This window comes from Candidatus Nitrosotalea sinensis (assembly GCF_900143675.1).
Classification (GTDB): Archaea; Thermoproteota; Nitrososphaeria; order Nitrososphaerales; family Nitrosopumilaceae; genus Nitrosotalea; species Nitrosotalea sinensis.
The window spans coordinates 114,279-171,569 of record NZ_FRFC01000003.1 but is presented as its reverse complement, the minus strand read 5'-3'; the positions used below and the strand labels follow the sequence as shown (position 1 = coordinate 171,569).

At 37.6% G+C, this 57,291-nt stretch carries 65 protein-coding genes and 2 tRNA genes (2 of these 67 running past the window's edge); 24 read left to right on the top strand and 43 right to left on the bottom strand.

Features of this window, described 5'->3' with window-relative positions; all coding sequences use genetic code 11:
* The 5 genes from NSIN_RS02490 to NSIN_RS02470 all read right to left on the bottom strand — a co-directional run.
* Window positions 1-50, bottom strand: partial view of a cupredoxin domain-containing protein gene (locus NSIN_RS02490; RefSeq protein ID WP_101009238.1) — the 5' portion only. The gene continues 550 nt to the left of window position 1, outside the view; the window shows 50 of its 600 coding nt (coding positions 1-50); it begins with the start codon at window positions 48-50; its stop codon lies beyond the left edge, outside the window.
* 120 nt (window positions 51-170) lie between these two features.
* Window positions 171-1,061 carry a plastocyanin/azurin family copper-binding protein gene (locus NSIN_RS02485; RefSeq protein WP_101009237.1) on the bottom strand — a complete coding sequence of 297 codons (891 nt, stop codon included), beginning with the start codon at window positions 1,059-1,061 and terminating at the stop codon, window positions 171-173.
* Between the two features lie 85 nt (window positions 1,062-1,146).
* Window positions 1,147-2,004: a metal ABC transporter permease gene (locus NSIN_RS02480; RefSeq protein WP_245871882.1), complete on the bottom strand. Its 858-nt coding sequence runs from the start codon at window positions 2,002-2,004 to the stop codon at window positions 1,147-1,149.
* A gap of 1 nt (window position 2,005) precedes the next feature.
* A complete protein-coding gene (locus tag NSIN_RS02475; protein WP_101009236.1) occupies window positions 2,006-2,728 on the bottom strand; it encodes a metal ABC transporter ATP-binding protein in 723 nt (240 codons plus the stop codon).
* Window positions 2,725-3,636, bottom strand: coding sequence for a metal ABC transporter solute-binding protein, Zn/Mn family (locus NSIN_RS02470; protein WP_101009235.1), 912 nt, complete (start codon window positions 3,634-3,636; stop codon window positions 2,725-2,727). The genes NSIN_RS02475 and NSIN_RS02470 overlap by 4 nt, the downstream gene beginning before the upstream one ends.
* A gap of 88 nt (window positions 3,637-3,724) precedes the next feature.
* Between NSIN_RS02470 and NSIN_RS02465 the strand changes: the two genes are divergently transcribed.
* A complete protein-coding gene (locus NSIN_RS02465) occupies window positions 3,725-4,108 on the top strand; it encodes a CopG family ribbon-helix-helix protein (protein ID WP_101009234.1) in 384 nt (127 codons plus the stop codon).
* Between the two features lie 15 nt (window positions 4,109-4,123).
* Here NSIN_RS02465 and pyrB read toward each other — a convergent pair whose 3' ends face one another.
* Entirely contained in the window at window positions 4,124-5,056 is a 933-nt protein-coding gene (pyrB, locus tag NSIN_RS02460) for an aspartate carbamoyltransferase (protein WP_101009233.1), read from the bottom strand.
* A 43-nt stretch (window positions 5,057-5,099) separates the two neighbouring features.
* On the opposite strand from pyrB, the gene pyrI reads away from it, so the two are divergent.
* On the top strand, window positions 5,100-5,561 hold the full coding sequence (gene pyrI, locus NSIN_RS02455) for an aspartate carbamoyltransferase regulatory subunit (RefSeq protein WP_101009232.1): 462 nt from the start codon (window positions 5,100-5,102) through the stop codon (window positions 5,559-5,561).
* A 3-nt stretch (window positions 5,562-5,564) separates the two neighbouring features.
* On the opposite strand, the gene NSIN_RS02450 is transcribed toward pyrI, so the two are convergent.
* From NSIN_RS02450 to NSIN_RS02405, 11 genes are all read right to left on the bottom strand, one after another.
* On the bottom strand, window positions 5,565-7,580 hold the full coding sequence (locus NSIN_RS02450) for a V-type ATP synthase subunit I (protein WP_245871881.1): 2,016 nt from the start codon (window positions 7,578-7,580) through the stop codon (window positions 5,565-5,567).
* A 4-nt stretch (window positions 7,581-7,584) separates the two neighbouring features.
* Window positions 7,585-7,905, bottom strand: a complete 321-nt coding sequence (locus NSIN_RS02445) for a hypothetical protein (RefSeq protein WP_101009231.1) — start codon at window positions 7,903-7,905, stop codon at window positions 7,585-7,587.
* Between the two features lies 1 nt (window position 7,906).
* Window positions 7,907-8,032, bottom strand: coding sequence for a hypothetical protein (locus NSIN_RS09645; protein WP_281259588.1), 126 nt, complete (start codon window positions 8,030-8,032; stop codon window positions 7,907-7,909).
* On the bottom strand, window positions 8,025-8,693 hold the full coding sequence (locus NSIN_RS02440; RefSeq protein WP_165775223.1) for a V-type ATP synthase subunit D: 669 nt from the start codon (window positions 8,691-8,693) through the stop codon (window positions 8,025-8,027). Before NSIN_RS02440 ends, NSIN_RS09645 begins: the two co-directional genes overlap by 8 nt.
* 2 nt (window positions 8,694-8,695) lie before the next feature.
* Window positions 8,696-10,084, bottom strand: a complete 1,389-nt coding sequence (locus tag NSIN_RS02435) for a V-type ATP synthase subunit B (protein WP_101009981.1) — start codon at window positions 10,082-10,084, stop codon at window positions 8,696-8,698.
* Window positions 10,084-11,847, bottom strand: coding sequence for a V-type ATP synthase subunit A (locus NSIN_RS02430; protein ID WP_101009229.1), 1,764 nt, complete (start codon window positions 11,845-11,847; stop codon window positions 10,084-10,086). Before NSIN_RS02430 ends, NSIN_RS02435 begins: the two co-directional genes overlap by 1 nt.
* A gap of 9 nt (window positions 11,848-11,856) precedes the next feature.
* Window positions 11,857-12,192 carry a V-type ATP synthase subunit F gene (locus tag NSIN_RS02425; RefSeq protein ID WP_101009228.1) on the bottom strand — a complete coding sequence of 112 codons (336 nt, stop codon included), beginning with the start codon at window positions 12,190-12,192 and terminating at the stop codon, window positions 11,857-11,859.
* A 2-nt stretch (window positions 12,193-12,194) separates the two neighbouring features.
* The gene (locus NSIN_RS02420; RefSeq protein WP_101009227.1) at window positions 12,195-13,262 is read right to left on the bottom strand and encodes a V-type ATPase subunit; all 1,068 of its coding nucleotides are present in this window, start codon (window positions 13,260-13,262) and stop codon (window positions 12,195-12,197) included.
* Window positions 13,262-13,816 (bottom strand): V-type ATP synthase subunit E, encoded by a 555-nt coding sequence (locus tag NSIN_RS02415; RefSeq protein ID WP_101009226.1) that lies wholly within the window; start codon window positions 13,814-13,816, stop codon window positions 13,262-13,264. The genes NSIN_RS02420 and NSIN_RS02415 overlap by 1 nt, the downstream gene beginning before the upstream one ends.
* A 12-nt stretch (window positions 13,817-13,828) precedes the next feature.
* The gene (locus NSIN_RS09600; protein WP_245871880.1) at window positions 13,829-14,176 is read right to left on the bottom strand and encodes a F0F1 ATP synthase subunit C; all 348 of its coding nucleotides are present in this window, start codon (window positions 14,174-14,176) and stop codon (window positions 13,829-13,831) included.
* Between the two features lie 111 nt (window positions 14,177-14,287).
* A complete protein-coding gene (locus NSIN_RS02405; RefSeq protein WP_101009225.1) occupies window positions 14,288-15,073 on the bottom strand; it encodes a sulfurtransferase in 786 nt (261 codons plus the stop codon).
* Window positions 15,074-15,299: 226 nt separating this feature from the next.
* Here NSIN_RS02405 and NSIN_RS02400 point away from each other — a divergent pair, with 226 nt between their 5' ends.
* Together NSIN_RS02400 and NSIN_RS02395 are read left to right on the top strand one after the other, a co-directional pair.
* Window positions 15,300-15,977 (top strand): hypothetical protein, encoded by a 678-nt coding sequence (locus NSIN_RS02400; RefSeq protein WP_101009224.1) that lies wholly within the window; start codon window positions 15,300-15,302, stop codon window positions 15,975-15,977.
* 100 nt (window positions 15,978-16,077) lie between these two features.
* On the top strand, window positions 16,078-16,644 hold the full coding sequence (locus NSIN_RS02395) for a hypothetical protein (RefSeq protein ID WP_101009223.1): 567 nt from the start codon (window positions 16,078-16,080) through the stop codon (window positions 16,642-16,644).
* 2 nt (window positions 16,645-16,646) lie between these two features.
* Here NSIN_RS02395 and NSIN_RS02390 read toward each other — a convergent pair whose 3' ends face one another.
* Entirely contained in the window at window positions 16,647-17,204 is a 558-nt protein-coding gene (locus tag NSIN_RS02390) for a hypothetical protein (RefSeq protein ID WP_101009222.1), read from the bottom strand.
* Window positions 17,205-17,280: 76 nt separating this feature from the next.
* On the opposite strand from NSIN_RS02390, the gene NSIN_RS02385 reads away from it, so the two are divergent.
* Window positions 17,281-17,598: a hypothetical protein gene (locus NSIN_RS02385; RefSeq protein WP_101009221.1), complete on the top strand. Its 318-nt coding sequence runs from the start codon at window positions 17,281-17,283 to the stop codon at window positions 17,596-17,598.
* Here the strand turns inward: NSIN_RS02385 and pyrH are convergent.
* The 3 genes from pyrH to tmk are packed head-to-tail and all read right to left on the bottom strand — an operon-like array spanning window position 17,585 to window position 20,089.
* Window positions 17,585-18,262, bottom strand: a complete 678-nt coding sequence (pyrH, locus tag NSIN_RS02380; RefSeq protein WP_101009220.1) for a UMP kinase — start codon at window positions 18,260-18,262, stop codon at window positions 17,585-17,587. The genes NSIN_RS02385 and pyrH overlap by 14 nt on opposite strands.
* Window positions 18,259-19,503, bottom strand: coding sequence for an HD domain-containing protein (locus tag NSIN_RS02375; protein ID WP_101009975.1), 1,245 nt, complete (start codon window positions 19,501-19,503; stop codon window positions 18,259-18,261). Before NSIN_RS02375 ends, pyrH begins: the two co-directional genes overlap by 4 nt.
* A gap of 7 nt (window positions 19,504-19,510) precedes the next feature.
* A complete protein-coding gene (gene tmk / locus NSIN_RS02370) occupies window positions 19,511-20,089 on the bottom strand; it encodes a dTMP kinase (RefSeq protein WP_101009219.1) in 579 nt (192 codons plus the stop codon).
* 100 nt (window positions 20,090-20,189) lie between these two features.
* Here tmk and hsp14 point away from each other — a divergent pair, with 100 nt between their 5' ends.
* Window positions 20,190-20,555: an archaeal heat shock protein Hsp14 gene (gene hsp14, locus NSIN_RS02365; protein ID WP_394340803.1), complete on the top strand. Its 366-nt coding sequence runs from the start codon at window positions 20,190-20,192 to the stop codon at window positions 20,553-20,555.
* A gap of 2 nt (window positions 20,556-20,557) precedes the next feature.
* On the opposite strand, the gene NSIN_RS02360 is transcribed toward hsp14, so the two are convergent.
* The 5 genes from NSIN_RS02360 to NSIN_RS02340 are packed head-to-tail and all read right to left on the bottom strand — an operon-like array spanning window position 20,558 to window position 26,102.
* Window positions 20,558-22,108 (bottom strand): ABC1 kinase family protein, encoded by a 1,551-nt coding sequence (locus NSIN_RS02360; RefSeq protein WP_101009217.1) that lies wholly within the window; start codon window positions 22,106-22,108, stop codon window positions 20,558-20,560.
* A 16-nt stretch (window positions 22,109-22,124) separates the two neighbouring features.
* Window positions 22,125-22,517, bottom strand: a complete 393-nt coding sequence (locus NSIN_RS02355) for a hypothetical protein (RefSeq protein WP_101009216.1) — start codon at window positions 22,515-22,517, stop codon at window positions 22,125-22,127.
* Window positions 22,518-22,550: 33 nt separating this feature from the next.
* A complete protein-coding gene (locus NSIN_RS02350; protein WP_101009215.1) occupies window positions 22,551-24,221 on the bottom strand; it encodes a COG1361 S-layer family protein in 1,671 nt (556 codons plus the stop codon).
* Window positions 24,218-24,886, bottom strand: coding sequence for an ABC transporter ATP-binding protein (locus NSIN_RS02345; protein WP_101009973.1), 669 nt, complete (start codon window positions 24,884-24,886; stop codon window positions 24,218-24,220). The genes NSIN_RS02350 and NSIN_RS02345 overlap by 4 nt, the downstream gene beginning before the upstream one ends.
* Window positions 24,887-24,908: 22 nt before the next feature.
* Window positions 24,909-26,102 (bottom strand): ABC transporter permease, encoded by a 1,194-nt coding sequence (locus tag NSIN_RS02340; RefSeq protein WP_101009214.1) that lies wholly within the window; start codon window positions 26,100-26,102, stop codon window positions 24,909-24,911.
* Window positions 26,103-26,208: 106 nt separating this feature from the next.
* On the opposite strand from NSIN_RS02340, the gene NSIN_RS02335 reads away from it, so the two are divergent.
* A complete protein-coding gene (locus NSIN_RS02335; protein ID WP_101009213.1) occupies window positions 26,209-27,114 on the top strand; it encodes an AsnC family transcriptional regulator in 906 nt (301 codons plus the stop codon).
* 24 nt (window positions 27,115-27,138) lie between these two features.
* On the top strand, window positions 27,139-27,645 hold the full coding sequence (locus tag NSIN_RS02330) for an NUDIX hydrolase (protein WP_101009212.1): 507 nt from the start codon (window positions 27,139-27,141) through the stop codon (window positions 27,643-27,645).
* Window position 27,646: 1 nt separating this feature from the next.
* Here NSIN_RS02330 and NSIN_RS02325 read toward each other — a convergent pair whose 3' ends face one another.
* Complete coding sequence (locus NSIN_RS02325; RefSeq protein ID WP_101009211.1) at window positions 27,647-28,327, bottom strand: hypothetical protein; 681 nt, start codon at window positions 28,325-28,327, stop codon at window positions 27,647-27,649.
* Window positions 28,328-28,375: 48 nt separating this feature from the next.
* Entirely contained in the window at window positions 28,376-29,359 is a 984-nt protein-coding gene (locus tag NSIN_RS02320) for a phosphate signaling complex PhoU family protein (protein ID WP_101009210.1), read from the bottom strand.
* A gap of 62 nt (window positions 29,360-29,421) precedes the next feature.
* Here NSIN_RS02320 and NSIN_RS02315 point away from each other — a divergent pair, with 62 nt between their 5' ends.
* The 4 genes from NSIN_RS02315 to coaBC are packed head-to-tail and all read left to right on the top strand — an operon-like array spanning window position 29,422 to window position 33,098.
* Complete coding sequence (locus NSIN_RS02315; protein ID WP_101009209.1) at window positions 29,422-30,306, top strand: pantoate kinase; 885 nt, start codon at window positions 29,422-29,424, stop codon at window positions 30,304-30,306.
* 3 nt (window positions 30,307-30,309) lie between these two features.
* Window positions 30,310-31,050, top strand: coding sequence for a phosphopantothenate/pantothenate synthetase (locus NSIN_RS02310; protein WP_101009208.1), 741 nt, complete (start codon window positions 30,310-30,312; stop codon window positions 31,048-31,050).
* A complete protein-coding gene (panB, locus tag NSIN_RS02305) occupies window positions 31,043-31,876 on the top strand; it encodes a 3-methyl-2-oxobutanoate hydroxymethyltransferase (RefSeq protein WP_101009207.1) in 834 nt (277 codons plus the stop codon). The genes NSIN_RS02310 and panB overlap by 8 nt, the downstream gene beginning before the upstream one ends.
* 13 nt (window positions 31,877-31,889) lie before the next feature.
* The gene (coaBC, locus tag NSIN_RS02300; RefSeq protein ID WP_245871879.1) at window positions 31,890-33,098 is read left to right on the top strand and encodes a bifunctional phosphopantothenoylcysteine decarboxylase/phosphopantothenate--cysteine ligase CoaBC; all 1,209 of its coding nucleotides are present in this window, start codon (window positions 31,890-31,892) and stop codon (window positions 33,096-33,098) included.
* A 37-nt stretch (window positions 33,099-33,135) separates the two neighbouring features.
* Here the strand turns inward: coaBC and NSIN_RS02295 are convergent, their stop codons facing one another.
* Window positions 33,136-34,194: a M24 family metallopeptidase gene (locus NSIN_RS02295; protein ID WP_101009206.1), complete on the bottom strand. Its 1,059-nt coding sequence runs from the start codon at window positions 34,192-34,194 to the stop codon at window positions 33,136-33,138.
* A 34-nt stretch (window positions 34,195-34,228) separates the two neighbouring features.
* Here NSIN_RS02295 and NSIN_RS02290 point away from each other — a divergent pair, with 34 nt between their 5' ends.
* Together NSIN_RS02290 and sepF are read left to right on the top strand one after the other, a co-directional pair.
* Entirely contained in the window at window positions 34,229-35,275 is a 1,047-nt protein-coding gene (locus tag NSIN_RS02290) for a tRNA (5-methylaminomethyl-2-thiouridylate)-methyltransferase (RefSeq protein ID WP_245871878.1), read from the top strand.
* 70 nt (window positions 35,276-35,345) lie between these two features.
* Complete coding sequence (sepF, locus tag NSIN_RS02285; protein WP_101009205.1) at window positions 35,346-35,624, top strand: cell division protein SepF; 279 nt, start codon at window positions 35,346-35,348, stop codon at window positions 35,622-35,624.
* On the opposite strand, the gene NSIN_RS02280 is transcribed toward sepF, so the two are convergent.
* Window positions 35,616-37,547, bottom strand: coding sequence for a beta-CASP ribonuclease aCPSF1 (locus NSIN_RS02280; RefSeq protein WP_101009204.1), 1,932 nt, complete (start codon window positions 37,545-37,547; stop codon window positions 35,616-35,618). The genes sepF and NSIN_RS02280 overlap by 9 nt on opposite strands.
* Window positions 37,548-37,554: 7 nt before the next feature.
* Window positions 37,555-38,187 carry an archaeal proteasome endopeptidase complex subunit beta gene (psmB, locus tag NSIN_RS02275; RefSeq protein WP_101009203.1) on the bottom strand — a complete coding sequence of 211 codons (633 nt, stop codon included), beginning with the start codon at window positions 38,185-38,187 and terminating at the stop codon, window positions 37,555-37,557.
* A gap of 104 nt (window positions 38,188-38,291) precedes the next feature.
* Between psmB and NSIN_RS02270 the strand changes: the two genes are divergently transcribed.
* Complete coding sequence (locus NSIN_RS02270) at window positions 38,292-39,332, top strand: sn-glycerol-1-phosphate dehydrogenase (RefSeq protein ID WP_394340802.1); 1,041 nt, start codon at window positions 38,292-38,294, stop codon at window positions 39,330-39,332.
* Window positions 39,333-39,334: 2 nt separating this feature from the next.
* Here the strand turns inward: NSIN_RS02270 and NSIN_RS02265 are convergent, their stop codons facing one another.
* The 4 genes from NSIN_RS02265 to NSIN_RS02250 all read right to left on the bottom strand — a co-directional run bounded on the left by NSIN_RS02265 (window position 39,335) and on the right by NSIN_RS02250 (window position 46,937).
* On the bottom strand, window positions 39,335-40,078 hold the full coding sequence (locus NSIN_RS02265) for a peptidylprolyl isomerase (RefSeq protein ID WP_101009202.1): 744 nt from the start codon (window positions 40,076-40,078) through the stop codon (window positions 39,335-39,337).
* Between the two features lie 72 nt (window positions 40,079-40,150).
* Complete coding sequence (locus NSIN_RS02260; RefSeq protein ID WP_101009201.1) at window positions 40,151-41,293, bottom strand: pyridoxal-phosphate-dependent aminotransferase family protein; 1,143 nt, start codon at window positions 41,291-41,293, stop codon at window positions 40,151-40,153.
* Between the two features lie 41 nt (window positions 41,294-41,334).
* Window positions 41,335-41,832, bottom strand: coding sequence for a nicotinamide-nucleotide adenylyltransferase (locus tag NSIN_RS02255; protein ID WP_101009200.1), 498 nt, complete (start codon window positions 41,830-41,832; stop codon window positions 41,335-41,337).
* A gap of 80 nt (window positions 41,833-41,912) precedes the next feature.
* Entirely contained in the window at window positions 41,913-46,937 is a 5,025-nt protein-coding gene (locus NSIN_RS02250; protein WP_218192577.1) for a LamG domain-containing protein, read from the bottom strand.
* 239 nt (window positions 46,938-47,176) lie between these two features.
* On the opposite strand from NSIN_RS02250, the gene NSIN_RS02245 reads away from it, so the two are divergent.
* Window positions 47,177-48,514, top strand: coding sequence for an NAD(P)/FAD-dependent oxidoreductase (locus NSIN_RS02245; protein WP_101009198.1), 1,338 nt, complete (start codon window positions 47,177-47,179; stop codon window positions 48,512-48,514).
* A gap of 10 nt (window positions 48,515-48,524) precedes the next feature.
* Here the strand turns inward: NSIN_RS02245 and NSIN_RS02240 are convergent, their stop codons facing one another.
* Complete coding sequence (locus NSIN_RS02240) at window positions 48,525-49,301, bottom strand: class I SAM-dependent methyltransferase (RefSeq protein ID WP_245871877.1); 777 nt, start codon at window positions 49,299-49,301, stop codon at window positions 48,525-48,527.
* Window positions 49,302-49,381: 80 nt separating this feature from the next.
* Here NSIN_RS02240 and rtcA point away from each other — a divergent pair, with 80 nt between their 5' ends.
* Window positions 49,382-50,410, top strand: a complete 1,029-nt coding sequence (gene rtcA / locus NSIN_RS02235; protein WP_101009197.1) for an RNA 3'-terminal phosphate cyclase — start codon at window positions 49,382-49,384, stop codon at window positions 50,408-50,410.
* Here the strand turns inward: rtcA and NSIN_RS02230 are convergent.
* Window positions 50,393-50,887 (bottom strand): CopD family protein, encoded by a 495-nt coding sequence (locus tag NSIN_RS02230; protein WP_101009965.1) that lies wholly within the window; start codon window positions 50,885-50,887, stop codon window positions 50,393-50,395. The genes rtcA and NSIN_RS02230 overlap by 18 nt on opposite strands.
* Window positions 50,888-50,970: 83 nt before the next feature.
* Between NSIN_RS02230 and NSIN_RS02225 the strand changes: the two genes are divergently transcribed.
* Complete coding sequence (locus NSIN_RS02225) at window positions 50,971-51,468, top strand: LEA type 2 family protein (protein ID WP_101009196.1); 498 nt, start codon at window positions 50,971-50,973, stop codon at window positions 51,466-51,468.
* On the opposite strand, the gene NSIN_RS02220 is transcribed toward NSIN_RS02225, so the two are convergent.
* A complete protein-coding gene (locus NSIN_RS02220) occupies window positions 51,465-51,863 on the bottom strand; it encodes a pyridoxamine 5'-phosphate oxidase family protein (protein WP_101009195.1) in 399 nt (132 codons plus the stop codon). The genes NSIN_RS02225 and NSIN_RS02220 overlap by 4 nt on opposite strands.
* Window positions 51,864-51,895: 32 nt before the next feature.
* Window positions 51,896-51,970, bottom strand: a tRNA-Val gene (locus NSIN_RS02215).
* A 128-nt stretch (window positions 51,971-52,098) separates the two neighbouring features.
* Between NSIN_RS02215 and bluB the strand changes: the two genes are divergently transcribed.
* Both bluB and NSIN_RS09390 read left to right on the top strand, forming a co-directional pair.
* A complete protein-coding gene (bluB, locus tag NSIN_RS02210) occupies window positions 52,099-52,809 on the top strand; it encodes a 5,6-dimethylbenzimidazole synthase (RefSeq protein ID WP_101009194.1) in 711 nt (236 codons plus the stop codon).
* 24 nt (window positions 52,810-52,833) lie between these two features.
* A tRNA-Arg gene (locus NSIN_RS09390) sits at window positions 52,834-52,926 on the top strand.
* A 20-nt stretch (window positions 52,927-52,946) separates the two neighbouring features.
* Here NSIN_RS09390 and NSIN_RS02205 read toward each other — a convergent pair.
* From NSIN_RS02205 to NSIN_RS02195, 3 genes are all read right to left on the bottom strand, one after another.
* Window positions 52,947-53,363, bottom strand: coding sequence for a hypothetical protein (locus tag NSIN_RS02205; protein ID WP_101009193.1), 417 nt, complete (start codon window positions 53,361-53,363; stop codon window positions 52,947-52,949).
* Between the two features lie 175 nt (window positions 53,364-53,538).
* Window positions 53,539-53,997: a hypothetical protein gene (locus tag NSIN_RS02200; RefSeq protein ID WP_101009192.1), complete on the bottom strand. Its 459-nt coding sequence runs from the start codon at window positions 53,995-53,997 to the stop codon at window positions 53,539-53,541.
* Window positions 53,998-54,084: 87 nt separating this feature from the next.
* Window positions 54,085-54,327 (bottom strand): hypothetical protein, encoded by a 243-nt coding sequence (locus tag NSIN_RS02195; RefSeq protein ID WP_101009191.1) that lies wholly within the window; start codon window positions 54,325-54,327, stop codon window positions 54,085-54,087.
* A 263-nt stretch (window positions 54,328-54,590) separates the two neighbouring features.
* Between NSIN_RS02195 and NSIN_RS02190 the strand changes: the two genes are divergently transcribed.
* The 3 genes from NSIN_RS02190 to NSIN_RS02180 all read left to right on the top strand — a co-directional run bounded on the left by NSIN_RS02190 (window position 54,591) and on the right by NSIN_RS02180 (window position 56,302).
* A complete protein-coding gene (locus NSIN_RS02190; RefSeq protein ID WP_101009190.1) occupies window positions 54,591-55,070 on the top strand; it encodes a peptidylprolyl isomerase in 480 nt (159 codons plus the stop codon).
* Between the two features lie 8 nt (window positions 55,071-55,078).
* The gene (locus NSIN_RS02185) at window positions 55,079-56,077 is read left to right on the top strand and encodes a hypothetical protein (RefSeq protein ID WP_101009189.1); all 999 of its coding nucleotides are present in this window, start codon (window positions 55,079-55,081) and stop codon (window positions 56,075-56,077) included.
* Window positions 56,078-56,155: 78 nt separating this feature from the next.
* Window positions 56,156-56,302 carry a hypothetical protein gene (locus NSIN_RS02180; protein WP_245871876.1) on the top strand — a complete coding sequence of 49 codons (147 nt, stop codon included), beginning with the start codon at window positions 56,156-56,158 and terminating at the stop codon, window positions 56,300-56,302.
* On the opposite strand, the gene NSIN_RS02175 is transcribed toward NSIN_RS02180, so the two are convergent.
* On the bottom strand, window positions 56,299-56,772 hold the full coding sequence (locus tag NSIN_RS02175; protein ID WP_101009963.1) for a hypothetical protein: 474 nt from the start codon (window positions 56,770-56,772) through the stop codon (window positions 56,299-56,301). The genes NSIN_RS02180 and NSIN_RS02175 overlap by 4 nt on opposite strands.
* A gap of 135 nt (window positions 56,773-56,907) precedes the next feature.
* On the opposite strand from NSIN_RS02175, the gene NSIN_RS02170 reads away from it, so the two are divergent.
* Window positions 56,908-57,291 carry the 5' portion of a hypothetical protein gene (locus NSIN_RS02170; protein ID WP_101009187.1) on the top strand. The gene runs 90 nt beyond the window's last position, so the window shows 384 of its 474 coding nt (coding positions 1-384); the start codon lies at window positions 56,908-56,910; its stop codon lies beyond the right edge, outside the window.

The window sequence follows — 57,291 nt, the reverse complement described above, 5'->3', positions numbered from 1 at the left end:
GCAACTAGAGCCAAAAGACCAAATAGTGCGCCAAATGGTTTTGACTTCATTGTTTTGTGTGATATAGTGCTACTATAAAAATCTCTCAGATGGTTCTCCTAAATATGTTCGATGCACACAGTCTGGGATTCGATAAGATCTATTTACAATAAAAAAGAGAAAGTTAGAGTTTAGAATTTTGGAATTCCTCTAGTCTTTGCTACAAATACTACCATGCTCATTACAGCAATTGCAAGAACTATTGATGCTACTGGACCAAATTCTGGTACAACATGTGTAAAGCTTAGTACTTCACCTTTAACACCTGTCCACGTAGATGGATCCACTGTAGGTAATCCAATACCATTGAGAGTTACTTGTATGTCTACTGGATCGGCAGATGACAGATTTGCAGCAGTTGTTTGTGTGTCATCGCCTGTGTGCGTATGTCCAGCTGAGTTTGACAATATAGTATTACCATCTTGTACAGCAGTGATTGCATAGTTCTGATGATGTACTTTGTTTCCACTTGCATCTGTAAACGAGATAGATAATGACAAAGGTTGTCCACTAACAGGACCAGAAGTATTTATTGTTACAGTTGTACCGTCAGATGCCTTTGCTGTTAGTATTGTCATTCCATTCATTGTACTGGATGTATTAGTAGAATTCGTATTTGTTGTACTACCTGCTCCTACAATTACTTGACCTGTCATCCATGGATGCACAGAGCAAAAGTAATCAAATGTACCTGCATTTGCAAAGGTAAATTGGAATGTTGTTCCTGGTTTTAGAGTGTCATCTTCGAACACTTTGCCACATTCATCATCTGTGACTTTACCGCTGCATATTACATGCATTGTTGTATCAGTGTTCTTCCAAGTTACCGTTGTTCCTGGTGCAACAGTCAATGGATTTGGATTAAAGCAGTTGTTTGTTGATACACAGGCTGCTTGTGCGCTGCCGCCTGCACCTTTTGCAATATCAATTTCATTTGCTGTTTGTCCAAATGCTGGTGCTACACCTAAGATAGCAACTAGAGCCAAAAGACCAAATAGTGCGCCAAATGGTTTTGACTTCATTGTTTTGTGTGTACCTTAGATCTTATAAAAATATGATCTAGTTTAGCAGTTATTGTGTTATAAAATATCATTTTATGTAACTAGCCTAGTTTGACACATTATTACTTATATTTACTGCCTTTCTGATGAATTTGTTACTGGTTCTCAATGATTTTATTCCAAGTGAAATGCCAAATATGATAATAGAGATTAAAACTATCATTCCACCGGGAGCCACATTGAATACATATGAAAGCAGTATGCCAGATATGGATGAAAATACTGAAAAACTCATAGAAATTATTGCTGTTTGTTTAAAACCCTTAGAGAATAGTATGGCTGTAACATTTGGCACCACTATAAGAGATGATGTAAGTAATATGCCAACAAGTTGCATAGAGCTTACTACAACAATGGCTGTAATTGTAACAAATAGATAATTAAGTTTCTCTACAGGTATCCCACTTACCTTTGCTTGCTCTTCACTAAATGTAACATATACAAATTTTTTGTACAGTAATAAAATTATTATAAGTATTGTGCCACACAGCCCTAAAATAAGGAGAGTATTTTGTAAACTTACAAGAAGTATACTGCCAAAAAGAAAGCTGAAAATATCAACAGTGAATCCTTTTGCCAAACTTATCAAAATTACTCCCATTGCAAGACCAGATGACAGCAATATTGCAACAGTTGCATCACTTGAGATCTGAAATTTTTGTTTTATTTTTGCGAGAGCTAGTGCACTTGAGACAGATACCGTAAATGCTGCCCATAATGGATAGATATTAAGATAAAGTCCGGCTGCAATCCCTCCAAATGCTGCATGAGCAAGTGCATCACCAAAAAGAGATTGTTTTCGTAAAACCAGAAATAATCCAATTACAGAACACATCAAAGAAATTGCTATTCCTGATACCAGAGCTCTTTGCATAAATGCATATGAGAATATTTCAAAATTCATTTTAATCCTCGTGTTTATGCATATGCAACTGCATTGATGATTCAGAATACATTTTCAACAAATCTGCATTATGGAAAAATTCCTCAGATACACCATGAAAAGCCAAAGTTCTGTTAAGACATGCAACTTTTGTCGCAAGTCGTGCTACTGCATCAAGATCATGAGAAGACCAGATAATTGTAATTCCTTCTTTTTTATTTAGATCAGTCAGAATATGATAAAAAAAATCCATGCTCTGTGAATCAATTCCCGTGACAGGTTCGTCGAGAATTAATATTTGAGGATCATTTACCAGAGCTTTTGCAATAAAGACTCGTTGTTGTTGTCCACCTGATAAATCACCAATTCTGCGTTTACCAAGTTCATGAAGCCATACCTTTTGAAGAGATTTGCTTACCTTATCAGTATCGTCAGTGTCAAGACTCATTCCTACTATTTCCTCTACGGTAGCAGGAAAGTTTTTTTCAAATACAGGTTTTTGTGGTACATAACCTATTTTTTTTAAATGCTGTACGGATTTTCGTATATCTTTACCAAAAAATTTGATCGTACCTTGATAATTAGTAATTAACCCAAGCATACAACTGAAAAGAGTAGTTTTGCCTGCACCATTTGGTCCTATAATGCCAAGAAAATCTTTCTCTTCTACTGAAAATGTAACGTTATGAAGTGCTGATACTCCTTCATATGAAACTGTTAGATTGTCAATCTCTACCAGTTTCATGAACAAAGTGCCTCTTTGAGATTTGATAGATTATCTTGCATTTTTTCCACATAGTCATCATGGGTATTGGTAACTTCAAGTGGGCTGAGAACTAGAACTTTACCATGTATTTCGTCAGCTATTACTTTAGATATTTGTGGATTAACTGCTTCTTCTGTAAAGATCACATGAATTCCAAGATCATGTGCCTTATTGACTATCTCTTGAAGTGTTTGTGCAGTTGGTTCTGCTTCAGGATTCAGTCCACCAACAATTGTATTTTGATTTAATCCATATTCTTTAGAAAAGTAAGAAAATGCATCATGAAACGCAAGAAAGTCTTTTTTATTACAAGTTCCAAGTTCTGTCCTAATTTGATTGTCAAGTAAATCTAGTTTTGCTTTGTATTGATTTGCATTTTGTTGGTAATAATCTGCATTTGTTGGATCAATGTTGATTAAACCATCTGCGATATTTTGTACCTGTATCTTGGCAAGTATTGGATCAAGCCATATGTGAGGATCTATCATATTCGTATTTTCATTGTTTTCTAACAGATGAATATTTTTACTAGAATCAATTATAGTGATATTTGGGTTTTCAGAAACAAGTTTAGATATCCATGGTTCAAGTCCAGCACCATTTATGATTATCATGTTTGCTTTTTTGAGGTGTTCAATATCTTGTACTGTTGGTTCCCAATCATGTGGCTCTACTCCGGACGGTATTATTACTGAGACATCAACTTTGTCTCCACCCACGGCTTTGGTAAATTTGTAAATGGGATAAAATGTAACTAAAATTTCATGATGTTCTGAGACTTGTTGAATGTTTTCCCTGTTTTGTTCAGATAACCACAATACATACCCTGATAGAGGTATAACAACAATAATAGACAATATTGCAGTCTTGACACCAATATTCAACATCCAATCTATTTTTATGTTATTAATAAATTTACAAAATATTAATAATTATTATTGCTAAACTTATAAGATAGTTAATAATAATGGAATCATGCCAATAATTTCCATATCACTCAATGATGAGATACTTTTAGAATTAGATAGAATACAGAAAACAATGGGGTTTACTGGCAGATCCGAAATTATTCGCGCAGGAATAAGAAATTTGGTAGCTGAAGAAAAACAGCAGAGCATGTTATCAGGATTGATTCATGCAATTTTGATGATTGTTCATGATGAAGAATCAGAACAAGTTGTGACAGGAATTAAACATAATTACGAGGATCTAATTGGAACACATCTTCACAGTAAAGTGGATGGAAACAAGTGTATGGAACTTTTCTTGTTACACGGAGATGCTGAAAAGATAAGTGTCATGACACGAGACTTTCAGACAAACAAGAAAATGGATAATGTAAAATTAGTAACAATGTAAATAATTTTCTATATATCATATTCCATTTTCATTTAGAATCAATGCAAGAAGTGCTGCACGCGTATCTTTTCCATATTGTGCTTGTTTAAAGTATTTGGCTTGTTTTGTAGAATCAATCTCATGTGAGATCTCATCAAGACGTGGCAATGGATGCATTATGATAGCATCATCTTTCATCTTCTTTACTAATTCTGGACCAATCTTGTAGCTTCCCTTAACTTTTACATATTCTTCAAGGTCAGCAAATCTTTCCTTTTGTATTCTTGTAACATAGATTACATCGAGATCATCTAGGTTTTCTTCCAAATCACTAGTTTCTGAATATTGGAGTTTTTTTCTTATTTCATATGTTGAATCAGATCTTATTTTGAGCGAAGGTGGAGATATTAATTTTACATCAACATTATAGTTGCTAAGAGCATATAGAAGTGAATACACAGTTCGTCCGTACTTGAGGTCTCCTACAATTCCTATTTTGAGGCCGTCTATCTTCTTTTTTTCTTTTCGTATAGTATAGAGATCAAGTATTGCCTGTGTTGGATGCTCCTCGGTTCCACTACCAGCATTTATCAATGGTTTTTCAGATATTTCTGCTGCAAACCTACTAGAGCCATCAAGTTGGTGTCTAAGAACCAGCACGTCAGAGTAAAGGGACATGATTTTTACAGTGTCCGCAAGACTTTCACCTTTTCTTGCAGACGAGGATGAGGCATCTGCTATACCAAGAGAAGTACCACCTATTGAGGCCATAGCAGCCTCAAAGCTTAATCTAGTTCTGGTGCTAGGTTCAAAGAACAGATATCCAAGAGTCTTTCCTCGCACAATCTCTCTTCTCTCATTTTGATTCATTCCAATTATTTTATCAGTGGCCTGAAAAACAGTCTCAAACTTTTGTTTATCAAAATCTCGCACTGAGACAATATCTTTTTGGAAAAAAGAATTGCTCATTAGCAATTCACTATTATATATGAGTAGTATACAAACTATTCCAATGTCAGAGTCTGATCTTATTGTACGAAGAATAAAGAATGGAACAGTGATAGATCATATAGAATCTGGAAAGGGCTTGAAGGTTCTAAATGCATTGGGAATAGACGGAAGAGATGGAAATGTTATCACAATTGCATTAAATGTTCCCAGTTCAAAAGTTGCAAAAAAAGATATCATAAAAGTTGAAAACAAGTTTTTACAAGATACAGATACTAACAAGCTTGCACTCATCGCCCCAAAAGCTACTGTCAATATAATTCAGGATTACAAACTAGTTGAAAAGAGACGTGTTGCTTTACCAAATCAAATTGAAAGAATTTTTCGATGCTCAAACCCAGATTGCATAACAAACAGTGGAGAAGAGATACAACCAATCATGGATGTAGTTGATAAAACAGGTCTTGTATTAAGATGCAGATATTGTACAAGAATTTTAGATGTTAATGAACTAAAATATTATTAGATTCTATTTCTTTTCTGCCTGTAGCTCATATTGGTCATAGGTATATTTTCTCGTAGTACCAAATGGTCTAAAGGCTCTACCATTGCCGTGATAGAACTTTGAAAAGAATTCAACATAGATTAATCTTGCTCCCTGAATTCCTGGCTCAAAGACACCAATTATAATATTGAATATGTGACCTATGAAGAGTATCATCGTTCCAAGAACAATAAAAGGAATTCCATGATGTAATGTTTTGAAAAAGATAAAGTCAATCACATCAGCCAAAATAACGGATGCCAAAAGAATTCCAATGAGTCTGGTGTATGACAATATATGGCTAACAATGGACGGCAACTCCATGATCGCCCTTGGGCCTTCTCCTACAAACATCAAGCCAATTCCACCAATCATCAAGCCTATGTAAGCAGCACCTGTTGTACTATGAACCGGGTTGACGTGTTGGTGATGCATTAGTGCAAGTCCAAAGAGTACTACACCCCAACCAAAGAGCAACCAACCCATTTTGCCAATAGCATGTTTTTTGAGACCCTCACGCATACTATTCAAGATACCAAGGATTAGACCAAATGTTACCATTCCAAGGCCAATGTATCCAGCTATTAGCAATAGTTTTCTTAGACTAGTAATTGGACTGAATATTGTTCCATCTGCAGGTAGATGTAAACCCAGATTAGTATTAAGAAAACCAAATAGATAACCGTTAAGATGGAATCCAAAATAGAGGTTAAACACAAATCCCAATCCTATTGCAATGATAGCACCGGGTGTCATTGATTTTGCAAGTTTTACCATCTGTCGTCTCTTTAGTATATTCAATGCAAATTTACTCAACATACTAGGCATGATGTTAATGTCTCTCTTTCCACCCTCAATTCTTCGAATAACCCATCGACATACTAGAAGTATGAATAGTCCATATCCTGCATCTCCAACCATCATACCATAGAATATGGGGAAAAAGATACCGAAGATTAGTGTTGGATCGAATTCTTTGCCTTCTGGTAAAGAATAGAACCTGATAAAGGCTTCAAACAATTTGAATCTCTTGGGGTTGTCAAACTGTGTAGGAGGGTTCTCATGAGTTTCAAGCTCAAATAACATGGTACCTTTGGTATTTTTTTCAAATATGCCACGTAGTTGACCTATCTTTGATTTTGGAATCCATCCTTCCAGTGCAAAGGAATCAGAAGTAACTCCAAGATTATCAATTACTTCGAGTTTTTTATTTTCAATCTCAAGCTGTTCTTCTATGCATACAATGTTTACATAATGAGTTTTTGAGATATCACTTAATTGCCTATCAATTTCTTGTAACTTGTGTGATATATCGGTCTGTTTTGATTTGAGATTTTGTAATAATTGATCTGCCTTACCCTCTAGTTTTGGAACAGCTTCTAATTTTACGTCATATTCTTGAACCACGGTTGCAAGTGCATGTGGCGGGAAGTTTGGAAATGTAACAAGAACCAGATTTGTTGATTCTTTTCCTTCCTTTGGATAAAGGAAGACATCCTGGCTGTTTACATCAAGTGCTTTTTTGAAGGCAGGATAATTCTTAGAATCTACCTTACCAAAGTAAGAATGTGCCATTTTTAATTGGAGAACGTTAAAGTCTTCTGGGAAGAAAGAAAAATCTTCAACTAATTTTATGTGATTTTCAGTCTCTTTTAGCTGTGTCAAAAGATGTTCTTTTTCTTTTTCTAATGCACTAACCTTGTCATCTACGTTAATGTTCTTGGCAGCACTCATTATTTGGTCTATAGAAGTAAATCTTTGACATTGTGTAACCTCAGTTGGTGGAAGAACAGTTTTGAAGGCTTTCATCCTAAGAAGCTGATCAGATACTTGTCTGAACATTTCTCCGTCCCGTTCATTTCGTACAAGAGATGCAATATCTTTTGACAATGGTTCTAATTGTACTACATTAAGGTCGTGTAGAATCGATACTACTGTTTGTCTTTCATTTCTCAGCCCAAGCACTGCAATTTTTCCCATTGGTACTGGTTTGAGAACCAAAGATCTATACCTCTTTGAGTAAGATATCGATTATTTCTTTGACTGTTTGTGAGTCAATTCTTGAGGAAATTGTCTTGGCCTTGTTATTTGCTTCTTCTATAATCTTTGTAGTTTCAGCATTTGCTTTCTTTCTTGCCTGATCTATAGAAGACTCGACTAGTTTTTCTCCATCTGCTTTTGCTGCGGTAATAGATTGTTTAGCATTAGACTCAAAGTTTCGAAGTTCTTCTGCGACTTTTTTCTTTTGTTCGTCTATCTCTTTTTGTGATCTCTCTTCAGCTTCTTTTATTTGCTTGAGTGAATGTACGTATTTTTCTGCAGACATTTTAAACTCCGAAAAAGTGTTTGCCTGCATACAGTGCCAAGGCTACAGTGGCAAGTATGTTTCCAAGCTTAAATGCACGAACTATCATAAAGAACCTCTTTTGTTCTTGATTAACAAAGTTAGGCAACTAATTCTCGCTCCTTTTGTTTTAGGGATTCCTGTTCTCTTTCTCCCATCTTTCGTTTTACAGTTTTGAGCATCATGAAAGTATCTCGCTCCATTTCATCGAGTCTAAATATAATAAATTTGATTGCGGCTTGTAGTCGTGGAATGAATACATTTTCAATTGCATTGGACTTTCTTTTTGTTTTTTCAATTTCAAGTAATAATTTACGAAGTGTTGTTTCTTTTTCTGCAACATCAAGTACCATCTTGTGTACATTATGAAATGCTTTGATTGCTTCGTTGATTGAGGGTGGTAATTCTAAGAGGTGTTCTGTAAGAGCTTGATCGTTTTTACCGCCTTCTATCTTTGGAATTCGCACACCCATAACATTTTTTGGAGTTATCTGCAATTTGTTTAGTTGTGGAATCTTCATTGCCTCGTTTTCTAGTCTCATTGCACCTGCAAGCATTTCTGCCATTCGAATTGCTTGGTATCCTTTTACAAGTTCTGCTTGAAGACCACTTCTAAGTGATGCAACAGTTTTGCTTGCATTAAAAAATTCTAGAATTAATGCTTGTCTTTTTAATTTTAGTAATTTTAGACCTTTTTTTGCAACGATGATTCTTCGTTTAGTACGGATGTATTCAAGACGAGTTGGTCTGATATTAATTACTGATGGCAATCTTATGCACCTGTACCAGATCTCTTTCTGTATTTCTCGATAAATTCTGGCTTGATACGATTAAGTTCAGAGTCTGATAATTCGCTTAATAATTCCCAACCAATGTTTAAGGTCTGTTCTATAGAGCGATTCTCATCCATTCCTTGATTGACAAACTTTCTTTCAAAGTCATTTGCTACTTTCATGAATTTTCTATCAAGGTCGCTGAGTGCTTCTTCACCCACTATTGCAGCAAGTGATCTTGCATCCTTACCTTGTGCATAAGATGAGTATAGTTGGTCTGCAAGGCTTCTATGATCTTCTCTTGTACTGCCTTTACCGATACCTTGATTCATCAAACGTGAAAGACTAGTAAGCACATCTACTGGTGGGTGTATGTCTGCTCTGTGCAGATCTCTACTCATGACAATCTGTCCTTCTGTGATATAACCAGTAAGGTCTGGAATTGGGTGAGTAATATCATCTGCAGGCATGGTTAGAATTGGAATCTGTGTTACAGAACCGTTTCGTCCCTTTATTTTTCCTGCTCTTTCATATAATGATGACAAGTCAGTATACATGTAACCAGGATAACCTCTTCTTCCCGGTACTTCTTCTCTTGCAGCAGAAATTTCTCTTAATGCTTCACAGTAGTTAGTCATATCAGTCATGATTACAAGCACATGCATGTCTCGTTCATATGCAAGATATTCTGCAGTGGTTAATGCAAGTCTTGGAGTAAGTAAACGCTCCATAGAAGGATCAGATGAAAGGTTGAGGAACAAAGCAGTTCTTCCCAATGCACCACTTTCTTCAAATTGTTTTACAAAGAAGTTTGCTTCTTCACTTGTAATTCCCATTGCTGCAAATACTACTGAAAAGTTTTCTGATCCTCCAAGTACTTTTGCTTGTCTTGCAATTTGTGCTGCAAGTAAGTTATGTGGAAGACCTGCGCCTGAGAATATTGGAAGTTTCTGACCTCTGACTAGAGTATTCATTCCATCAATGTTTGACATTCCAGTTTGAATAAATTCAGACGGTTCTTCTCTTGAATATGGATTTATACCAGAACCTACCAAGTCAACCTTTGTTTTTGATACAATTTTTGGACCATTATCTCTCGGATTACCAAGGCCGTCAAAGACACGCCCTAACATTTCATCAGACACTGCAAGCTGTGCAGTTTCACCTAGGAATTTTGTAGATGTACTACCAATGTTAAGACCTAATGTTGCACCAAAGACTTGAACAACTGCAAGACCTTGTCTTGTATCAAGGACTTGACCTTGTCTTCTTTCGCCATTTTGTAGCTTGATCTCAACCATTTCACCGTATGCAGCATTTTCTACTCCCTCTACAAACATTAGAGGTCCCGCAATCTTTGAAAGTGTCTTGTATGATATTCCTGACATTATCTTGATGCCTCCGTCATTAGAGTTGTAAATTCTTGTTGCATTTTGCTTTTTGTATCCTTTACCAATTGTTCTACTTGGTCTTCTTTTGTCCATTTAATTTTTGATATCATCTTTCTTGACTCTAATTGTCCTATCTTGACAGATGTAATTCCTTTCTTAATTGCGTCTGCTTCCATCTTACCAAATTCAAGTATTGTTGAAAGCATCAAGAATTGCTTTCTGATGGAAGTATATGTATCAACATCATCATATGCGCTCTGTTGTAGATAATCTTCTCTGATTGATCTTGCAGTGTCCAGTACACCTTTTTCCGGTTCTGGAAGTGCATCATATCCTACAAGCTGAACAATTTCTTGTAACTCAGATTCTTTCTGTAAAATTTCAAGTGCCTCTTTTCTGGCTGCAATCCAAGATGTTGCTACGTTGTTCTTATACCAATCTCCCATACCATCAGCATATAATGAATAACTTGTAAGCCAGTTAATTGATGGGAAGTGTCTTCTTGATGCCAAGCTTGCATCAAGTGCCCAGAAGACTCTAGTAACTCTTAGTGTGTTTTGTGATACTGGTTCTGAAAAGTCACCTCCGGGTGGTGATACTGCACCTACTAGAGTAAGAGATCCTACACGTTCTTCAGGAGATATAACAACTGCTTTGCCTCCTCTTTCATAGAATTCTGCTAGTCTTCTTCCAAGATAAGCTGGATAACCTTCTTCACCTGGCATTTCTTCAAGTCTACCAGAAATTTCTCTTAATGCCTCTGCCCATCTTGACGTACTGTCTGCCATCAATGCAACACCATATCCCATATCACGATAGTATTCACCCATTGTGATACCAGTATAGATACTTGCTTCACGAGCAGCTACTGGCATGTTAGATGTATTAGCAACAAGAATTGTACGTTCCATCAATGGTCTCTTTGATTTGGGATCTTCTAGTTTTGGGAATGTTGTAAGGACTTCGGTCATTTCATTTCCTCGTTCTCCACAACCTACATAGACAATCACATTACTGTCTGCCCACTTGGCAAGTTGCTGCTGAGTTACTGTCTTTCCACTTCCAAATGGACCTGGAATTGCAGCTGTGCCTCCCTTTGCAACTGGGAAGAATGTATCCAGTACTCTTTGTCCGGTAAGTAATGGTTCTTCTGGTGCTAATTTGCGAAGAACTGGTCTTGGAGTTCTAACAGTCCACCAGCTTGATAATCCAATGTCTGCTTTGGTTCCATTTTGTACTGAAGCTACAATATCATTAACTGTGTACTTACCTTCTGAGATATCAGTAAGAGTACCCTTGACGTTATGAGGGACCATTATCTTGTGCATAATGAGCGGAGTTTCTTGAACTTCACCAATTATTTCTCCAGGAGAAACTTGATCTCCTTTTTTCTTTAATGGAACAAATTCCCATTTTTTGGTTTGATCAAGTGCAGGAATGACTTTTCCTCTGCTAATAAAGTCACCACTTTGTTCACGTAGAACATCCAGTGGTCTTTGAATACCATCATAAATTGATGTCAACAAACCAGGACCAAGTTGCATTGAGAGAGGTCGTTTTGTATTGATAACCTTCTCACCTGGTCGGAGACCTGTTGTATCTTCATAAACTTGAACTGTTGCCTTGTTGCCTTCAAGACGAATTATTTCTCCTACTAGTCCCATATCACCAATACGGACTACATCGAACATTTGAGCGCCCTCTAGACCACTTGCGATCACTACAGGACCCGAAACTCTTGAAATTATTCCATCAGCCATTTATCATCATCAACTCGAGGGGATACTTATTCCTAACACTCTCTTTGCTAGAACAGATATAGACTCTTCTTGAATATTTCCTTCTAAAGCAGGCATAAATATGACTAGAGGTTCGATGGAAGCCTCGATCTTCTTTCGAAATATTGCAGGAAGGCTTGCTCTTACTGCGTCACTTATTATAATTAGGCTATAGCTACCTGATGAAAATAGATCCTGTATCGTCTTGCTTGCCTCTTCTCCACTTGTAATGAAGGTATCTTCTATTCCTAATAGATTATACCCTATGGCTAGCTCACGCTCTCCTACTACCGCTATTTTTCCAGTGGTGGATTTTTGTTGTGACATATCTATTCTATTAACAATAACGAGTTGATGTAGTCTGCAGAGAGGTTATAGCGTTTACCATAAGCAATTCTTTTGATGTTTTCACGCTCATGTTCTGTGTTAATGATAAAGTAGAATATGGTACCAATAGAGAGTGCAATATTTTTCAATTTTTTCACATATTCGGAATTTATGAATTTATCCAAAGCTACCTCAAAGTCAATAAGGCTGTTTGATTTTTTGTATTGTGCTAGTGCATTAACTAGCATGAATCTATTCTCTATTCTACCTACAATTTCTGGCACATCTTTTGCATTATAGACGTCAAGTAGTTCATTTTTGGTCATCTTACCACCTTCGATTATATGCTTGGCTACTAGATCTTTATCAAGATTAGATTCCTTTGCTTTGAGAATACTTAGTACATTTTTCTTGTCAATCTCTGCTCGTATGTAATCTCTAATGAGTCCCTCATCGCCTTGGAAGAATTTGAGTGACTCGAACAAATTATGATAATAGAATGTTTGAAGTGCAGACATCATTGGCCCCAGATCTCCTGTCTTCTGGTATGTCTCAAGGTGTTGCATGAGAATTGGGCCATAATTGTATTTTACCAGTTGATTTACAACACCATCAACTCCAGTTTGTGACAGGATTATTTTCATTTCATCGTGCGAGATATTTCCTGCAGATATTCCTGCTGGAACATTTCTACTTGAGACAAGAAATGATTCTGTCTCTGAAATTGGTCTGCCCATACTCTTTGCAGAAAGAATTAGTTCAATATTGTAAATATCCCACTTTGAAAGATATGCTCTGACAGCTGATTTGCCATTAAACGGCGTTGCTTCCAGTGCAATTTTATTAATATATACAAGATGTCTGTTTAACGCTACTTCAAGTAGTTCTGATTCTTTAAAGAGCGATGCGGCTTTTTCAATTTCTGGCTGATACCATGTAGATCCAAGTGTTTTTATCATCTCAGTTTCATCTTTTGCTTTCATCAGGTTTTGCATTTGTTCTTTTGATAAAAGATTGAGCGAGATTGCCTGAAGTCTTCCAAATGATGATGCATATTGTGATGTTGGCATTACATTTTCTCCGAGAGGAAGCTCTTTACTTGGTCTTCATTAGTTCTAAGTAATTCTTCAAAGGTAAGGTCCAATTCCCTTGTTCCTTCTTTGTTTTCCGCTACAATTCCACCTAGAGTCTTAATTGACTTGTCTGTGGATACACCAAGTTCTTTGAGAATTGATTTGTCTTCTTCTCGGCAATGAACTATAATATTTTGACCAAGTTTCTTTTTGGCATTGTTAACCATGGTTTCAAGAGATTTCTTGTATTGTGGACTCTTTGTGTAAGTTTCAATCTCTTTGTAGATTACTGCAAAAGCAGACTGCATGTTAGCATTTACTGCATCAAATATTATCTTCTTTGCTTGTAGTTTTGAGGCTTCAATTATTCTTGCTTGTTCTCTTTCAGACTTAATTTTAGCTTCAGTTGAGAAACGTTCTTGAATCTCCTTTAATGTGTGATTCATCTCTGCGTCAAGCCTAGATTTGCTCTCTTGAAGATCCTTTTCAAGAGTTGCAATCTCCTTTCTCTTTCTAGACTCTATTTCTTGAATGAACGTTTCAATGCTCATTACCGAAAACCACTATAGTATGCCCAGTAGCAATATGATTCCTAACACGAATCCAATGATCCATAGAGTTTCTGGAATCACAAAGAAGAATAGCACTTGACCAAACTTCTCTGGCTTCTCTGCAATAATACCCATACCAGCTGCACCAATACCTTGCTGTGCATTACCAGTACCAATAAGACCACCAGCGATTGCAATTGCTGCTGCAATAGCCAAAAGTGGTTTTGTTAATCCGCTGCTAGTAGCAGAACTTTCTGCTGCAAAAGCAGGAGTTGTTGACACAAATGTAGATAGTGCGATTGTCAATCCTGCAGCGATAACTAAAAGCGATAATTTTGAACGCTTGTTAAGCACCATCATCAAAGGCTCATTTAAAGAGGCTATATTAATCTAATTCTTGCAAATGTATTTTCAATTTTTAGAAACAACAACATGCGATCATCGTACACATTGTTGTATTGCAAAAGATTTCTAGTTTTTTTCCAGAGTAACTGGTAATTCTAGTTTATTTCCCCATTCTCCCCACGAACCAATGTAGACCTTTACATTTTTGAAACCCAATATTTTGAGTGCTAAAAAAGAATTTGCTGCCCGATATCCTCCTTGACAATATGTTATAATTTCATCATCTTTTGAGAAATTATACATTTTATCAAGATCATTGTTTGATTTCATTGTACCGTCATCATTTACATTTAATGCCCAATCAATATTTACAGCAGTTGGAATATGACCTCTTCTTGCTGCTCGTATTGTGATTCCATCATACTCATCTTTGCTTCTTGCATCAAGCAGTTTTGCTGTACCAATTTTTTTGTTGACGTATTCGTATCCTGCCAGTATTTCCTTGTTTATCTTGCCTGAAAATTTTGTGGGTTTGAATCCATTGGTAGTTGTTTCCATTACAAGCCCAAGACTCTTCCACTTTTTGAATCCCCCATCTAACATGAATACATTTTTGTGAGAAAAGTACATCAATGTCCAAACTCCTCTTGCTGCACTCATACCAGATACATCATCATAGAAAACAACTGTTTTTTCGTTTGTTACGCCAAGAAAAGACAGGAGATTTTGTGTTTGCTTCTCAAATGCCTCTATTCCATCTTTGGAAGTATCAGACCAATGATAATAGAAAAAATCAAAATTAATTGCTCCAGGAATATGTCCTTCCAGATAGTCCTTGTATGATCTGCAATCAACAAGTAGGAGATCTGCAGTGTCAATTTTTTTCAAAAGATCATCATGTGAAATTAGCATATGTTATCATTGTACTGGAGGGTAATGTAAATCCATTTTATTACAATTAGATGTAATGCATACTAGATTTTGAAAAATGCGGTGACACTTTAAAGAAAAATAAATTATTCATAAATTCTTATATCATAGAGAAAATATGATAATATCATAAAATGAATATTTTAGGTTATCAAACTATAAAAGTAGAATATTTTACAAAACAAGAATCATCATTTTGTGAGTAAACATGAAATCAAAAAAACAGACTCCAAAGTTATCAGTTTTTCAAACATTTAAGACAAAAGGAAAAGAGTTTACAGGAGAAGCAATGCGTCAACGCGGAATCATAATTCACCTTTCAACTGAAACTCTTCCCACAAGAAAAACTCGTACTGCCATAGCACACAAACTTGCAGAACAAAATGGAACTACTTGGCAGAATATCTACTCTGGAATTTTCAGAGATTTAGATGAAATTCTACTTCCCCTGGAACTTGTAAAGGAGGCAGGAAGACTTCCAATAAAGCGAGGTCCAAAAGCTCTCCAAGAACAAGGTGTTCCATATTATAATTTGACAGACAGTGGTCTACTTGTTGCTGCATCAGTGTTAGATACTCAAAAAGACAGGACTAGAATAATGAATGCATTTTTTGAAAAAGAGACCAATGTGAAAGAAAAAGATCTCAAGAGAGCAATCATACTACTACTTGATGTTGCGCCAAATTTTGTCATGCTATTATTGAGAAGATATATCGAATCATACAGTAATGGAATAATCGATAAACTTGTACCGCTTAATTCAGAATATATCAGAAAGGCTCTTGATGATACTCTACATGTTCAGAGGGAACTTTTAGAGGGTTTTTCATCCCTATCAAATTCAGACAAGGAACCTGTCATCAATCTCTTCAAAAAAATAGGCTAAATTCCTTATAGATAATTAAAATCCCTTCCCAAAAGAGCTTGATAATGTTGATAATGTTATCTAAAGCCACTTTTGGCAACTCAGGCATGGTATACGAATAATGGCAGACGAGTTAATCGATTATGTTGTTCATTTGATAGATACAAAGAAGGGAGATGCAGGCAGGCTTAACTATATTCTAGGTGCCCTTCAGGATGGTAAGACACTATACAATTCTGATAAAAAGTATCTTGATTCGCTCATAGAGACATACATTGGTACAAAAAAGAGATCAGGTGATCACAAGTCCGTAGAAGAGTTAAGGTCAGAGCTATCCCAAGTTAAGGAGAGATTAGAGAAATTTGAAAAACGAGGTTATAGAAAACCAGTGGGAAGAAAAGCAGCATTTTTCTTTGTGACATTTTTCTTCGGATGGCATTCAATCATAACACTGCTTGCCAAAAAATCCATAATCAACATTCAGGATGTAAATCCATATCTTTTACCTATGTATATGCTTGACAAAATAATTCCAGCAGAATATCTCAACTATGTATATCAGCTCAACCTTACGATACCAAGAATTGTTACTTTGACATTTGGAACAATGATATTAACATGGATAATACTTGGATTTGTGTATCTGATAAAGTTCATCAGATCAAGATACAATCCTGCCAAGCATTAGATTTATTGCGAAAATTCAAAATCTTTTGAATAACTCTGACCAGAGAATGCAGAGTGTGTTGAATAGTATGCAGTTCCTGCAAACTTGAGTTTTGCAGTATGATTTTGTAATGCGGACCAGACTTGAGGATTGTTTCCATCATTTGTTATCTTTGCGTCAACTGTGATTGTTTCATTGTTGTGTTGTGTTAACGGTAAATAGTATGAACTCTCCCAGGTTCCATCATATCGTTGACCATATTGTCCATGGCCAATCATTACTCCGTCTGCATAGATGTCATACCCTACCATTTCTATTATCAAGGTGTTATCGTTGGGATTTGTTAGAACAAGTTTTGTCTCTATTGTTGCATCTCTATCTCCTACTGATAAGATAGACGATCCATTGTATTGTATGTCAACTGGTTTTACCTCAGTCAACACAGATGTTAGAGCAGAAGGTGTGTTTGCGTTTGGAGTAAAATGGTTTTTGAGAATTCCCGAATTTGGAAGAACCACAACAACTCCAAGCATTGCTATAATTGCTCCTATTGCGACATAAACAAGAATTTTCTTTTCCAAGGATGTTTTTACTATTTGTTCAATTCTTAAACGTTGAGTTGAAAACGCTTATAGTAAAAGTTGGAAAAATGCATTTATGCAATATCATCAGGCAGTAAGAATAGGTCAAGAAAGATCAAGAAAATCACAGATGACCTTATTCTCTCATGCAGGTTTTGCCATGCTTACGTTGACTGTAAAAAAATCACAAGGAGTATTTGTCCCTGTTGGAGAACAAGAGCTTGTTGCAATGGCTGAAAAGCCAGGAGAAGGTTGGCTTGTTGTAATAGTTGATGAAGAAGGGTATGCAAAATCCCAATCCAAAGTCCTTGCAGAAAATGATGCAAAAGAAATTCTAAACAAAGCTACAAGTGCAGGAATACCCCAATATTTGGGCCAAGTCAGGTTAGTATAATTTCAGTACCCTCAGGGCTTCCTTTGATTGCTTTTTCTAGTACCTTTGGATCAGACTTGAGTATTCTTGTCTTTAACTTGGAGCGCTCTATCACCTTTAAAGCTACTATGTCCATCAAATCATAACCCCCTGCAACAGCGTCTTGGTGTACAAGCATTGAACGAAGTTGTTTTATTGGAATCTTCTTGAATTTGCTTGCATTCTTGTTCTTGTTGGGATCAGAATCATAGACCCCATCCACATCTGTTGCGTTGAAAAATGCACTAGCTCTTACCTTCTCTGCAATGAGTGCAGCAGTTGCATTTGTACTCTGTCCAGGGTGCAGACCGCCAGTAACTACAATCAGGCCAGAGTCTGCAGCAGTTGCAACTTCTTTTAGGTTGACAGGAGGATGAGGATACGCTTTGTCCTGTAGTGCATAGATCAAAAGTTTTGCATTAAGGCGAGAGACCTCAATTCCAAGCTCATCAAGTGTTGATTCATCAGCACCAGATGATCTTGCATGAGAGATATAGTGTCTTGCAATTTTTCCACCTCCTGCAATTATAATTGGTTGGCAGATCTTACTCATTTTGACAAAAAATTCTGCATATTGTTTTAATGTCTTGGTATCTTCAAATCCAAAAAGACTTCCAGATAATTTTACCACAATTCTTTTTTTCATATATTTTCACCAAGAATGACGTTTGCTGCAATTTCAACCTTTTTTCTAAACTGCTGTCTGGTATAGACCCTAAGCATATCCATAAAGCCAGATATTGCCGATACCAATGGAATTTCAGATATTGGAAGCTCATAAGATTCCTTTGGGCCTTCTCCTTTTTTTGTTGCAAGTATGATTGATTTGGATTCTGTCTTGGAAGGTGAGAGTGGAATTGATGGAGTCTTTGATATGTCTATAAAGACCTCACACTTGTTTACTTGTGCTTTTTTTGCAATCCTGTTTTGTAATTCATCTGTATTTACTTGATTCATTCTAGGGCGAGTAAATATTTTTTCATATACACACTTGAGAAGTTTTCTTTCTTGGTATTCTATTGCAAGCTGACGAGCTCTTTTCAAATCTGCATCCTTTGGTTCAAGGGATACAAGTTTTGAGATTACAAATTCATCTGTCATCTGGACATATTTTTTGATGTCATCTGTAGCCAGCTCAAGTTCCTTATCGGCAAGAAGCATTGATTGAATAAGCATGACTTCCGCAGAGCGCACAGTCTTGTGGAAATAGACTGCCTTGAACATTTGGTATCGTGATATCATCATTGATTCAAATGAGTATAATGCAGATTTGGCAAGGGAGAGTTTTTTTTCGTGCACATCAAGTGAGTGGATTATTCTCATAAAGTCTATTTTTGCATGCTCTGCACCTGTAAAGTATCCATCACGCAAGAGATAATCCATCATATCTGCACTAAGACCGCCAGAGATGATTTCATTCATGAATTGGTATTTGGAATTTCCAAATGCCAGGTTGCTAAGAAATTTCTTGTCAAATCCTGACTTGTTAATTATATCCCCAATCTCAGATTCAAGTATTATTTTTTTTCCAATCTCTTCATGCGATATTGTTTTATTTTTTTGCAATACCTCTTCGAATAGATGTGAGAATGGACCATGGCCTATATCATGGAGAAGTGCAGCCATTCTGATGTTTTCATAATCATCAGAGCTTAGGTATCCTTTTTCTTTTAGTATAGATGCTGCTTGGCCTGCAACATGCATTGTTCCAAGCGAATGCTCAAACCTAGAGTGTTGTGCACCAGGATATACAAGATGTGCACCTGCAAGTTGGCGTATCCTCCTTAACCTTTGAAATATTGGAGAATCGACAAGCCCAAGTTCATGAGAATATACAGTAATAAAATCATGAATCGGGTCTACAATTTGGACGTATTTTTTTGCCATGTGTCTTTCATCTGATATATTTTTGTACAATTTTTTTTATTTGCTCATGTACTTGGGATCTTTCTTGAGATGCGTTAACAATGTGCCAGCCATATTTCTTTCCAAGCTTTCTGTATGTGGATGCAATTTCTAGTGCAAATGCCTTATTTTTTTCAAACCTGTCACGTCTTTGTTTTTTTCTTGAAAATGAATCAGATACTTTAACATCAAGCAATATGACAACATTTTCTTTTGGTAATCCCTTATCTAGATTTTCAAGCCATTTAAGATCAAGTCCATTTACTGTTCCATATACCAGATTTGACTGATAATATCGGTTCATTATTACAACATAATTTTTGTCAAGTGTAGCCTTGATTTCATTTGCCTTTTCCCACCTGTTTGCTGCAAGAAGGCAATGTATTACTTGCGGGGCAAACTTGCGCTTCCCTCCAAGAAAACCTTTGATCTCCTTTCCTATAGGAGTATCATAATCAGGAAAACTAAATATCACTGATTTTCTGTGTCTAGTTTTTAGAAAATCTGATAGCATCTGCGACTGGGTTTTTTTTCCTGCCTGGTCAAATCCCTCTATAACAATAATCATTGAAATCCTATTGAATAGAGCAGTAGATAAATTGTGAATCTGACTAAGGTTTAATAATCAAAAAAGTGCTAAATGATATCAAATGGGTATAGGTCACTATATGGCAAAAGAAGTCATGCGAGAGATAGGCAACAAGTCACGTGAATTTTACGAGTTTATTCTTCCTCCTGTAGACATGGTTCTACAAAATGACAGCCTAATAGTAACAATAGACATGCCTGGTTTTGACAAGAAAGATATCAAACTGCGATTAAACGGCAACATACTTTCAATCAATGCGACAAGAGAAGAAGAGACAGAAGGTACTGCAATATGGAGACAAAGACCACGCTCTATTGACAAGAAAATCAGATTGCCAATTGCAGTAAAAGATGATGAAAATCCTGCAGCATCTGCAAAATACCGTGATGGTGTTCTTACATTTACTATACCGGCAAAGACTGGAAAGAATATCACAGTAGAATAGAACTATTTTTCCTTTAACAACATAGCAAGCGCCATTATAACAGCAGATCCTGCCATCCCAATTTCACCTATCACACCATTGCTGGAATACAAAATGGTAGAACCTACAAAGACTGCAGCTGCAAGAATGGTACCGGAAAGAAGTATGTTTCTTGGTTTTGGTTTGTTAAGTTGCATATTTTTGCTTTGTTCTATAAATTGTCTAATCTCTGGCACCACTGCAATTGCAGAATCTATTGATTTTACAAATCTTCCAAATGATAGTTTTATTTCCTCAACATAGGCATCACGTACAATATTTTCTTCTTCAAGTATGGTTTGCAATACATTGATGAATCGGAAATTTACCTTGTGTGTAAGATAGACTCCTTCAAGTATTGATGCCATTCTCATGTATAGCGCAAGATGTTTTGGAAGCTTGAATGGAAATCTACTCATTGTCTTGTTTGCAAGATCCATAAGTGCTCGTACTTCCATCCTGTCCACCTTTGTGCCATGAAATGCTTGAATGGATAATGCCAAACCTTTTTCTATAATTGATCTGTCATATCCTGGCATTAGCATTCCAAGGTCATCCATTGCAGAGACAGTTCTTGTTGGGTCTCTTTCAACAAGAGAAAGATACAATCTGATTAATTTTAGTCGAGTCTTGTTATCTAGTCTTCCCACCATTCCAAAGTCATACAGTATAAGCGAACCATCCTTTGTGACAGAGATATTTCCAGGATGAGGATCTGCGTGAAACAAATCATGCTTGAGTAACATTGTAAAAAACACGCGATGGGCACGTACTACAAGCTGTTCTCTGTCAATTCCTGCCTCGTCAAGTGCTTTGACATTTGTTATTTTTATTCCAGGAAGATATTCCATGGTAAGTATATTCTTGCTTGACCTGTCGTCAATAACAGAAGGAATTATCAGTTTTTTGTAGTTCTGCATGTTATGTTTTATTGCCTTGAGATTTTGTGATTCTATTCGATAGTCCATCTCTTCATTCATGGTTTCAATAAATTGTGATAGCATTGCCTCTGCAGAATATCGGAGATTCGAATCAACAAATCTCATTGCAAATGGAATTATTCTTTTCAATACACGAATATCTTCTTCAACAACCTGTTCAATTCCAGGCCTTTTTACCTTGACTATCACATCCTGACCGCGCAATCGTGCCTTGTAGACTTGACCAAGTGATGCACCGGATATTACGTTAGTATCAATAAAGTCAAAACTTTTTTCCATTGGACCTAGGTCTTGTTCTATTATTGGTCGTACCTTGTCAAATGATTCTGCTGGTACTTCATCCTGGAGTTTTGCGAGCTCTTCAAGATATGGCTGTGGCAATATGTCAGCTCTTGATGAGAGCCACTGACCAAGTTTGATGTAAACCGGACCAAGAGAAAGAAATGTTTTGAGTGCCTTTTGTGCATTTTTTTTGTATCTTGGTATATCTACATTTTTTCCCTGCTTTTTGACCCATTCCCTTCTGTCTTTTCGTAATGCAATAACAAGAGGCACTAATTTGATGAAGGTTTGAATAGTTCTAGTTTTAGAAATGGTTCTTCACTCTCTCCTAGAGATCTTTGAGTTTTTTTGTAATTGCATATACTGCATACCCTGCAACAGCAGAAACCACAAGACCCGCAAAGATGGATGTGCTCTTTGCAAAAGGTACATTTTTTTGTAACTTGTAAAGACCTGATGAAACTTTATTTCCTGCAATCACTGCACTTGTTATGCCAACTAGAAATTCCGGTGCATCCTGTACAAGATGGCCTAGAGGATCTTTTCTTGGATCTACCTTATCCATATGCACAAGATATTTGTCGTCATATTCTCGTATGTGCAGATTACCATAGCGATATTGTTTTTTTGCGCCATTTTTTTGCCCCAATGCTGTCTCTTCTGCACCATCAGGCATAAACTGGCGAATTTCTTTTGGGATCTCAATTTCATCCCATATCATGCCTAGAAAAGCGCCTTTACAGTAAATATACCCTTAGCTTGATTGTTCCACTTTCTTTTCCAGTACAACTTTCTTCTTTCTTGCCTTGAATACAATTCCGCCTATTCCTGCTGCAATTGCAACAAGTATTACAACTTGTAACTGGTTAAAGCTTGGGTTTGAACTTGACTGGACTGCAGGTGTTCCAAACGACACAGTATCAACTTCTGTTAGAGTGTGCTGCTGCAGTAGTGTATCCTTCCAAGTGAGTGTCACCTGGATTTTTTGGTCGCCTGTTGGAGGACTGTCTGAATTTATCGGAATGTTAAATGGTACTGGTGCATCAATGTCTATATCTCCAATATACTGGGTTGACTTTTTAATTACAGAATTATCAACTGGAAGTACAGTTACCTGTCCAAAGACTGCCTTGACATTTCCTTGGTTTAACACGTTTCCAATTATCATTTGTTTTCCTGCAATCTGTGTTACTCCAATGTCATGAACTGAGATATCAATTACTCCTCTAAGATATGTAGCAAAGTTTTGTTTTTCAATTACAGTTGCGCCATCTTTTGTGTATTGGATATCAACTTCATAGTCTACTGCCTGGCCCTCGATGCTTGAATCTGCAAAGACTGGAATTACAAGGTCAGTTTTTTCAAGAGGTCCTATGTCTTGAACAAACCACTTGTTGTCTTGTAGTATCTTCAAGTTGCTTGAATTTGGTGTGATTGATATTGAGATATCAGATATTTGTGAGGGAGACAAGTTTTCAATTCCAAGTGTGAGATTTTGCATGATTCCTGTCATGATATAGGGTGGCGATGAGAGTTTTATTATGGAAACAGTACTTGTTGGACCTACAATAAAGTCTACAGTTCTTGTTGTTGTTACTTGGTTTCCTTGACCGTCAAAATATGTTACTGTAAATGGTGCATGTATTGTCTGACCTGCTACATTTTGTGGAATAAAGGCATGTATTGCAAATGTGTTTGATGAATCAGGATGTACAGTTCCTACTTTCCAGTGGTTTTGGTCAAGTACTATTCCCTGAAGACTGTTTGTTGTACCTGTTGTACTTGTACTCTGATCTCTTTGTATTACAACATCAACATCATTAAGTGGTGCAGTTCCAGCATCAGAGATTTGTATTGTAATGTCATTGTTGGATGCAGGATTTAGGAAGGGGTTTTGTGCCTTCAAGTTTACCACTCCCTTGCCTGTCACCTTAAAGTTGAAGTCAAGATAAGCCGTACGCTCACCATTTTCTCTTACTCTGGAATACGATACCTTGATGGTTCCTGAGTAATCATGGATGTTTATCGACTTGTCCACATTTATAAAAAATGTCAGTGTAAATGACTGGCCTGCAGTAGCAGTCTGTGTGTTATCTGCCTGGATTAATCCATTTCCTGTAACTGCTCCTGAAAATCCAGTTGGTAAGCTGAGTGTTCCTTGAATTCCTGTGATATCCTCAGTTCCTACGTTTGATAACACCACTGTAAATGGAATGTTCTTATCGCCTGGCTCTACCTCAATTTTCTGCCCAGCGGGTCCAAAATAGGCGTCTAGGAATTTAACATCATTGAATCCGTGCTCAAATGGTGACTGGCTTGGCGTCAGAATTTCTGGAGTTTGGGCATAGCTTGATGATATCACATCTGGTGATACAACCAGCACTACAATTAGTGCAACAGATAGGACTAGTCTTGCGTTAATCATTGCATCTTTGCCTCCACTTCTTCTTTGAGAATTCTTCCATCTTTTATTGTTACCACTTTGTCCACATCTCCAAACTGGTGTCTATCGTGTGTGACTATAATAAAAGTCTGATACAATTTACGGTTTAGTGACTTGAGTAGCTGTACTGTAGTCTCTGCAGATATGGAATCAAGGTTTCCAGTTGGTTCATCTGCAAGAACAACTGACGGCTTGTTGATAAGTGCCCTTGTGATTGCTACTCTCTGGGCTTGTCCACCAGATATTTGGTTTGCAAACTTGTTCATTTGTGTCTCAAGTCCTACTGTTTTGAGAAGTGTTTTTGCCTCCTCTGAAGAATTGTGAACCGTACCCTGGATCTTTCTTGGTAGTGTTACATTTTCAAGAACTGTAAGATCAGATAAGAGATTAGAGAATTGGAAGATGAATCCTAGTTTAGAGTTTCTAAAGGTGGAAAGTTGATTGTCGTTTAGCTCTGATGTGTCTACTCCATCAATTATTATCTTGCCGTGTGTTGGTCTGTCTAGTAAGCCAATCATGTTAAGCAGTGTAGATTTGCCAGACCCTGAACTTCCTACAATTAACATAAACTCGCCCCGCTTGACGCTAAATGAGAGGTTTCTCAGAGCGTATACCTCTGTTTCTCCATGACCGTAGACCTTGTCCACGTTTTTGACCTCAAGTACGTAATCAGCCAACTCTCATTGCCTCCACAGGTTCAAGCTTGGTTGCCTTGTATGCAGGATAAATGGATGCAACAATTGCAAGTACAAATGCCATGATATCAGTCTGGATTATGCTTGTCCAATTGTATTTTACCTCAAGTGGTAAGCTTCCCTGGAATGTCATGTGAGTCTCCTTGGCATATGCGGTATATGCAACGCCCATCGCAGTTCCAAGCCCTGCCCCTATTGCGCCAATTACCATGCCTTGGAATATAAACACAAGCAGAACATCCTTTCTCTTGGAGCCAATTGCTCTCATTACTCCAATGTCACGAGTCTTGCTTGTAACTTGCATCATTTGTATAGTTACAACTGCAAAAGCAGAGGACATCATTCCAAAATACCCTACTAGATTAATTAGTGCAATACCAGACCTGAATCCACGCAGTGTTGTCTCTGCGGACTCTTCTATTGTCTGGGCCTTGAATTTGTCGGCATTTGATGGAAATGCAGCTAGGAACAAGTCCTTTACATCCTTGTCTTTTGTGGGATCATTTAATCGGACAATTATTGATTGTGTTTGATGAGGTCTGTCAATTATTTCACGCAATGTATCAATGTTCATTATGACAGAATTATCCAATCCTACAGATCCTGCAGTGGATGTTATTCCAACTACTGTAAGTCTTCGCAGTACATCATTTCCGTGCTGATCCTTGAACTTTAACTTGATGGTGTCACCTACTTGTGGTCCTCCAAGATCCCTGTCAACAATTGCTCCAAGGACTACGGAATTTCTATATGACACATATTCTCCATCTCCTACTGTCTGGGCCATCGTTGATGCCTCCCTGTCAAGCACTGGATCGACTCCTATTACTGGGACTGCATAATCCCGAATTATTTTTCCGTCAATTGTTGCATTAATTGATGCAGACGAGTCAATTCTGGGTGCTGCTGCCTGGACATATGGAATTCTTTCAAGCCAGTTTACCAAGACAAAATCAGATTTTGTGATAAAGTCTTCTTCCCTTGTAATGTAGACATGACCAAATCGATAGTTTATCTGGTCGCGTACAATTGCGTCATAGAGACCTTGGAATATTACAGAATTTACCTGAACCACAAGTATTGCAATTGCAACAGCAAGGCTTGCTGCAATGAGGCTTCCCTTTCTTCTTGTGATAAACCTAATACCAATCTGAGCCCGATAATCCACAGACGATCAAGAATTAGTCTGATATTTAATGTTTTTTTAGATTATAATTAGCATATCAGACAATTATATATAGTATGGATGGTTCCCTACATGGGGTGCAGATATCGTGGACAAATTAGACATACAGATTTTATCACAGCTTCTTAACAACTGCAGAAAACCTGATAGGCAGATTGGCTCGGAGATTGGCATTTCAGGTGTTGCGGTAAAGTCAAGAATTCAAAAGATGATTGATAAAAAAATAATCCAGGAATTTGCGTTAAAGATAGAGCCCCATGTTTTGGGATATAGTGTACTGTACTTTGTTGTTACAGGAAAAGACTCTGATGACATACTTGATAAAATTAGATTGGTAGGAGAGCCGTTTTTTGTTGTTCCATGTGTGGGTGGAATAACTGTATGCAGCATAGTTGTAAAAGAAGATCCTTCAAAAAAGATGGAGCATGCAAAAAACTTGTTGCGTGATGTTAGGGTGTTGAGCATATTTGAAGCAAAAAATCCGGAGATACGATCTGACTTGACAAAGACAGACATTGAGATAATTGATATTTTATTAAAAGATCCTCGCCAGAAAATTGAAGAGATTGCAAGACAGTCTGGATTTTCTACAAAGACTGTTGCAAGGTCACTTGAAAAACTGCAAAATGATGAAGCAATCCAGTTTACTGCAATATACAATCCAAAAGAGATGGGAGATGTTATTCCATTTGCAATACTTGTTGGGGTAAGAGGAGATGTAAAAAGAACATTAGCAAGGCTTGACAAGGAATTTTCTGGATCATTTTTGCAAAATCCGTTTGTGCACATGAACCAGATTGTATTGTTTATGCATACAGACAATATCTACAAGATGGATGATACATCAGACCGTGTAAGCGATATAGATGGCATAGATTCGATAGACTTGTTCATACCAAAAAAGGCCACATTTTTACACAAGTGGGTCCATGATGCAATAATACAGGCTAAAAAATCAAAGAGGTTGCACTTAGCACCTGAGATACATTCATAAAAATAACTAGAGAAATTTTTTCAAATGCGTAAAAATATCTTCAAGGGTCGAGTGTTGTCACTTAGCTTGTATACAATACCTGTAAACAAGCGTAAAGTTACGCGTGAAGTAATAGAGCACCCTGGTGCTGCTGCAATTCTTGCTATAGAAGATGGCAAGGTTTTGCTTGTAAGACAGCATAGGTTTCCTCACGGGTATGTGCTTGAGATACCAGCAGGTACGCTGGAAAAGGGTGAAAAGCCGTTAAAGTGTGCACACAGGGAACTTCGCGAAGAGACAGGACATACTGCAAAAAAGATGGTTCCGCTGATAAAGTACTATCCGTCTATTGGGTACAACACAGAGATTATTCATTGCTATTTGGCATCGGGATTGAAAAAAGCAGGGGACCTTCAGCTTGATCATGATGAGATAATGTCAGTTGTAAAGATGGATTTTGCCAAAGTTGTAAAGCTAATTTTGTCAGGAAAAATTACAGATTCCAAGACAATTTGTGCAGTTCTTGCATACAAGACAAAATCAAGAAAATAATCTAACTTGCAGATTCGTACAGGGAGCGCAGTTTTGTGATTTCATCAGATGCTAGTGCCCATCCTCTTTTTACAAGCTCATCGGCAGTAGATGGTTTTACACATGATGGCATATTGTTTGTTGATTTTAGCACTAGTTGATATCCATCCTTGCAGGAGACATCAAGTGCTCCTAGTCCTACGCGAATTTGTTTTAGCGGTGCAAGATGAAGTTTTTTTGCCATGACACATGTATCAACTCCGGCAAGGCAGAGTTTACTGTCAGAGACTAGACGTATTTTTTGTTCAGATGCTTGAGATACATTCAAGGTAACAATATAATCTGAAAGTGATATTGACTGTCCGCTCTTTGGATAGGGTTTGACATCTACTAGTTGTAATACATAGTTATCAAATGGTGTGGTAGAGTTTTGTCCGGCAGACTTGACAAGTGAGATGGCACCCTTTGATGTTGGGCTTTGGATTGTAAGTGTTACATTTACTTGTCCTGCCCAGATGCATGCAACATCACTTGGGCACCTAGAATCAGTTACATTTTCAAGTTGAATTACTAGTCCTTGTGAAGTGGCTATTGCTGTGCTAGAGCCCAACGTATACTGGATTTTGCCAGTGTCATCAGAGAATGCGTTTGGAAGCCAAGCTCCAAGTATTAGTGCGAGTGCAGCAATTGCAACGTATTTCATTTTACTCGTGATGACATGACCACGCCTTAAAAGTATGTGGAATGAATCCTACGACTCGGTGTATACTGGCTTGACTAGGTCTGCCACGTCTGCCCAGCATCTTGACAGCTTTTCAAATGTAAATACCAAATTTAACAACTGGACAGAGCCTTGTTTTTTTGGGTCAAGCAAAGAGCCCAGTCCTGAGATCTTTTTTTGATAGTTTCGGTGCAGTGTAATTGCCTCTATTGCAAGTTTTCTATTGTTTTCAATAAAGGAGGTAATTGATTTTTCGTGTACATCTTCAATCTCGGATGCAATATCGTATAGTTTTTTTGCATCAGACTTTGATATCAAAAGATCAGATATGGAATGAGCAAGATCGGTAATGACATCACCTGCAGACTCGAGCAAGTTTGCTGCAACCCTGTAATCTAGGATGTCAATGTTTCCTAAGTTTAGTGCAGTTGCAAGCTTCTTGTCTACCATTGCGCTTCGAATCAATCGCACAAGCAAGAAATATTGTCTGTCTATTTCGTCATCTCTGCTGGACATTGTTTGCAATACGGACTTGTCATCAGATGCAAGACAAGATATTGTATCGCGAAACATTCCGTGAACAATGGAGCTCATTCTTTTTAGTATTTTATCAGGGCTTAGTGTCGTTGCATCAAGCAGGAACTGAACATTGACATTTGATGAATCCTCTTCCACAATTTCCATGCCGACAAGTCTTCGCATCAGTCCGCGAATTTTTTCTCTGTCTTCTCCAGATATTGTGGATCGTCCCTTTATCTTGATGACGTCATATCCAAGAAGATATGCACCTGTAACATAGGCACTAATGTTTTCTTGCTTTGATACTGGATATTCTATTACAATTTCATTTGGGGGCTTGCTTCCGCCTGTTGGTGTAATTGAAATGCTGTTAGCACCGGTCTCAATTTCTACCTCGTCACTTTTTTCAAGCTTGTTTGCCTCTACCCACTCTATTGGAAGTGATACCAAGATGCTGCTTCCTATTCTCTGCAGGCGTCGAATAAATTTAGTCAATTTAAATCAATTTATATTATTTAATGATCATTTTTATATTTTCTGGCAAATTTAAGCTAAATATGCAGGCAGTAGCCTTTGCGCCAGGACACATAACAGGATTTTTCAAGGCAGAAGTGGGCCCAAAAGATCCAGAGCACAAGGGGTCAATTGGTGCAGGATTTTGCATTAAGGAAGGGGTTACCACGAAGGTAAAAATAACTAGTTCTGACAGGCCTGAATTCAAGATAACAGTATCAGGGTACAAATCAGACAATACTCAGGTTTCCGAATTTGTAGTAAGGGAATTTTTCAAGATTGTAAAGGAGAATTATTTTTTGGACATTGAACACAAGACCACCATACCGGTTGGATATGGATTGGGTTCCAGTGGAGCTGTTGCATTGAGTTTGGCGTTTGCCCTAAATAAGGCACTTGGAACCAACTTGTCCAGGACAAAGATAGGACAGATTGCACACAATGCAGAGATTCATTGCAAGACAGGACTTGGTACTGTATTATCATCATATCATGGAGGATTTGAGATAAGAACAAAGCATGGGGCCCCTGGAATTGGAAGTTTGCAAAAAATTCATACAGACTATTCTGCCATAGTGATTTGCTTTTCACCGATATCTACAAAGCAGTTCATCAAGAGTGAACTTTCAAAAATAAATGGATTGGGTGGAAAGATGGTTACTAGATTGCTAGAATCAAGGGACCAAATGGAATTTTTAGACATGTCACTAGAATTTGCAAAATATGTGCATGTAATCACCCCAAAGATGCAGCAGGTAATTGATGATTTGGCACATCATGGATTCAAATCAGGAGTTGCAATGTTTGGGGAGACAATATTTACACTTGTTCCAAAATCTAAAGAATCTCAGGTTGTTAGGATTTTGGAAAAATACAACGCTATGGTAATCAAGACAGAGATAGACAAGAGCGGAGCTAGAGTTTCCTAGACCTTGATCCCAAAATCACATCCTCGGGCAGTATCGTTGTACATCAGGGAGAAATTGGTGGGAGGATTTAGGGAGGGACTTGTGGTAGAAGAGGGCCTTTTGGCGCATGGGAGAGGTGAGATGTTTGATTATCTACTAGGGGAAAAGACCAGCAAGGTATCCCATGAGGCAATAAGGGCTGCGGCCTGGGAGATGGTGCATGCAAAATATCCAGTCATATCTGTAAATGGCAACTTTGCAGCATTGTGCCCAAAAGAGATTGTCAAGCTGTCAGAGGTTACTGGCGCAAAAATTGAGGTAAATTTGTTTTATGCAAGCGAAAAGCGCAAAAAGGCCATTGCAAATGAGCTCAAAAGACATGGTGCAAAAGAGATACTTGGAGTAGATTCTAAATTTGCAACAAGGATTCCAAAGCTTGACAGTGCAAGAAGGATTGTGGACAAGCGGGGAATATTTTCTGCAGATGTAGTTCTTGTGCCGCTAGAAGATGGGGACAGGACAATTGCATTGAAAAAATTTGGAAAAAATGTCATAACATTTGATTTAAATCCAATGTCTCGCACTGCTCAGACTGCGGATATTACAATTGTGGACAATGTAATTCGGGGAATGCCGATTTTAATTGATGTATGTAGGAAAATTTCAGGGAAAAAAATATCAAAGAAGAAATTTGACAACAAGAAAAACTTGGCAAAGTCAATTCAAACCATAAAGGAAAATCTCAGGAGAATGTCAAATGCCTAAATCAGTACGAGATATTCTTTCCATGAAAAATTCGAAAAAAATTACTGTAATTACTGCATATGACTATACCACATCACAGCTTTGTGACAAGGCAGGAGTGGACATGCTATTGGTTGGAGATAGTGCAGGTATGGTCATGTTAGGATATGACAATACGATTCCAGTGACAATGGATCAGATGTGTATGTTTACCGAAGCTGTTGCAAGAGGTAGGCAAAATGCGCTGGTTGTTGCAGATATGCCGTTCATGTCGTACCAGGCAAGCAGGTCCCAGGCAATTGAAAATGCTGGGAGATTGGTAAAGGCAGGGGCTGATGCTGTAAAACTAGAGGGTGGTACTGAGATTAGAGATACTATACATGGAATAGTTGAGATTGGCATACCTGTAATGGGCCACATTGGGTTTCAGCCCCAGACTACAACTCTCCAAGAGGGCTACAAGGTGCAGGCAAAGACCAAGGACTCGGCCCTAAGACTTGTTGAATCTGCAAAATCGCTTGAGGATGCAGGTGCATTTAGCATTGTGCTTGAGATGGTTACAAGAGAAGCATCAAAGATAATTTCAGAATCGATATCAATTCCGACAATTGGGATTGGCTCAGGACCTGACTGTGATGGACAGGTGCTTGTGGTACATGACATGCTTGGTTTGTATGAAAAAATAAAGCCGAAATTTGCAAAGAGGTATCTGGAATTGTCTTCTGATATTATACATGCCGTGGAATCATACAGAAATGATGTTGTGTCAGGCAAGTTTCCTGGGACAGAACATTGTTTTTCCATGGATAAATCTGAACTTGAAAGGTTGAAAAAAGAAGTTGATTGACAAGCACCCCTCTTTGGATATAGTAAATTCAGATGGCACAGAACTTGCTGGAAAAAAAATTGTGTTGTGCATATCAGGAAGCGTTGCTGCATACAAGGCAATTGAGTTGGCAAGGTTGTTTATGCGACATGGTGGAAATGTTACATGTGTTGCAAGCAAGGCGGCAACGGATTTGATAAAGCCGAGCTACTTCAAGTGGGCAACAGGAAATGAGGTGATAACAAAACTTACTGGAAACCTTGAGCACATCAAGGTTGCAGACTATAGGCAATCAGACTTGATTGTTGTGTATCCGTGCACTGCAAATACCTTGGGCAAGCTTGCAAATGGGATTGATGATACTCCAATCTCTACGGTGCTAAGTGTGGGGCTTGGTTCCAAGATTCCAATTGTGATAGCACTTGCAATGCATCAGGCAATGTATGAGAATCCTGCAGTTGTCAAAAATATTGAATTTTTGGAAAAAAAGGTAGAGTTTGTATCTCCAAAATTCATAGAGGGCAAAGCAAAGGCTGCAGAGCCTGAAGAGATACTGGATCTGGTACTTGACAGGTTTGGCTCATCACCTGCACTCAAGGGCAAAAGGGTGCTTATTACTGCAGGGCCTACCATAGAGTATATTGATCCTGTGAGGGTCATAACAAATCAGAGTACAGGCAAGACTGGAGTATTGCTTGGTTCAGAGCTTGTCTCTGCAGGGTCCAAAGTTACTATGATTTACGGTCCAGGGTCTGAGATTCCTCCAAAGGGTGCCAAGGTGATACGCATCAAAACAAGCTCTGAGATGAGCCAGGCGTTGCAAAAGGAGCTCAAAAGTAAATACGATATTGTAATTCTTGCAGCGGCTGCCTCAGACTATACGCCTGAGAATCCAAGCAAGACAAAGATTCACAGTGACTTGCTTAGGGTATCTTTGAAGCTAAAAAGAGTTCCAAAGATGATAAACAGTGTGAAAAAGATGCAGAGTGGGGTGTTTCTTGTTGGATTCAAGGCAGAGACTGGAGTATCCAAGAAAGAATTGGTGGAAAGGGCACGGGAAAAATTAGTGCAGGCAAGCTGCGATCTTGTAATTGCAAATGACATTGGTACCAAAAGATACAGAGAAAATCCAGATTATAATAATGTCATAGCTGTTGATTCAAAGACTGTAAGAGAATCTGGATGGAAAAGCAAAGAGCAGGTTGTTAGATTTATCAGAGAACAGATAGAAAGTAGATTGTAGCAAATGTACGGTAAGAGATTGTTTTATTTCCCATAATTTAGATTACAACCAGTTCTTTTGTAAACTTGTGCATTACGTCAACCTTGTTGCCAACTATGACTGAATCTTCAATGCGCACTCCAAACTTGTTTGGAATGTATATTCCAGGCTCTACTGTTACTGCCATGTTCTTTGATAGTGCAGTAGTACTTGACGGACCAAGGTTTGGCAACTCATGCACCTCAAGACCTATGCCGTGGCCTGTTGAGTGGATAAAGTATTTTCCGTATTTTTTCTTGTCAATTACTTTTCTGCATGCATCATCAACAGACTTGCAGGAAACATTTGGTTTTACTGCTTCTAGTCCAGCTTCTTGTGATTCCCGTACAATTTCATAGACTTTTTTTGCTTCTGATGAAACAGATCCAAGACCAAATGTTCGTGTGGCATCAGACACATATCCCTTGTACCGTAATGTCAAATCCACTACAACCATGTCTCCATTTTTGAATTTCCTGTCAGTTACTTGGGCATGCGGCAAAGAGCCGTTTGGACCGCCAGCTATAATCAATGGATTTAGAGTTGACTTGTATCCAGTTGCAAACATGCCGCGCTCCATTGCATACTGCATCAGTATAGTTTGTAGCTGTGCCTCTGTCTGGCCTATCATCATTACATCAACGCACATCTCGTACATTTCATCAAGTATAGAGGATGCTTTTTTGAGTACAGAGATTTCTTGTGCATCTTTTACTTCCCTTGCACGGTAAAACGGATCTGTTGAGGATTTTATTCCAGGAACAGACCTCTTTAGGCTTTCAACTATATTGTAACTGTCACTGTCTGTGCAGACTTGGCCCTTGAGCATCTTAGAAAGTGTTGCAAGAGAGCCCTTGCCGCGCTCAGATTTTACCACTTCACAACCGACAGATTCGTCCTTGGCTCTGCCCATCTCAAGTTCCGGAGAGACTATGGTACAGCCATTTTTGTCCAATATGCCTACTGCTTCACCCCAGAACCCGGTCATGTAAAATAGATTTTCAGGCTCAAATGCGACTAGTGTGTCACATCCCATATTATTGCAATATTTTAGAAGATTCTTTCTTCTTTGATTCAACAAAATAACTTGAGAGTCCTTTGCTATTTTACATTTGCTGGAACGTTTAGATATTGGAAACAGTCCCTTTGGTTTTGTGGAAGAGAAGAAGAAAATTGTAGCATTATTGTCAGGTGGACTTGATAGTAGACTAGCTGTCAAGATGATGCAGAATCAAGGATTTGATGTTACGGCTGTTGCCATCAAGACTCCGTTTTGTGATTTTGATTGCGGTAGAGGTTGCGGTTTTGAAATAAGGGAGACTGCAGATTCTCTTGGAGTGGATCTCAAAACTGTATACCTAGGTGATGATTATATCGAGATGTTAAAGCATCCAAAGCACGGATTTGGTTCCGGGATGAATCCATGCATTGACTGTCGTTCCATGATGTTCAAGGCAGGAAAAAAAGTGATGGATGACATTGGTGCTGAGTTTATCATATCAGGTGAGGTGCTGGGTCAAAGACCAATGAGTCAGTTTGCACCTGCACTCAAGACAATAGAAAAAGAATCTGGCATGGAAGGAATTATTGTAAGGCCGTTGTCTGCCGGATTGTTACCGCCGACCAAACCAGAGATGGACGGAATAATCAAAAGAGAAAATCTTGGAATGATAAGAGGTAGATCAAGAAAAGAGCAGCTCAAGATGGCAAAGGAATTTGGTTTTGACAATCCGCCAAATGCGGGAGGAGGATGCCTTCTTACGGATCCAAAATTTGCATTGAGGGCAAAAGATCTCTTCCAGCATGTAGAGACACCAAGCACAAATGATATTGATTTGTTAAAAATTGGAAGACATTTTAGATTTGACAAAAATACAAAACTAATAGTTGGTAGACACAAGGATGAAAATGAAATGATAAAGGCGCTTGCGTTGCCGGGAGATACACTATTTGAGGCAAAGGATCATGTGGGTCCGGTATCAATTTTGCGCGGCGATGATTCTGAGAAAAATCAGAAACTAGCTGCATCTATAACTTTGCGATATTCGGATGCACCAAAAGATGCACAGAATATTGTCATTGTAGAAAAAAATGAAGTAAAATCAGAGATTCCTGCTGGCTTTGTGCCAGAGCAAGAATATCTCCAATATAGAATTTAGTCATACAAGCTAAACGGTGAATTGCATTTGACTGCAAAGACTTTTTGAGGGAGTTGATCGCTTACAGAGTATGCAGACGCAAAAGGCTCCCACTTACCTTAAGGCAATTACTTTGAGGGATTATAGTGACATACATGGGGTAAAAGAGGACATCAAAAAGGGAATGATCCTGGTACTTAGGGTAACCCCGCTTGCACAGAAAAATGTGGATGAGCTAAGAAAGGCAGTAGAAGAAATTTACAGCATTGCAAAAAATGCAGATGCTGACATTGCAAGGCTTGGAGAAGAGAGAATAATTGTCACTCCGTCCGGAGTAAAGATCTGGAGAGCCGAGTACGATCTAAAGTAGTCTTATTCCTTCTTGTACGTTAGGACAAATTGTCGGAATTCTAAACATTCTGTGAACAGAGCTTGCCAAGTTTTCGGATTTGCGTCGTTCACCGTGGTTTACAATGACACGTCGTAGTTTCGGTCTTAATCTGTGGATGTAAGACATTAGTTGGTTATAGTCACTGTGTCCACTAAACCCATCTAGTTTTTCAGTGGAGCAGTTTATGTTGATTACTTCAATTTTTCCATCCTTTCCAACAACGGACACTTGTCTTGATCCGTCAAGGACTCTTCTGCCAAGTGTACCGTTCACTTGGTATGATACAAACAAGATTTTGTTCTTTTGTACTGGTGCAATGTTTTTGAAATATTCAAGTACTGGACCACCCTCTAGCATACCGGATGTTGCCATGATTATTGCAGGACCTTCACGCAATGGCTCTTCTCGTGCATCTGCATGCTCTATGTTTGTGAAATATTCAGAAGCAAATGGATTGTCATCAGTTTCTAGTATCTTTTGTCTTAGATCTCGTGCTAGATATTCAGGATATGATTCGTGTATTGCAGTAGCTTCAGATATCATTCCTTCTGTAAATACTGGAGCTTCCATCAATTGTCCCATCTTCATGTATTGATCGATTACCATCATGAGTTCCTGTGCACGACCGACTGCAGGAATTGGAATGAGTACCTTTCCGCCGTTTCGTAGTGTCTCATTTACAGATTTTATGAAGATGGACTCGACTTCTTCTCTTGATGCTTGGATGTCTTCTTTTGCACCGTAGGTACTTTCAATGAGTAGGGTCTCTACTCTTGGAAAGTTCCAGGAAGCGCTTTCAAATAGCATTGATTTACCATATTTTAGATCGCCAGTATAGACAAAGTTGTGGTTGCCGTTTCCAATGTGAAAGTGGCAGCTTGCAGAGCCCAAGATGTGGCCTGCGTTTGAGAATACCAGTTTAATGTCAGGTGAGATATCTGTTACAGTGCCATATGATAGAGGAATGGTCTGTTTCATGACCTGCTTGACGTCACGCTCAGAATATAGTGGAACCCGTCCCTGTGCTGCTGCCACCTTTATGGCATCAAGTTGGATTAGGTTCATCATTGGTAAAGTAGGTTCTGTGCAGTATATGGGGCCCTTGTAGCCATATTTGTTAAGGACAGGCAAAAATCCAGTGTGGTCAAGGTGTGCGTGACTGATTACTACGGCATCTATCTCATCTAGAGTGATGTTTGGCCAGTCAAGTCTTGGGTATGCCTCTATTGGGTTTTTGGCACCGGGATTGAGGCCACAGTCAATTAGGACTTTGCTCTCATGTGTTGTAAGCAACATGCATGATCTTCCTACCTGGCTAAAGCCACCAAGTGTCATCAATGACACCTCGGCATCTTCAGATAGTTTTGGTCGGAATATCTGCTCACCTACTTGTCGCAGGTGTTTGCTTCTCTCAGATGATGATATCTTTAGGTTATAGTTGATAGTTTGAATGGTTGCAGACTGGCTTGCAGTTGCCTTTCTGATTCGTACCCTCCAGCCTGTCTTTGATACAAGCTCTGGCATGTTAAAGGCGTCAGTGTTGTTAAGAAGCCATGGGCGCTTGACATCTACTGTCATCTCTCCAGTTGCAGTATCAAAGAATGTTCCACCAAGTTCTGCTTCCTTTGGAAGCATCTGTGTAAGAATTTGTCTTGATTCTTCTTCATTTTTGCGGATTGACTCTTCAGTTCTTACTACAATTCTTTTCTTGATTACATTTACCATGTTAGAGATTACTTCGTTGTGCTCCATGAGATATTTTGGATTCTTGGTGTAGATTGCAATTCTTGGACCCTCATAGTCTATCTTGGTAACATCTGCTTCTTTTGGAATACTTTGCAGTATGGTTGCCATTATGTTTTGGGCTGGAGATACTTCGCGTTGTGCTTGTTTTCTTTGCATTAAATCACTAAAGCGTAATTATGGCCTTCTTCTGTTCTTTGGTCAAGAGTCTGTACCCTTGCTTGTCGATTATAGCGACATTGATTCCGTCACCTGTTCCAATGTTTCTTGTAATTGCAGCTTTTACTGCTCTTAGGGCAACTACTTTGCCCTCTTCGACGGTAAGGCCATCGCGGTATTCACTTTCCAATAGACCATATGCTACTGGAGAACCGCTTCCTGTTGTTACGTATGTTTTTTTGTCAAGTGATCCAAACATGTCAATGTTGTACAATGCTGGACCTTGTTGGTCATATCCCCCTACAAGGATGTCTGCAATGAATGGATAGTATCTATTTTGGAAAAATATCAAAGATGCAAGTCTTGCAAGCGACTTGATTGGTAGATACTCTTGTTTTTCAATTCTATGTATGTTTGAATGATAGCGGAGCATGTCTGTGACGTTTTGTGCGTCTGCGACACCACCTGCGATTGTCATTCCTGCATGATTATCTATTTTTTGGATCTTCATTGTATTGTTATTTGCTATGAAATATCCTGCGCTTGCTCTCATATCTGCGCACAAGACAACACCATCGGTACAGGTTATCCCTACTGTAGTGGTTCCATGGTATGTGTGTTGTTCAATATAGTCTGACAAATAACTTACTCCTAACTTGAGATACTTCGTGTGGGATATAACCCGCTTAAATAACTTTGTATTATATGACATATTGATAAATAACCAACTTTCAAGTGAAAACCATGGCTTCTCACATAATGGAGCTACCAAGGAAGATACTCATAGGTGAGAACAACATTTCTGACATTGGGGATTTCCTCGTAGGCCTTTCTGCCCCAGAGAGGGTTTCACTTGTTTCAGGTGACAAGGTACGAAAGATAACAGACAAGAAAATATCATCATCTCTTTCAGATTCCAAGATAAAGTATGTTTGGCATCGCAGCACAAGCAATGATGTAGATTCTGCAAAAAAGACACTAGAGGATATCAGAAAGGACAAGAGCGATCTAATCATTGGAATTGGGGGCGGAAGATCAGTAGATATTGCAAAGATGATAGCATTTACACTCAAAAAGTCATTTGTAAGCATACCAACCTCTGCATCACATGATGGAATAGCAAGTCCGTTTGTTTCATTGCGAGGCGACAAGCCATATTCCATTATAGCTACTGCACCGCTTGGAGTCTTTGTAGACATTGCCATACTGAAAAAGGCGCCAAGGAGACTTTTGGCAAGCGGTTGTGGAGACTTGATGGCAAAAGTTACAGCAGTGCGAGATTGGGAGCTTGCAAGAGACAATGTTGGAGAATATTTTGGTACATATGCTGCAAACTTGGCATCAATGAGCGCAAAGATTGTAATTGACAATTCTAAAGATTTCAAGAAAAAGCCAGACGTTCGCATGATTGTAGAGGCTTTGATAAGCTCTGGTGTTGCAGCATGCATTGCGGGAAGCAGTAGACCATGTTCTGGTGCAGAGCATTTGTTTTCTCATGCAGTTGATCATCTAAAACCAGGTATTGGTCTTCATGGTGAAAAGTGTGGCATTGGTGCAATCCTTGTTGCAAAGATGCAGGGACAAGATTGGAAAAAGATAATTCAAATGCTAAAAAATGTTGGTGCGCCAACCAAGGCAAAGGAGATTGGATTAGAACCAAGTGTTCTTGCAAAAGCACTGACTATTGCCCAGTCATTGCGACCTGAGAGATATACGATACTTAGCAAGAAAATCATGAATGAGCAAAAAGCAATAGAACTTGCTAAAAGTACTGGTGTGTTGTAGTTTTAGGCTGTCTTTTGTTGTGCAGGCTTGGCAGCAGCTGGTTTCTCTGCTGGTTTGTCTTGTTTTGGTTTGTTGTATGAATCAACAAAGTTTACTTTCTCAAGTTTTGGAACAAACTTGAATATCTCATTTGCAATTGCACGCTTGACAATCTGGAGGCCGTCCATCATCATTGCCTCTTCTGGGATTGTGACATCTACTGCAGTTGCCTTGATCTCAAACTTTATCTTTGATTCGTCAATTGGGAATCTTCTTTTTAGCAATCCCATGACTTTGTCCTGATCGGTATCTAGTGATTTTAGAACATTTACATCATAAACAATTGTCTTTCCTGCAAATCTGTGGTTAAAGTCAATTTGCACTCTGCCTGATCCGATAAATCTTACAATTCCTGTTCTTTCATCCATTTCAATTGTATCGCCAACTGAAATTTTTTCTGCATCTTCACCAAGTTTGCGGAGAGGGATCATGCGAACTTTGCCAGAGTCTCTTGTTCCAAATCCTTTCTCGGGCGGAACCTCTACTGTGAGTTTGTCTCCTGGTTTGGTATTTGCAAGTGCATCATCGAGTCCCTTTAGAACCCAAGATTCTCCTACGGAGATTAATCTTGGTTGATATTTTACATTTGGATCATGAATAGAACTTGATTTAGCGTCAGCTTCTCTTGTTGTTTCAAATACTTCATTTGAATCCTTGACCTTGGCAGTATAATCTACCAGTATCAGAGTTCCTTTTTGGAAAGTCAACGTGATCGATCCTTTAACTTCCTAATATTAAGTTAAAGCTAAAAGGACTATTTCAGGGCAGTATTTTTAGATCTACAGTGCCCTGAGTTTGTCTTCTGCTACCTTGATTGCATCTGGGTTTGTCTTGTAACCCATCATATCAAGTGTTGATGCAATTGCAGAGATTGTTCTCATTACATGATACTTGTGTACTTCTCCCATGCATCCAACTCGGAATACTTTGCCTTTGAGTTCACCAAATCCACCTGCAACTAGAACTCGGAATTTTTCAGATAGTGTTCCTCGGAATGTTTTGTCATCAAGTCCCTGCAAATAGTTTAGTGCAATTACAACTGTAGAGCGTGCATCTTCTTTTGCAAATGGAGAAAGGCCCATTGTACTTAGTCCACTGTACAATGCATCAGAGCAAACTCTGTGTCTTCGTATTCTGTTTTCAATTCCTTCTTCTAGAATGATATCTAGTGCTTCTCTGTATGCATAAAGTAATGGTATTGCTGGAGTAAATGGAGTTTCTTTTGTATCGTCATAGTACTTGAAGTATCTTGCCATGTTAAAGTAGAATGTTGGCGGTGGATTTGCAATCATGTGTTTTTTTGCTTTCTGGCTTACTGCAATTGGAGATATTCCTGGAGGTGCTGCAAGTGCCTTTTGTGCTCCTGTGACACAAACATCTACCCCCCACTTGTCCATGTGGAATTCTTCTCCACCAAGTATTGAGACTCCATCTACAACATAGAAGGAGTCATTTCTTGCTGTAAGATCCTTGATTTTATCGAGATATTTGACCATTGTACCAGTGGAGGTCTCGTTCCATACAACATAGAATGCCTTGACATCTTTGTTGTTGTCAAATGCTTCCTTTACTTGATCAAATGTTGCATTTTGGCCAAATGGAGTTGTAAGTCGTATAACATTTGCGCCAGCCCACTCTAACATTGTAGAGAGTCTGCTGCTAAATTCACCGTTGACTGGTATTATGACCTTGTCGCCTTTTTTTACCATGTTGACAACAGAAGCTTCAACTGCGCCGGTTCCAGATGCACTCAGTGCCACTACATCGCTTGTAGTGTCAAAGATTTTCTGGCTTTTTTCTATGGTGTCAACGTATAATTTTACAAAATCTTTACTTCTGTGATTTATCATATGAGTAAACATTGAACGTGTTACTCTCTCCGGAACATTTGTTGGTCCTGGCAACATTACTAGATATTCCAAATAAATCTCCAACTTGCAAGCAAGTTAACCGCTATTTATAATTACAGAATTTTGAGCAGCCTATTCTTTGCATCTATTTTCAAAAGCACCTTTCTTGTACCTTCAGGAACAAGATCAGACCAGTCTTTCCCGCTTGCGATCATTTCTCGAATATTTGTTCCAGAGATGGTATCTCGTCTTAGTAGGGGAACCTCGATCACATTCTTGTTGCGTTTCTTGTACAACGTGATGGTGAATTCATCATTTGAAAAAACTACATCATATGGAGGAACAATGGAATCAACGTGGTATGTCCACTTTTCATGATCTCCTGTATCTGGTACAAAAAATATCTTGACGCGTTCTAGTGTTTTAGGATCTAATGATGAGAGAATCATCTCCTTTCGCTCTTCTGCGGTAAATGGGTTTCTTTTTTCATAGCTCTTGTTTGAGCTTCCTATTCCTATCCACAGGTTGTCAACTTGGGACAGTCCAATGTGTACTGCCTCTAGGTGTCCTTTGTGAAACGGTTGAAATCTGCCAATTAGTAATCCATCCATTGCAAAATCTTGTTTATGCTTTTTAAAAAACCTAGTTGATCTTGATTTTCATATTTTGTAAGAAAGGGTTAGCTTTTTAGTCATTGAAGACCAGATGTATCTGCTGTATGGTACTGTATCTTTAATGGTATTTTTTCCATTGCCTGAGCTTGAGGTATTAGATTTTCATTTGATTCAAGATCAACACTCCAATGGCCTAATATTGGATCAACTGAAGATATGGTAAATCTCTCAAGTAAACTTTCAGATCCGGAATATCGAACATTATAAAGTTGGTTTCCCATATTGATTTTCATGACTTGATCTTGCAAGTCATATGTAGATTTGTTGACAAGGCAATTATTTCCTATAATACATGTACCGTCTGGTGCAGTAACTCTGTATGACATACCTGTTTCATGTGGATGTGATGAATATAGAATGTCAGGAGTTGCAATGACATTTCCTTTATCATCAATCATAGATTGTATATTGATTGTATTTGAGATTGGAATAGTTTTTACTGATGGGAATGTGTTTATGGTTGATTCCGGACTAGAGATTATTTTGTCATAGAATTTAGCTTGTGCAGTTAGATGGTGAGATAACATTTTACCTGTTGAAAGAGTATCCCATTGCAGATTTATTTTGGTGAGTCCTGGACCAAAAATGTGCATAGGTGATACATATACTGGATTTCCATCTACAACGAGGATAATAGTACCATAAACTGGGCCTGTAGAGTTGTTGGTAAGAAATGCAGCTGGTGTGGCTACTGTGCCCTCTGCCCTATCTGATACAACATATAGATCTAATTTACCATTTATAGAGTATTGTGGTTTTATGGCAAGATCATATTCAGGTGAATCAATTTGTCCATCTTGATTTTCTACATGTATCCAGTATTTTATTGCAGGGGCAGATATCATGTCTGTAGGAATTGTTCCAGAGACTAGATAGGTTGAATTTGATATTAAGAGTGGAGATGCAGTCATGTCAATTTGATCATATTTTGATTCATTTTGACCAAATTTGATAGATCGTAGATAAGTATGTGTTATTGGTATCTTGCTATCCACTATGGAATAAACCGTAATTGGCTTGTTGTCAACATATTGGGATGGGTTGTCTGCTAAAATCTTTGTACCATTTCCAATTTGGTATTTTACATCAAATATCTTTGGTGCAGAAAGATCAACTTGTACGGGTGAGATTGTGATTTCAGTTTGTGTATAGTCTAGGTTTTCACCACATCCATTGACAATTACTGTCTTTCCTACTGAGAATATGTTATGGTTGATGGATTCTAGTGCAACTACCTCAAATGATGTCTCTTTTGGAGAAAGTGATGCCTGGTATACTAGATGACGTATAGTAGAGTTGGAGTTTTCTTGTGCATATGGTTGATTTGCTAATAGTTGTGCACTTACTACACCAGTTACAGATGTACGGACAATTACCATTGGGTCTACATCACTTACATCTGTTGCAACCTGGATTATTGCAGTCTGGTTATCACATGTTTCATAAGATATCTTTTCTATCTTAAGATAAGGACCTGCTCCTCCTCCATTGCTTGATGGTGCACCATATGTTCCCACTCCGAATCCTGTTCCAGTACCTCCTCCACCACCTACACTACTTACAGATCCTGTGGTAGAGACAGAAGATGAGGTATTTGAACTCCAAGTTGCAAAACCAGTAAAGTGTTTTGTCCAAACTACCAAATCAGGACCCACATTAGTTTTACATGCTCCATTGGATGGAAGGTTATTGTTTGTTGTTTGTGTATCGTCATTGCATGTTGCTGTAATTTCTGTAAATGGCGTTATAGAATTAAAATAACCAATGCGTTGCCCCGCCTGACCTGTAAATACTAATCGTACAGCTTTGTTAAAGGTGAGGGATACAGTGTCGGATCCAATTTCTATACTATTTGTAACTGTGTTTACAGTATTTGCTTCTACGGGTATTGATGGCGCAGATATTACATGTGGTAGATTAAGTACTCCATTCCATGAAGCATTACCAGTTATTGTAAGTGCGGGTGGTAACGTTACTTGAATTGTTGGAATAGCACTAGTAGTATTTTGTAAGATTGTCAGGCCATTAGTGATTGATACTGTGCTTGATGTAGAATTTGTTTGTACTATGCTAGAATAATTCAGTGTAGTAGCTACAGTAGTTTGAGGAACTATGATAGTAGTTAGATTAACATTTGGACTTGTTATGACTAGATCAGTCTTTGTAGAATTGATTATGATTTCTTTTTGTGTATTTACTAATTGTTGATTTGCTGCAAGAGGCAATAGAAATGGCTCAGTATCTGATAATCCTAGCTGTTCTTGTAGTACGATATTGTGAATTGAAGATGTAGATGCAGTATCTGATAATCCTAGCTGTTCTTGTAGTACGATATTGTGAATTGAAGATGTAGATGCAGTATCTGATAATCCTAGCTGTTCTTGTAGTACGATATTGTGAATTGAAGATGTAGATGCAGTATCTGATAATCCTATGTTTTCAGATAATTGTATTGAAAATTGTTGGCTGCCACAATCATGGTTGTCATTGTTGTTTCCATTATGTTCACCGTCATTGTTGTTTCCATTATGTTCACCGTCATTGTTGTTTCCATTATGTTCACCGTCATTGTTGTTTCCATTATGTTCACCGTCATTGTTGTTTCCATTATGTTCACCGTCATTGTTGCAATTATTGTTGCCATCATTTCCATTATCATTTCCATTATCATCTTCTTCTACTTGGAAATCTTGTTCAGATAGATGTGGTACTATCCATTGCATTTGGTCTACTATTCCATCTCTATCTGTATCTACAAACTGAACATGGAATCTAGGATCATTTGTAACATCAGTCTTTGTGCCATTTATCATCCAAAATAATTTAAAATGTATCCCTTTCATGACCAGATCTCTGGGTAAATTAGTGTATGATTTAACATCAGTATAATGCAGGGTCGAATTGTTTAACACTCGTATTTGTTTACTAAATTGATTTGATGAAGATTCATTAGTTTCTAAGGTATATGGTGCAGGAGTCTGGAATTTGAGTTGGTATTGTTCTGCAGTATAGTTTATGACAAGAAGTTTGGATGTTTTGTTTGATTCAATCATTTGAGGGTTTAATGATGCAATAGGTACAACTTTGTTTGAGATTATTGTTGTGTTTGCATTAGAAGTCTGATTAAGTATTTGCAATTTTGAGATGTCTGTAGTATATTCCATCTTGGTTGCATTCACATCTAGTATCTTTGCATCTGATGGAATTTGTATAGCTAAATTAGCAGTTTGAGAAAGTGTAACATTTTGGGTCCAAGTTACTGGTTTATTGATCTCAATGTATGTGTGATTTAATTGTGAATTGATTATCACAGGAGTATTGATGGTTGTTGCATTACTAGTAGAGTATGAGGGATTAAAAATAAACGCATTTTGTAAATAGATCTTGTTTATTTGTGATGCGCTAAGAGTAGAAGTATACAGAGTTACATCTCGAATTGAACCAGAAAATAGGTTATCGCTCTGAGAACGTAAGGAGTTGAGATATGCACCAATTGCAACGTCTGAATTAGACGATAAAATAATTCCGGTTCGATTTTCAATCTTACCAGTTATGGAAATTGTGGGTATTCCAGTAAGTGGTATCTTTGATTCTTGAAGACCATTGACGTATATGCCGATAGAAGAATTATCATAAGTGGCTACAAGATTAGTCCAGTCTTCCGGAATAGTGCTGTTTGATGTAACAGTATTCCATTTTATTCCATCAAATATAGAAAAGATGGCTTTCTTTGAGGGTGGTATGTCATTGTTTATAGCTAAAATGAAAGTATTTTCTTTACTAATTACAGTAAATTGAGACGAACCATGACTGTAATCAGGTTTTACCCATGCAGATAAGGTTAGAGCAGAGAGGTTTTTTGTAGAGATTACATTTTGTTTTAGATAACCATTACCATTCAGTTGTAATGATGTTGTATTTGTAGAATTATCAATTCTTGTTTTCCCAACAGATAACGTCTTCAAGATAGAAGATGTGAAATTCCAAGATTGAGTAGGAATTGGGAAGGTTGTATTGTTATGCGAGTTATTTTTTATAATAGACGTTGTGGCATTAGAGAATTGGAATGAGATTGTGGAAGAATGATTTGATGGGATATAGTTAGTGGCATTAGAGAATTGGAATGAGATTGTGGAATTGGATTGTTGGGGTATCAATTTTGTAGCATTAGAGAATTGGAATGAGATTGTGGAAGAATGATTTGATGGGATATAGTTAGTGGCATTAGAGAATTGGAATGAGATTGTGGAATTTGAGTTTGACGAAAAATGAGATGGTCCAGTATTTTTGTCTGAAGGATTTGATTCCCCAAATGCCATCCATTCATAATTTCCAAATGTAGAAAATGGAGTTACTGTTGATGACGATATCAAAATAACAATGAAGAAAAATGAAAGAAAATGTTTAGAATTTATTTTTTCTGATTTAGATCGTATAAAAACATAGATTGACAGAGGTATAAAGCATACCAATAGAAGATATTGGTTGTTTTCTATTTCATGTGCAAGTTGAAGTAGAACGATTGTGGTTAGATTTGTATCTTTTGAAGATGAGATTGAAGTAACATATAGATATACATTGTTTTCAATTTTTTTGGTAAAGATATTTAATTCATATAATGATTTTGTTATATCATTTTGTTGTTGACCTAGAACTGTATTGTCAAAAAATTGTTGTATATATGATATGGTGGATTTGTCCAATGATTGATGTAAATTATTAAAATTAAGACTATCATCAAATCTATTTCGTTTTATTTTTTTTGCGATTACGCCAGTAGTATCTAGAAATTTATCGTTAGTATTTTGTGCGTTATAATTTGATATTTGTTCTAATCTAGTTCTTTTTAGTTTTTTAGTTATGACTTCATCAGTATTTACTATAGAGGATTTGTCATTAGTCTTAGGATTTTTGAAATTAAATGTGTTAAAGTAATTGTAATTCACATAATGAGCATTATACATGACCGAAACTGCACTACTACAAGAAATCAGAGATAATCCTGATAATACAAATATGAAAACAAAGATTTTTCTATCCAAATGTATCCCTTCCAATGAAAAAAACAGTTTTGGCAGTATTTATCATCAATATTACAAATTGTCAACATAATCATTAAGCAAGGTGGAATTTTGCTGATATTATTAATACCTATATGGTAAATGTACTGCAAATGGGATCCACTTTGGAAATAAAAAAGTGGCGTATTTCTTGTAGATATTTCTGCTACTGTTTTAACAATAGTGTAAACTGTTTAATTGAACACAAAATGGGACCCATCATGGAAAGAAAACATGCGCTAGTAATAGGTGGAAGTATTTCTGGGCTGGTTTCTGCTCAGATACTTGCAAAATATTTTGAGATTGTAACAATAATTGAGAAAGATGACATAAAATCATCAGATGTGCGAAATGGTACACCACAAGCAAATCACATCCACACACTACTTGTAAAAGGCAAACAAGTTCTTTCAGAAATTTTTCCAGAATTAGAAAAAGAGATGATGGAATCTGGTGCGTTAGGACTTGATTACATACTAAATGGTCAATATTTTATAGATGGTTATTGGACACCGAGATTTTCATCAGGTCTTGACAGTTATTTTTCAAGTAGGACACTATTTGAATTCACAATCAGAAAACAAGTGGAAAAAAATAACAAGATACAATTCATGAATGGTCTTGTTACAGGTCTTGTAACAGACAATAACAAACATGTATCTGTAAAAATAAAATCTGGAAAAGATTTCTCGTCAGAACAAATTCTTCATGGAGATATTGTTGTAGATGCAAGTGGTAGAAATTCAAAGACTTCGGAGTGGTTACAAGATATAGGATACGCAAAACCAGAAGAGACTCATGTTGATTCCAACATAGGATATGCTACTAGATGTTATAAAATTCCCAAAGAATATCAAAATCTAAAAGAATTCATTGTCATTCTCAATCACCCTCCACACCAACCAAAGATGGGTGGAATCTTGCCTATAGAAGGAAAAAGATGGAAAGTCACCATGTACAGCATAGGAAAGGACTTGCCAACTACAGATGAAAAAGAATTTTTGGAATTTTCAAGAACACTTGCAGATCAAAGAGTTTACGACATGATAAAAAATGCAGAGCCAGAATCAGAGATTCACGGGTATAGAGTAAGAGGGAGCAGAGTAATACATTATGAAAGAGCCAAGGTGTGGCCTGAAAATTATATTGTAATTGGAGATGCAGTATGTACATTCAATCCGTTTTACGGCCAGGGAATGACAATAGCGGTACTTGGATGCAAACTTTTAGATGAATTTTTGAAGAAAAATTTGTCAGAATCAAACCAAAAAAAATTGCCTTTAGAGTTTCAAAAAGAGTTGTACAAGAGAAATTCACATCCCTGGCTTCTTTCTACAGGAGAAGATTTTCGATGGCCAACTACCAAGGGCCAGAGACCAAGTGCACCTGCAAGGATGATGCAAGCGTACGCAGACAGCATATTGTACCTTTCACCACACAGCAAGCTTGCTGCAAAATCATTTCAGGAAATGATGCAAATGACAAGATCACCTCTGGTTTTGTTTCATCCTAAATTGATGGTACAATTATTGATGAGAAAAATGAAACTAAAGATTTAGACATTATTCTTTAGGGTTTGTAGGCTACAATGATGGATGTAGGATAAGAAAAGTATGTCATTTCATCTTTTGTATAACATTTGAGATCCATCTTATCAATTCCAAGATCATTTTGGATAAGATTACGAATCTTTTGATCATCTCCAGGATTTGGAAATGATGCAGCAAGTTGTTCTTCAAGTTCAGATTCAAGACGATAAAATGCAGCTGAGATATTTGTCAATCCAAATTTTTTTACCATGTCTAGTAATTCATCAAATGGTATAGCTCTCACATGAGAGGGATCACGAAGTTTTTCAATGTGATCATATGCAAGTGCCTTTTCAGGTCTGGGAGTAACATCAATTACCGCTATCCTACCCCCACGCTTGCATACTCGTATCATTTCTGACAAAACTTTCTCCGGTTCTAGAAAATGATGAAAACTATATCTTGTAATTACTAGAGAAAATAATTCATCTGGAAAAACAAGTGGAGAAGCGTTTCCAATATTCCATGTCAAATTATTCAACAGTCTTTCATGTTGTAGAAGTTTTGCTTTCTCTATCATTGCTGGTGTAATGTCTATTCCAGTAACATGCTTTGCAATTTTAGCAAATGCGCATGATACAAGACCTGGGCCACATGCTACATCCAATACAGAATCAGTGTTAGTAACTTGGGTAAGATCATACATGAGCTTGAATGCTCTTTCATCGGAGTGTCCCTGTTTTTTAGCAAATGGGTTTGCTTGCTTTGTAAATTGATCTATTATAGATGCTGTATGAACTGATGTTTTATCTGACAAGATTTGTCTTTTAACACATCTTGAATATTTATGAATTACATAACCATAGTTAATTAGATTCTACAATAAAGCAACTAGTCATGGAACCAATAAGAATAGACGGAGGATTTGGCGAAGGAGGCGGACAGATAATCCGAAGTGCAGTTACCTTGTCCGCAGTCACAGGAAAACCAGTTGAGATAGAAAATATTAGAAAAAACAGAAAAGTTCCAGGTCTAAGACCACAACATCTTCTTGGTGTGAAAATTTTGTCAAAGATTTGTCAAGCCAAGGTGGAAGGCCTTCAGGTAAATTCAACTTCATTGAAATTTTCTCCTTCACATGGATTAGATCTGGATCTGCAGGAAGATGTTGGTACTGCTGGAAGCATCTCGCTTATCTTGCAAGTTTTGATTCCTGCAGTTTCTCTTATGAGAAAAAGTCTGAAATTATCAATTATTGGAGGCACCGATGTTCCCTTTAGTCCTACCATGGATTACACAAAACATGTTTTTGGTAATGCCATGTCAAGAGTTGGGATTAATTTTGATCTTGAGGTAAAAAGAAGAGGGTATTATCCAAAAGGAGGCGGGCTGGTTAAAGTGCAGATACATCCATGCACTGCTTTACATTCTACATCACTTCTTCACAGGAAGACCAGAAATGCTAGTCTTTTGTGCACTTACTCACATATACCAAGGCAAGAAATAGAAAACCAAGTACAGGATGCAAAAGATGTTCTTGTTGCAAATGGATTTGATTGTGAATTTACAATAAGAGAAGAAAATGCTCAAGACAAAGGATGTTCAATTTTGATATTTTCCCATGATGCAGATTCTGTTACGGGTTATGATGGAATATATCAAAAGAGTTTGAATGGTCTTGGTAAATTTGTTGCGGAAAAATTTGTGGAAGAAAATTTAGGGGTTGACAGATTTCTTTCAGACATGCTAGTTGTTCCACTTTCACTTGTAAAAGATACTTCAGTGTACAGAGTTAGAAGCATTACAAAACATTTGGAAACAAATCTGTTTGTTGCGTCAAAAATGACTGGTTGCAAATATGGAATAGGGAAACTTGATAATGGCTTTGAAGTTAGAATTGCAGGGATCTCAGACACCTGCATGTAAAAGTGCAGCCATCAATAATATCAGAATTGAAATTATTACTGTAAGTCTTCCTAGTGTTATAATTTTTGAGCGTAATTTTTGAAGGGCATCGCCTGAAAGTTCTTTTGATTCTATTTTTCGTTCTACCTCACCTCGAATAAGTCGTACATGTATTGCAAATATGATTATCAATGCAATTACAAGTAGTACCTTGATGAGAAGGACTATCCCGTAGTTAGTATCAAGTATCATGGATGGCTTGGTAATTACTCCAGCAGAATTGTAAATTCCAGTCACTATCAGTACTATAAGGGACGGGACACCGATTTTGTTAAATTTGCGCCCAACCCGGATCATTATAGACAGTCTTCCCTCCACAGAATCGGAAATTGTCTTTAGAAGAGGTGCAAGAACTATGCCAATGAATATTGAACCACCAACCCAAATTGATGCAGCTAGAAGATGAGCCCACATTATGAGTGCGTCAGCAATTAGCATTACACTGGTTGGAATATCAACAAATAATACTATTTTCATATGACGAAGGTTTTTTAATTCAAAAGGCCAGGTAGCTTTTAGATTTGATAAGCAAGGGAAGACTAGTCATAATAGCATGCTTTGCAGGCCTTGGAGCAATGATGTTATTTTTCTATGTTTATGCAAATTCTTTCCAGGGTGACCTTAACAAAGTAATAGTAAGCATTGATAGTATCACAGTACTTGATGAAAACAAGCTGGACAAACGTGCACATCTTGATGTTAGATTCAATCTACAAAATCCCACAACAATTGTATTAACTGTATCAACGATCAATTATCAGCTATACGCAAATGGTGTTAACATAGGAGAAGGTCACTTTACTACAGAAGACATACCAGAGGCTGGAAGACCTGCACTTTTTGCAAATAGTACCTTGACATTGCCCACAACATTTGATCTTGTAAATAGTGGACAGATTGCTAAACAATATTCAGATATTACAACCAATCAACCTGTAAAATATGAAGTCAAAGGACAGATAACTATTGAATCATTCTTGACAGCAGTCATCAAAGACTTTGATTTGAATTTCGGCTAGCCTAGTCCCCAACTTGTTTTGGTTTTAGGACTAATCTTTACAAATGGTGCTTCATCTTCTTTCCATGGATTTTCTCTGACCCAGGCAAATTTTTTGAAAAATATTTCATACAGACGTTTGAATTGCGGTCCATTATCAATTAGTGTGGCTGTTCCTTGCACAACTACGGCCTTGTGTTTTCCCGGCAAGTAGTGATCTACAGTGATCGCAATTTTGTTATTCTTTTTTAGATTTGCATATTTTTTTGTGTCATAATCAGTTGCAAAATAGAAAAATCCATCTTCAAAATAATATGAGACTGGAGCTATGTGTGGTACATCATTTGCACATGTAGCTATTCTGCATCCTTCATTTTCTTTTAGAAATTCTGATTCTTTTATGGTAAATTTTATCATAGATTCCACTCAACGGCATTAAATAAAAAGAATGGGCCGGGAGAGATTTGAACTCTCGACCACCTCCGTGTCAGGGAGGTATCCTAACCAGACTAGACTACCGGCCCGATAGGATTCGGGCTTACTTTAGACGTTATTAACGTTTAAGAAAATAGATGCTTGCATTTTATGGCAATAACCATAACAGTAATAGTGGAAAACAAGAATAATATGCAATGCAACAGAGGATTATCATATGATTGGTGATTTTTCACCAGAGGAGAAGGATGGCTTTTACAAGGCAGTATTTTCAAGAAGAGATGTTAGATCTCATTTTACTTCAGATCCTATTGATGAGAAAATACTTACAAAGATACTCAATGCTGCTCATCATGCACCATCTGTCGGGTTTTCGCAACCATGGAATTTCATCCTAGTAAGAAACAATGAGACACGAAAACAAGTTAAAGATTCATTTGATAGGGAGCGAACTCGCTCCTCAACTCTTGTTGAAGATCCAAAGAGATCAAAATATTTGTCACTTAGGCTTCAAGGAATTTTGGATTGCGATGTAAACATATGCGTTACATATGATCCTACAAAATTTGGTCCATTTGTAATAGGACGATCTAGTATTCCAGAGACTGGGATCTATAGCGTTTGTTGTGCAATACAAAATCTTTGGCTTGCAGCAAGAACAGAAGGAATAGGAGTTGGTTGGGTTAGCATACTTTCAAATGATGATCTCAAGAAAATTCTTGAGATTCCTGAACATGTAGTTCCTGTAGCATACCTTTGTCTTGGACATGTTTCGAATTTTGCAGACAAGCCAGATTTGGAAAGTGCTGGTTGGTTGCCTAGGCTTGGTTTGAAAGATGTTGTGTTTTATGAAAAGTGGAATAATTCTAATGATCCTAACTGGCAACAGATTCGGCAAATGATCATCTCAAATCTAGATTACGCTTAAATGCATACCAGGTGTGGATTTTTTGGGCTCGTGGCGCAGAGTCTTATAGACGCGAAACATGGATAGCGCGGTAGCCTCCTAAGTTACAGGTCGAGGGATCGAAGCCCTCCGAGCCCGGTTCTATTTGAAAACGAGAATTACGTTGATGTTGATCCAGTAGTAGACTTTAACACAGCTTTGTAGATGTCTACGGTATAATCGCCTTGGAAGATGTGGATGGCTTTGCCATTGTCAATAGATAGCACTCTGAAATATTTTTCATAAGAACCATCACTTTTTACATCAGTTTGTGCAAAGTAAACTGGTTTTCCATCTTTGTATATCTGAATTACAACAGGATATCCTGGTGCAGGATTTTGTACTGTTCCCCATACTGCAGCAAATGGTAACTTGCTATCATTTGGAATATGCATTGAGATCACATTCTTTTGTAGTACAACATTATCTTCAGGTACTAGCTTTTGGTCCCATTCGGCACCCTGTGATGCAGGAATTGTAACGCTTGGAAGCAAAAGTAAGAAGAATCCAAATATTGCACCAACTAGCAGCTTCATGTCAAAAATTGCGTATTGTTAAATATTAAGTTGACGCATCATCTATTCACATCAATTGATATCGGAAGAAAAACTAAATGATGGATGCAGATGTAATTGCCATTATGGTGGAGCAATAAGCTGTCCATCATGTAAAGAAAATCATGGTAAACATTCTTGCCCACACTGCAAGTAGTTACTTTTTCTTTTTAGCACTTTCTTTTGCTGCCAAAGTCTTCAGGTTAGCAAGGTCTACCTTTAATTTTTCAATCTCTACAAGTGTATGTAGATTAGATATCTCAGACTTGAGGTTTTCAATCTCTTCGTCCTTATTCTTAAGGGAGCTTTTCAGTGAATCTAGTTCTGCATTTAGCTCAGACTTGGCCTGACTAATTTGGTTTGATGTCATTTGTAATGTCTGACTGCCACTATGGCTAGTTAGCTTTTTTTTTTCTTCGTGGCCGTGGCCTTCGAGTCTGTGCATATACTGAGTACTCTTAAGGGCCAACCAGCATATTGCTACTAGGAACCATGAGATAGCCGCAAATACTATGAATATCTGCTGTGTAGCCGCTGGCATTATGAAATACATGATAGACATCGCAACTGCAAGGCAGGTTGTCATGATTGTTGGTATGTCATATTGACGTTCCATGAATTTACCTCACTGGTAGTTGAATATAAATAGTAATGCAGATTGTCAGGATAAAAAAGGACTTTGTAAAAATGAAAAGGGGAAAAGCTATTCTGCGCTTTGAGTAGTCTTACCTTGAGCAATCTCCATTTCTGGAACTTCAGATTGTAGGATCTTTATTTTTTGCAGAAGTTCGTTGCGAAGGTCTCTAGCTACTCGTCTTACTGTCGGTCTTGGAACCCCAAGTTCTTCTACTACTTTAGAGTAGATATCTTGTTTATCTGTAAAGCCTTTGTCAAGCAATTCATTGATTGCTTGTTTAATGCTTGTGCTTTGAGTAGTACGATTCACGAATTTTAATCTCCAGATGTTCTATATAAGACTGTTACTATGTTTTTGGTAATAATTTTTGATATTTGAAAAATAACTTGTAACACAAAAACAAGATTACATGTTTGTATCACAAGATTATTGATTTAACAAAAATTTACAAATGAAAAATTATTGTTTAATGTTTTTATTTTACTGACTATCAAATATTGCAGAATTGTAATTCATTATGCATGGAGTATAGTGGAGAAAAGTTCTTATGATTAAAAATCAGTTGTCAAAAGGTGCCAAAGGCAACTATAGAGACAAATTTTGGTAATATGGTCTTAGAATTATTTCCAAATATTGCCCCAGAAACTGTGAGAAATTTCTCAAAATTAGCAAAAAGTAACTTTTATGATGGAACATTGTTTCATCGTGTAATTCCTGGTTTTATGATTCAAGGAGGGGACCCAAATACAAAGAAATCAGACAAGAGTAATTGGGGCATGGGTGGACCAGGATATACCATAAAGGCGGAATTTAATTCTCGTTCTCATTTAAGAGGTATAGTGTCCATGGCAAGAGCAATGGACCCAAATAGTGCAGGTTCACAGTTTTTCATAGTAACAACAGATAGCACCTTCCTAGACAAACAATACACAGTTTTTGGCCAAGTCCTACAAGGAATGGATGTGGCAGATAAGATTGTCAATCTCCCAAGGGACAAAAATGACTGTCCACATCAGGAAGCAAAGATTATTCGCATAAGTGTATCAGAGTAGGAAAAGAATTGAAGATTTTACTTAGCCTTCTTGTCATACCGATATTATTAGTTCTCTCAGGATCGCAAGCATTTGGTCAAGTGTCAATGGGCACAGCACCACATGAAATGATTAAAGTAAACATTGATGAAAACGGTAGTGCGCATGTCACACACATAGTAAATAACACTGTGACCGGTTTTACACCAGTTCAGGTTGATCTAGTAGATGGCAATATGGCAAATCTTACTGTCACAGATGGCAGCGGCAAATCTGTGGAATATGCTTCAATCCAAAAATCACCATTATCAATTATTTTGAATGCATCTCAGAGAAATATGACCGTGATAAAATATGATCTTGCCAATGTAGTTACAAATACTGATGGTGTTTGGAAATGGAACTATTATGAGCCACAGGATACCGATTTTACTGCATTTTATTTCCCAAGTGGTGTTGATACAATTTGGGCAAATGATAGACCAGTATATCTAGGAGAACGTGGACTTGGCCAACATGGAAATGGATTTACATTAGAATATGTCATAAATGAACCAACAACTACTCAAAGTGTTCAAGTTGCAGGAAAGGACTATGCAGTAGGTGTAAGAACTCTTTCAGGACTTGGAAATTATGTATTTGATCAGTCCTTGAATACGTATTCATTTGATGTAGACAAGGCAAATATGCCAGTTACCGTAATAATGCCATTGGACTTGTTATCTGGTCCATACACTGTTACAATAAATGGTAACGCAACTTTGCACCAAGAGTTCCACAACAATGCAACACATGCATGGATAGGATTCAAGCCTAGCAAGAGTGGAACCATTCAGATTAAAGGTGCTGCACCAGGACAAAGCTCAGAATCCAATTCAGGCAGTTCTGCTGTAATATCAGGCCCTACACAGCCTAACACATACGACAGCACCATGGTTTACCTTGCAATTGGAGGAATTATTGCAGCTGGAATAGCATGGCTTGTAATTACAAGAAAAAAGGCAAGAAAGTCAGAACCTAGAACCTAGTTTTTAAATTAGAATATTAATAGTGAAAAATTAGTCAATCACATGCAATGTGGATGTCATTGTATAAAATGCGGGAGCATGGAACTTTCATCCAAACGTGTTGGAGAGATTGAAAAGGATGGATATTATGACATGCATCATACATGTCTCAAGTGCAAAGCACATTTTGACCACCTAGAGGGCGATGTATTTGATTCGTGTGAAAAATGTGGATTTAATATCTAGTTGACTTGAAGTAGTTTTACTACGGAATAGTAGCTGCGTTTTTCCTTCAAATCCTTTTGGAGCTCATGTGTAAATGCCATGTTTGTAAGTACTTTGGATACATCTAGTGGTACTGCAGACCATCCATATTCTCGTAGTTGTGCAACAACTTCAGATACAGTTCTTGGTTGGTCGAAGAATGCATCTCGAATTAGCACTTCAAGCTTGCTTTTGATTTGGTCTTTTCCGATATACGTGGGTTTTACAAATTCTGGTTCATGAACTTCTACATCCTCAAGCGTATGGAGTATTCCAGATGTTTGTGGTACTTGATCACAGGAGTATTCGTACTGAACGTTATTATTTGTAGAATCCTTCACAAATGAAGCAAGATTGCATATTACTTGTTCTACACTTTCATTATCAATATAGAAGTCCTTTGAATCTATCTCTATTTCATTTTGACCATATTTTACCTTAATTCGAGCCATTGTAACTTTCAATCTGATTGTCTTGATTTATTTTGTTGGCTCTAAGTAGCTTAGAAAACTGATCAAAAAGATTACACAACTTATTTGGATTTTTTTTCTGCATACTACTAAAAGGGAATTTGACAGGTCATTGTTGTGGAAAGACGCGCAAAAGTAATCATAATTGCAATATGCGTGGTAGCAGCAATAGGGATATTTGCCTATTCTCAATACTTGTCTGCTACTCATCTGAGCATTTCCATACTTGAAAGCAAGGTAATACAAAGAAATGACAATAATTCGTTATACAACATGACACTTCAGTTCCAAAATCCCTCACTATTACCCATTAATGTTGGACAGACAGATTTTGTTATATCAGTCAATGATGAAAATCTAGGTACAGGAACCTTGCAGCCACTTGTAATACCACCCATGGGAAAGATTTCTTCATCTGCCCCATTTACTGCAGACAATACAGTTCTGGATAAATACAGTAACAATGATGTCATTCCAAAAGTAAAGTTGAGTGGAACAAGC

What these genes read in the sequence shown, in the direction of transcription:
- NSIN_RS02425 (WP_101009228.1), bottom strand. Translation starts at nt 12,192, where the DNA reads ATGTCACAACAAAAATCCACCACTGGAAAAATAGCGGTAGTAGGAGAG.
- NSIN_RS02315 (WP_101009209.1), top strand. Translation starts at nt 29,422, where the DNA reads ATGCAGGCAGTAGCCTTTGCGCCAGGACACATAACAGGATTTTTCAAG.
- NSIN_RS02330 (WP_101009212.1), top strand. Translation starts at nt 27,139, where the DNA reads ATGCGTAAAAATATCTTCAAGGGTCGAGTGTTGTCACTTAGCTTGTAT.
- NSIN_RS09600 (WP_245871880.1), bottom strand. Translation starts at nt 14,176, where the DNA reads ATGATGGTGCTTAACAAGCGTTCAAAATTATCGCTTTTAGTTATCGCT.
- NSIN_RS02245 (WP_101009198.1), top strand. Translation starts at nt 47,177, where the DNA reads ATGGAAAGAAAACATGCGCTAGTAATAGGTGGAAGTATTTCTGGGCTG.
- NSIN_RS02470 (WP_101009235.1), bottom strand. Translation starts at nt 3,636, where the DNA reads ATGTTGAATATTGGTGTCAAGACTGCAATATTGTCTATTATTGTTGTT.
- NSIN_RS02270 (WP_394340802.1), top strand. Translation starts at nt 38,292, where the DNA reads ATGGCTTCTCACATAATGGAGCTACCAAGGAAGATACTCATAGGTGAG.
- NSIN_RS02200 (WP_101009192.1), bottom strand. Translation starts at nt 53,997, where the DNA reads ATGGAACGTCAATATGACATACCAACAATCATGACAACCTGCCTTGCA.
- NSIN_RS02420 (WP_101009227.1), bottom strand. Translation starts at nt 13,262, where the DNA reads ATGCCAACATCACAATATGCATCATCATTTGGAAGACTTCAGGCAATC.
- NSIN_RS02475 (WP_101009236.1), bottom strand. Translation starts at nt 2,728, where the DNA reads ATGAAACTGGTAGAGATTGACAATCTAACAGTTTCATATGAAGGAGTA.
- NSIN_RS02375 (WP_101009975.1), bottom strand. Translation starts at nt 19,503, where the DNA reads ATGGCAAAAAAATACGTCCAAATTGTAGACCCGATTCATGATTTTATT.
- NSIN_RS02405 (WP_101009225.1), bottom strand. Translation starts at nt 15,073, where the DNA reads ATGCTAATTTCACATGATGATCTTTTGAAAAAAATTGACACTGCAGAT.
- NSIN_RS02445 (WP_101009231.1), bottom strand. Translation starts at nt 7,905, where the DNA reads ATGTCTGCAGAAAAATACGTACATTCACTCAAGCAAATAAAAGAAGCT.
- NSIN_RS02485 (WP_101009237.1), bottom strand. Translation starts at nt 1,061, where the DNA reads ATGAAGTCAAAACCATTTGGCGCACTATTTGGTCTTTTGGCTCTAGTT.
- NSIN_RS02350 (WP_101009215.1), bottom strand. Translation starts at nt 24,221, where the DNA reads ATGATTAACGCAAGACTAGTCCTATCTGTTGCACTAATTGTAGTGCTG.
- NSIN_RS02205 (WP_101009193.1), bottom strand. Translation starts at nt 53,363, where the DNA reads ATGAAGCTGCTAGTTGGTGCAATATTTGGATTCTTCTTACTTTTGCTT.
- NSIN_RS02400 (WP_101009224.1), top strand. Translation starts at nt 15,300, where the DNA reads ATGAAATCAAAAAAACAGACTCCAAAGTTATCAGTTTTTCAAACATTT.
- NSIN_RS02280 (WP_101009204.1), bottom strand. Translation starts at nt 37,547, where the DNA reads ATGCAAAGAAAACAAGCACAACGCGAAGTATCTCCAGCCCAAAACATA.
- rtcA (WP_101009197.1), top strand. Translation starts at nt 49,382, where the DNA reads ATGGAACCAATAAGAATAGACGGAGGATTTGGCGAAGGAGGCGGACAG.
- NSIN_RS02180 (WP_245871876.1), top strand. Translation starts at nt 56,156, where the DNA reads ATGGAACTTTCATCCAAACGTGTTGGAGAGATTGAAAAGGATGGATAT.
- panB (WP_101009207.1), top strand. Translation starts at nt 31,043, where the DNA reads ATGCCTAAATCAGTACGAGATATTCTTTCCATGAAAAATTCGAAAAAA.
- NSIN_RS02175 (WP_101009963.1), bottom strand. Translation starts at nt 56,772, where the DNA reads ATGGCTCGAATTAAGGTAAAATATGGTCAAAATGAAATAGAGATAGAT.
- bluB (WP_101009194.1), top strand. Translation starts at nt 52,099, where the DNA reads ATGATTGGTGATTTTTCACCAGAGGAGAAGGATGGCTTTTACAAGGCA.
- NSIN_RS02480 (WP_245871882.1), bottom strand. Translation starts at nt 2,004, where the DNA reads ATGAATTTTGAAATATTCTCATATGCATTTATGCAAAGAGCTCTGGTA.
- NSIN_RS02230 (WP_101009965.1), bottom strand. Translation starts at nt 50,887, where the DNA reads ATGCTAATTGCTGACGCACTCATAATGTGGGCTCATCTTCTAGCTGCA.
- pyrI (WP_101009232.1), top strand. Translation starts at nt 5,100, where the DNA reads ATGTCAGAGTCTGATCTTATTGTACGAAGAATAAAGAATGGAACAGTG.
- hsp14 (WP_394340803.1), top strand. Translation starts at nt 20,190, where the DNA reads ATGGCAAAAGAAGTCATGCGAGAGATAGGCAACAAGTCACGTGAATTT.
- tmk (WP_101009219.1), bottom strand. Translation starts at nt 20,089, where the DNA reads ATGATTATTGTTATAGAGGGATTTGACCAGGCAGGAAAAAAAACCCAG.
- pyrB (WP_101009233.1), bottom strand. Translation starts at nt 5,056, where the DNA reads ATGAGCAATTCTTTTTTCCAAAAAGATATTGTCTCAGTGCGAGATTTT.
- NSIN_RS02465 (WP_101009234.1), top strand. Translation starts at nt 3,725, where the DNA reads ATGCCAATAATTTCCATATCACTCAATGATGAGATACTTTTAGAATTA.
- NSIN_RS02255 (WP_101009200.1), bottom strand. Translation starts at nt 41,832, where the DNA reads ATGGATGGATTACTAATTGGCAGATTTCAACCGTTTCACAAAGGACAC.
- NSIN_RS02220 (WP_101009195.1), bottom strand. Translation starts at nt 51,863, where the DNA reads ATGATAAAATTTACCATAAAAGAATCAGAATTTCTAAAAGAAAATGAA.
- sepF (WP_101009205.1), top strand. Translation starts at nt 35,346, where the DNA reads ATGCAGACGCAAAAGGCTCCCACTTACCTTAAGGCAATTACTTTGAGG.
- NSIN_RS02385 (WP_101009221.1), top strand. Translation starts at nt 17,281, where the DNA reads ATGCAATATCATCAGGCAGTAAGAATAGGTCAAGAAAGATCAAGAAAA.
- NSIN_RS02435 (WP_101009981.1), bottom strand. Translation starts at nt 10,084, where the DNA reads ATGTCAGGAATATCATACAAGACACTTTCAAAGATTGCGGGACCTCTA.
- NSIN_RS02355 (WP_101009216.1), bottom strand. Translation starts at nt 22,517, where the DNA reads ATGATATGGGATGAAATTGAGATCCCAAAAGAAATTCGCCAGTTTATG.
- NSIN_RS02415 (WP_101009226.1), bottom strand. Translation starts at nt 13,816, where the DNA reads ATGAGCATTGAAACGTTCATTCAAGAAATAGAGTCTAGAAAGAGAAAG.
- NSIN_RS02395 (WP_101009223.1), top strand. Translation starts at nt 16,078, where the DNA reads ATGGCAGACGAGTTAATCGATTATGTTGTTCATTTGATAGATACAAAG.
- NSIN_RS02325 (WP_101009211.1), bottom strand. Translation starts at nt 28,327, where the DNA reads ATGAAATACGTTGCAATTGCTGCACTCGCACTAATACTTGGAGCTTGG.
- pyrH (WP_101009220.1), bottom strand. Translation starts at nt 18,262, where the DNA reads ATGAAAAAAAGAATTGTGGTAAAATTATCTGGAAGTCTTTTTGGATTT.
- NSIN_RS02430 (WP_101009229.1), bottom strand. Translation starts at nt 11,847, where the DNA reads ATGGCTGATGGAATAATTTCAAGAGTTTCGGGTCCTGTAGTGATCGCA.